The sequence below is a fragment of the Rhodocyclaceae bacterium genome (assembly GCA_020248265.1).
Taxonomy (GTDB): Bacteria; Pseudomonadota; Gammaproteobacteria; order Burkholderiales; family CAIKXV01; genus CAIKXV01.
On record JADCHX010000026.1, the window covers coordinates 1 to 53872 of the forward strand.

The 53872-nt window shown below is 66.4% G+C and carries 65 protein-coding genes (1 of these 65 cut by a window edge); 24 read left to right on the forward strand and 41 right to left on the reverse strand.

The genetic code is table 11. The annotated features are described in order from the left end of the window. The 3 genes from ING98_20020 to glmS all read right to left on the reverse strand — a co-directional run. Nucleotides 1-450: transposase (locus ING98_20020; GenBank protein ID MCA3104163.1), on the reverse strand; the 450-nt coding region annotated here is incomplete at its 3' end. A 482-nt stretch (nt 451-932) separates the two neighbouring features. Then, nucleotides 933-2840, reverse strand: a complete 1908-nt coding sequence (locus tag ING98_20025; protein ID MCA3104164.1) for a DUF2075 domain-containing protein — start codon at nt 2838-2840, stop codon at nt 933-935. A gap of 86 nt (nt 2841-2926) precedes the next feature. Next, the gene (glmS, locus tag ING98_20030; protein ID MCA3104165.1) at nt 2927-4747 is read right to left on the reverse strand and encodes a glutamine--fructose-6-phosphate transaminase (isomerizing); all 1821 of its coding nucleotides are present in this window, start codon (nt 4745-4747) and stop codon (nt 2927-2929) included. Nucleotides 4748-5002: 255 nt separating this feature from the next. Here glmS and ING98_20035 point away from each other — a divergent pair, with 255 nt between their 5' ends. The 7 genes from ING98_20035 (at nt 5003) to ING98_20065 (ending at nt 7384) form a co-directional block, all read left to right on the forward strand. After that, nucleotides 5003-5290: a helix-turn-helix transcriptional regulator gene (locus ING98_20035; GenBank protein MCA3104166.1), complete on the forward strand. Its 288-nt coding sequence runs from the start codon at nt 5003-5005 to the stop codon at nt 5288-5290. 31 nt (nt 5291-5321) lie between these two features. Then, nucleotides 5322-5546, forward strand: coding sequence for an addiction module protein (locus ING98_20040; GenBank protein ID MCA3104167.1), 225 nt, complete (start codon nt 5322-5324; stop codon nt 5544-5546). A gap of 338 nt (nt 5547-5884) precedes the next feature. Further along, nucleotides 5885-6145, forward strand: a complete 261-nt coding sequence (locus ING98_20045; GenBank protein ID MCA3104168.1) for a helix-turn-helix transcriptional regulator — start codon at nt 5885-5887, stop codon at nt 6143-6145. Nucleotides 6146-6156: 11 nt separating this feature from the next. Then, nucleotides 6157-6408 (forward strand): addiction module protein, encoded by a 252-nt coding sequence (locus ING98_20050; GenBank protein MCA3104169.1) that lies wholly within the window; start codon nt 6157-6159, stop codon nt 6406-6408. Nucleotides 6409-6636: 228 nt separating this feature from the next. Further along, entirely contained in the window at nt 6637-6819 is a 183-nt protein-coding gene (locus tag ING98_20055) for a type II toxin-antitoxin system HicB family antitoxin (protein MCA3104170.1), read from the forward strand. Nucleotides 6820-6841: 22 nt separating this feature from the next. Then, nucleotides 6842-7063 (forward strand): DUF433 domain-containing protein, encoded by a 222-nt coding sequence (locus ING98_20060; GenBank protein MCA3104171.1) that lies wholly within the window; start codon nt 6842-6844, stop codon nt 7061-7063. After that, nucleotides 7064-7384: a hypothetical protein gene (locus ING98_20065; GenBank protein ID MCA3104172.1), complete on the forward strand. Its 321-nt coding sequence runs from the start codon at nt 7064-7066 to the stop codon at nt 7382-7384. Here the strand turns inward: ING98_20065 and ING98_20070 are convergent. Together ING98_20070 and ING98_20075 are read right to left on the reverse strand one after the other, a co-directional pair. After that, entirely contained in the window at nt 7371-7697 is a 327-nt protein-coding gene (locus ING98_20070; protein MCA3104173.1) for a nucleotidyltransferase family protein, read from the reverse strand. The two genes, ING98_20065 and ING98_20070, sit on opposite strands and share 14 nt — an antisense overlap. Before the next feature lie 18 nt (nt 7698-7715). After that, complete coding sequence (locus tag ING98_20075) at nt 7716-8768, reverse strand: alpha/beta hydrolase (GenBank protein ID MCA3104174.1); 1053 nt, start codon at nt 8766-8768, stop codon at nt 7716-7718. Between the two features lie 73 nt (nt 8769-8841). On the opposite strand from ING98_20075, the gene ING98_20080 reads away from it, so the two are divergent. Next, complete coding sequence (locus ING98_20080) at nt 8842-9870, forward strand: tripartite tricarboxylate transporter substrate binding protein (GenBank protein ID MCA3104175.1); 1029 nt, start codon at nt 8842-8844, stop codon at nt 9868-9870. A 63-nt stretch (nt 9871-9933) separates the two neighbouring features. Here ING98_20080 and ING98_20085 read toward each other — a convergent pair whose 3' ends face one another. The 11 genes from ING98_20085 to ING98_20135 form a co-directional block, all read right to left on the reverse strand. Beyond that, entirely contained in the window at nt 9934-10182 is a 249-nt protein-coding gene (locus tag ING98_20085; GenBank protein ID MCA3104176.1) for a DUF2442 domain-containing protein, read from the reverse strand. Beyond that, entirely contained in the window at nt 10154-10393 is a 240-nt protein-coding gene (locus tag ING98_20090; GenBank protein MCA3104177.1) for a DUF4160 domain-containing protein, read from the reverse strand. The genes ING98_20085 and ING98_20090 overlap by 29 nt, the downstream gene beginning before the upstream one ends. Before the next feature lie 228 nt (nt 10394-10621). Beyond that, nucleotides 10622-10936: a BrnA antitoxin family protein gene (locus ING98_20095; protein ID MCA3104178.1), complete on the reverse strand. Its 315-nt coding sequence runs from the start codon at nt 10934-10936 to the stop codon at nt 10622-10624. A gap of 22 nt (nt 10937-10958) precedes the next feature. After that, on the reverse strand, nt 10959-11267 hold the full coding sequence (locus tag ING98_20100) for a helix-turn-helix transcriptional regulator (GenBank protein ID MCA3104179.1): 309 nt from the start codon (nt 11265-11267) through the stop codon (nt 10959-10961). Next, nucleotides 11260-11583, reverse strand: a complete 324-nt coding sequence (locus ING98_20105) for a type II toxin-antitoxin system RelE/ParE family toxin (GenBank protein ID MCA3104180.1) — start codon at nt 11581-11583, stop codon at nt 11260-11262. Before ING98_20105 ends, ING98_20100 begins: the two co-directional genes overlap by 8 nt. 217 nt (nt 11584-11800) lie before the next feature. Then, nucleotides 11801-12118, reverse strand: a complete 318-nt coding sequence (locus tag ING98_20110; protein ID MCA3104181.1) for a putative addiction module antidote protein — start codon at nt 12116-12118, stop codon at nt 11801-11803. Nucleotides 12119-12122: 4 nt separating this feature from the next. Continuing rightward, entirely contained in the window at nt 12123-12416 is a 294-nt protein-coding gene (locus ING98_20115) for a type II toxin-antitoxin system RelE/ParE family toxin (protein ID MCA3104182.1), read from the reverse strand. Between the two features lie 141 nt (nt 12417-12557). Continuing rightward, nucleotides 12558-13916, reverse strand: a complete 1359-nt coding sequence (gene glmU, locus ING98_20120; protein MCA3104183.1) for a bifunctional UDP-N-acetylglucosamine diphosphorylase/glucosamine-1-phosphate N-acetyltransferase GlmU — start codon at nt 13914-13916, stop codon at nt 12558-12560. A 55-nt stretch (nt 13917-13971) separates the two neighbouring features. Further along, nucleotides 13972-14304: a type II toxin-antitoxin system HicB family antitoxin gene (locus ING98_20125; GenBank protein ID MCA3104184.1), complete on the reverse strand. Its 333-nt coding sequence runs from the start codon at nt 14302-14304 to the stop codon at nt 13972-13974. After that, nucleotides 14301-14555 carry a type II toxin-antitoxin system HicA family toxin gene (locus ING98_20130; protein ID MCA3104185.1) on the reverse strand — a complete coding sequence of 85 codons (255 nt, stop codon included), beginning with the start codon at nt 14553-14555 and terminating at the stop codon, nt 14301-14303. The genes ING98_20125 and ING98_20130 overlap by 4 nt, the downstream gene beginning before the upstream one ends. 176 nt (nt 14556-14731) lie before the next feature. Further along, nucleotides 14732-15079, reverse strand: a complete 348-nt coding sequence (locus tag ING98_20135; protein ID MCA3104186.1) for a DNA-binding protein — start codon at nt 15077-15079, stop codon at nt 14732-14734. 330 nt (nt 15080-15409) lie between these two features. Between ING98_20135 and phnD the strand changes: the two genes are divergently transcribed. The 6 genes from phnD to ING98_20165 all read left to right on the forward strand — a co-directional run bounded on the left by phnD (nt 15410) and on the right by ING98_20165 (nt 21090). Beyond that, complete coding sequence (gene phnD / locus ING98_20140; GenBank protein MCA3104187.1) at nt 15410-16405, forward strand: phosphate/phosphite/phosphonate ABC transporter substrate-binding protein; 996 nt, start codon at nt 15410-15412, stop codon at nt 16403-16405. Further along, complete coding sequence (gene phnC / locus ING98_20145) at nt 16338-17228, forward strand: phosphonate ABC transporter ATP-binding protein (GenBank protein MCA3104188.1); 891 nt, start codon at nt 16338-16340, stop codon at nt 17226-17228. Before phnD ends, phnC begins: the two co-directional genes overlap by 68 nt. Further along, a complete protein-coding gene (gene phnE, locus ING98_20150; protein MCA3104189.1) occupies nt 17225-18067 on the forward strand; it encodes a phosphonate ABC transporter, permease protein PhnE in 843 nt (280 codons plus the stop codon). The genes phnC and phnE (ING98_20150) overlap by 4 nt, the downstream gene beginning before the upstream one ends. 7 nt (nt 18068-18074) lie before the next feature. Continuing rightward, a complete protein-coding gene (gene phnE, locus ING98_20155) occupies nt 18075-18944 on the forward strand; it encodes a phosphonate ABC transporter, permease protein PhnE (GenBank protein ID MCA3104190.1) in 870 nt (289 codons plus the stop codon). 62 nt (nt 18945-19006) lie between these two features. Further along, the gene (locus ING98_20160; GenBank protein ID MCA3104191.1) at nt 19007-20008 is read left to right on the forward strand and encodes an amidohydrolase; all 1002 of its coding nucleotides are present in this window, start codon (nt 19007-19009) and stop codon (nt 20006-20008) included. Nucleotides 20009-20109: 101 nt separating this feature from the next. Beyond that, nucleotides 20110-21090: a tripartite tricarboxylate transporter substrate binding protein gene (locus ING98_20165; GenBank protein MCA3104192.1), complete on the forward strand. Its 981-nt coding sequence runs from the start codon at nt 20110-20112 to the stop codon at nt 21088-21090. A 76-nt stretch (nt 21091-21166) separates the two neighbouring features. Here the strand turns inward: ING98_20165 and ING98_20170 are convergent, their stop codons facing one another. From ING98_20170 to ING98_20185, 4 genes are read right to left on the reverse strand one after another with little or no spacing between them, the layout of a single operon-like run. After that, on the reverse strand, nt 21167-22321 hold the full coding sequence (locus ING98_20170; GenBank protein MCA3104193.1) for a hypothetical protein: 1155 nt from the start codon (nt 22319-22321) through the stop codon (nt 21167-21169). Nucleotides 22322-22331: 10 nt separating this feature from the next. Then, nucleotides 22332-23363: a tripartite tricarboxylate transporter substrate binding protein gene (locus ING98_20175; GenBank protein ID MCA3104194.1), complete on the reverse strand. Its 1032-nt coding sequence runs from the start codon at nt 23361-23363 to the stop codon at nt 22332-22334. 14 nt (nt 23364-23377) lie between these two features. Beyond that, entirely contained in the window at nt 23378-24289 is a 912-nt protein-coding gene (locus ING98_20180) for an NAD(P)-dependent oxidoreductase (protein MCA3104195.1), read from the reverse strand. A gap of 33 nt (nt 24290-24322) precedes the next feature. Further along, nucleotides 24323-25462 carry a VWA domain-containing protein gene (locus tag ING98_20185; GenBank protein MCA3104196.1) on the reverse strand — a complete coding sequence of 380 codons (1140 nt, stop codon included), beginning with the start codon at nt 25460-25462 and terminating at the stop codon, nt 24323-24325. Between the two features lie 196 nt (nt 25463-25658). On the opposite strand from ING98_20185, the gene ING98_20190 reads away from it, so the two are divergent. The 4 genes from ING98_20190 to ING98_20205 all read left to right on the forward strand — a co-directional run bounded on the left by ING98_20190 (nt 25659) and on the right by ING98_20205 (nt 29890). After that, nucleotides 25659-26705, forward strand: a complete 1047-nt coding sequence (locus ING98_20190) for a trypsin-like peptidase domain-containing protein (GenBank protein MCA3104197.1) — start codon at nt 25659-25661, stop codon at nt 26703-26705. Nucleotides 26706-26804: 99 nt separating this feature from the next. Next, nucleotides 26805-27782: an AAA family ATPase gene (locus ING98_20195; GenBank protein MCA3104198.1), complete on the forward strand. Its 978-nt coding sequence runs from the start codon at nt 26805-26807 to the stop codon at nt 27780-27782. Beyond that, nucleotides 27754-28782 (forward strand): DUF58 domain-containing protein, encoded by a 1029-nt coding sequence (locus ING98_20200; protein MCA3104199.1) that lies wholly within the window; start codon nt 27754-27756, stop codon nt 28780-28782. Before ING98_20195 ends, ING98_20200 begins: the two co-directional genes overlap by 29 nt. After that, nucleotides 28775-29890, forward strand: coding sequence for a VWA domain-containing protein (locus tag ING98_20205; protein MCA3104200.1), 1116 nt, complete (start codon nt 28775-28777; stop codon nt 29888-29890). The genes ING98_20200 and ING98_20205 overlap by 8 nt, the downstream gene beginning before the upstream one ends. 37 nt (nt 29891-29927) lie before the next feature. Here the strand turns inward: ING98_20205 and ING98_20210 are convergent, their stop codons facing one another. Beyond that, the gene (locus ING98_20210) at nt 29928-30977 is read right to left on the reverse strand and encodes a low specificity L-threonine aldolase (GenBank protein MCA3104201.1); all 1050 of its coding nucleotides are present in this window, start codon (nt 30975-30977) and stop codon (nt 29928-29930) included. A 198-nt stretch (nt 30978-31175) separates the two neighbouring features. Between ING98_20210 and ING98_20215 the strand changes: the two genes are divergently transcribed. Beyond that, complete coding sequence (locus ING98_20215; GenBank protein ID MCA3104202.1) at nt 31176-32201, forward strand: tripartite tricarboxylate transporter substrate binding protein; 1026 nt, start codon at nt 31176-31178, stop codon at nt 32199-32201. A gap of 74 nt (nt 32202-32275) precedes the next feature. Further along, nucleotides 32276-32893 (forward strand): hypothetical protein, encoded by a 618-nt coding sequence (locus tag ING98_20220; GenBank protein MCA3104203.1) that lies wholly within the window; start codon nt 32276-32278, stop codon nt 32891-32893. On the opposite strand, the gene ING98_20225 is transcribed toward ING98_20220, so the two are convergent. The 11 genes from ING98_20225 to ING98_20275 all read right to left on the reverse strand — a co-directional run bounded on the left by ING98_20225 (nt 32865) and on the right by ING98_20275 (nt 42130). Further along, nucleotides 32865-33863, reverse strand: coding sequence for a tripartite tricarboxylate transporter substrate binding protein (locus tag ING98_20225; GenBank protein MCA3104204.1), 999 nt, complete (start codon nt 33861-33863; stop codon nt 32865-32867). The two genes, ING98_20220 and ING98_20225, sit on opposite strands and share 29 nt — an antisense overlap. A gap of 120 nt (nt 33864-33983) precedes the next feature. Further along, on the reverse strand, nt 33984-34778 hold the full coding sequence (locus ING98_20230) for an HAD-IIB family hydrolase (protein ID MCA3104205.1): 795 nt from the start codon (nt 34776-34778) through the stop codon (nt 33984-33986). 103 nt (nt 34779-34881) lie between these two features. Then, the gene (locus ING98_20235; protein ID MCA3104206.1) at nt 34882-35304 is read right to left on the reverse strand and encodes a F0F1 ATP synthase subunit epsilon; all 423 of its coding nucleotides are present in this window, start codon (nt 35302-35304) and stop codon (nt 34882-34884) included. Between the two features lie 33 nt (nt 35305-35337). Beyond that, on the reverse strand, nt 35338-36741 hold the full coding sequence (gene atpD, locus ING98_20240) for a F0F1 ATP synthase subunit beta (protein MCA3104207.1): 1404 nt from the start codon (nt 36739-36741) through the stop codon (nt 35338-35340). Between the two features lie 25 nt (nt 36742-36766). Next, nucleotides 36767-37660 (reverse strand): F0F1 ATP synthase subunit gamma, encoded by an 894-nt coding sequence (atpG, locus tag ING98_20245; GenBank protein ID MCA3104208.1) that lies wholly within the window; start codon nt 37658-37660, stop codon nt 36767-36769. 83 nt (nt 37661-37743) lie between these two features. Then, nucleotides 37744-39285 (reverse strand): F0F1 ATP synthase subunit alpha, encoded by a 1542-nt coding sequence (locus ING98_20250; GenBank protein ID MCA3104209.1) that lies wholly within the window; start codon nt 39283-39285, stop codon nt 37744-37746. A 10-nt stretch (nt 39286-39295) separates the two neighbouring features. After that, on the reverse strand, nt 39296-39832 hold the full coding sequence (locus ING98_20255; protein ID MCA3104210.1) for a F0F1 ATP synthase subunit delta: 537 nt from the start codon (nt 39830-39832) through the stop codon (nt 39296-39298). Between the two features lie 8 nt (nt 39833-39840). Continuing rightward, complete coding sequence (locus tag ING98_20260; GenBank protein MCA3104211.1) at nt 39841-40311, reverse strand: F0F1 ATP synthase subunit B; 471 nt, start codon at nt 40309-40311, stop codon at nt 39841-39843. A gap of 173 nt (nt 40312-40484) precedes the next feature. Further along, nucleotides 40485-40727 carry a F0F1 ATP synthase subunit C gene (atpE, locus tag ING98_20265; GenBank protein MCA3104212.1) on the reverse strand — a complete coding sequence of 81 codons (243 nt, stop codon included), beginning with the start codon at nt 40725-40727 and terminating at the stop codon, nt 40485-40487. 74 nt (nt 40728-40801) lie between these two features. Continuing rightward, on the reverse strand, nt 40802-41665 hold the full coding sequence (gene atpB / locus ING98_20270) for a F0F1 ATP synthase subunit A (GenBank protein MCA3104213.1): 864 nt from the start codon (nt 41663-41665) through the stop codon (nt 40802-40804). Nucleotides 41666-41770: 105 nt separating this feature from the next. Then, a complete protein-coding gene (locus ING98_20275; GenBank protein ID MCA3104214.1) occupies nt 41771-42130 on the reverse strand; it encodes an ATP synthase subunit I in 360 nt (119 codons plus the stop codon). Between the two features lie 259 nt (nt 42131-42389). Between ING98_20275 and ING98_20280 the strand changes: the two genes are divergently transcribed. The 3 genes from ING98_20280 to ING98_20290 are packed head-to-tail and all read left to right on the forward strand — an operon-like array spanning nt 42390 to nt 45043. Next, nucleotides 42390-43091 carry a hypothetical protein gene (locus ING98_20280; GenBank protein ID MCA3104215.1) on the forward strand — a complete coding sequence of 234 codons (702 nt, stop codon included), beginning with the start codon at nt 42390-42392 and terminating at the stop codon, nt 43089-43091. Continuing rightward, nucleotides 43078-44145 (forward strand): hypothetical protein, encoded by a 1068-nt coding sequence (locus ING98_20285; protein MCA3104216.1) that lies wholly within the window; start codon nt 43078-43080, stop codon nt 44143-44145. Before ING98_20280 ends, ING98_20285 begins: the two co-directional genes overlap by 14 nt. Before the next feature lie 34 nt (nt 44146-44179). Then, a complete protein-coding gene (locus tag ING98_20290) occupies nt 44180-45043 on the forward strand; it encodes an amidohydrolase family protein (protein ID MCA3104217.1) in 864 nt (287 codons plus the stop codon). Between the two features lie 33 nt (nt 45044-45076). Here the strand turns inward: ING98_20290 and ING98_20295 are convergent, their stop codons facing one another. The 6 genes from ING98_20295 to mnmG form a co-directional block, all read right to left on the reverse strand. Further along, nucleotides 45077-45871 carry an aldolase gene (locus tag ING98_20295; GenBank protein MCA3104218.1) on the reverse strand — a complete coding sequence of 265 codons (795 nt, stop codon included), beginning with the start codon at nt 45869-45871 and terminating at the stop codon, nt 45077-45079. 50 nt (nt 45872-45921) lie between these two features. Beyond that, the gene (locus ING98_20300; GenBank protein ID MCA3104219.1) at nt 45922-46881 is read right to left on the reverse strand and encodes a tripartite tricarboxylate transporter substrate binding protein; all 960 of its coding nucleotides are present in this window, start codon (nt 46879-46881) and stop codon (nt 45922-45924) included. A gap of 155 nt (nt 46882-47036) precedes the next feature. Next, a complete protein-coding gene (locus tag ING98_20305; GenBank protein ID MCA3104220.1) occupies nt 47037-47930 on the reverse strand; it encodes a ParB/RepB/Spo0J family partition protein in 894 nt (297 codons plus the stop codon). Next, complete coding sequence (locus tag ING98_20310; protein MCA3104221.1) at nt 47930-48700, reverse strand: ParA family protein; 771 nt, start codon at nt 48698-48700, stop codon at nt 47930-47932. Before ING98_20310 ends, ING98_20305 begins: the two co-directional genes overlap by 1 nt. Further along, nucleotides 48700-49326 (reverse strand): 16S rRNA (guanine(527)-N(7))-methyltransferase RsmG, encoded by a 627-nt coding sequence (rsmG, locus tag ING98_20315; protein ID MCA3104222.1) that lies wholly within the window; start codon nt 49324-49326, stop codon nt 48700-48702. Before rsmG ends, ING98_20310 begins: the two co-directional genes overlap by 1 nt. 82 nt (nt 49327-49408) lie before the next feature. Continuing rightward, complete coding sequence (gene mnmG / locus ING98_20320) at nt 49409-51325, reverse strand: tRNA uridine-5-carboxymethylaminomethyl(34) synthesis enzyme MnmG (protein ID MCA3104223.1); 1917 nt, start codon at nt 51323-51325, stop codon at nt 49409-49411. A 347-nt stretch (nt 51326-51672) separates the two neighbouring features. On the opposite strand from mnmG, the gene ING98_20325 reads away from it, so the two are divergent. Further along, on the forward strand, nt 51673-52077 hold the full coding sequence (locus ING98_20325; protein MCA3104224.1) for a YjbQ family protein: 405 nt from the start codon (nt 51673-51675) through the stop codon (nt 52075-52077). Nucleotides 52078-52253: 176 nt separating this feature from the next. On the opposite strand, the gene ING98_20330 is transcribed toward ING98_20325, so the two are convergent. From ING98_20330 to ING98_20340, 3 genes are all read right to left on the reverse strand, one after another. Then, entirely contained in the window at nt 52254-52730 is a 477-nt protein-coding gene (locus ING98_20330) for an RES family NAD+ phosphorylase (GenBank protein MCA3104225.1), read from the reverse strand. Beyond that, nucleotides 52727-53128 (reverse strand): DUF2384 domain-containing protein, encoded by a 402-nt coding sequence (locus ING98_20335; protein MCA3104226.1) that lies wholly within the window; start codon nt 53126-53128, stop codon nt 52727-52729. The genes ING98_20330 and ING98_20335 overlap by 4 nt, the downstream gene beginning before the upstream one ends. Nucleotides 53129-53569: 441 nt before the next feature. Beyond that, nucleotides 53570-53872 carry the final stretch of a flotillin family protein gene (locus ING98_20340; protein ID MCA3104227.1) on the reverse strand. The gene runs 1389 nt beyond the window's last position, so the window shows 303 of its 1692 coding nt (coding positions 1390-1692); its start codon lies beyond the right edge, outside the window — the gene reads right to left on this strand; its stop codon occupies nt 53570-53572.

Here is a 53872-nt window from a genome sequence, read left to right on the forward strand (position 1 = left end):
GCCGTCGCGCAGCGCAATCGTCGGCCCGGCGTAGTCGACGAACAGCTTCTCCCCGGCACGGTGCACCTGGCGCATCGAGCGCTTGAGCGACTGGGCATGGGCGCGGTAGTGCTCGAAGAACTGCGTTCGGCCCCAGGTGCGCTGCCCAGCGTGGGCCGCAACATACTCTTGCCACAGCAGCATCAGCGTGACGCCTTTGCGCGAGAGCTCGCGGTGGATGCGGGCGAAGTCCGGCATCACCACGTCCCTGCGCCCCAATGCCGGGCCCAGCAGGCACCGCTGCAGTTCCGCCTCGTCCAGATCGCGTACAGCGTCCCAGTGCGACAGTCCCGCCGCTGCGGCCAGCCCGACGTACTTTGCCACCACCCCCTTGGAGATGCGCAGCGCGCGAGCCGTCTGCTCGTGCGACAGCTCGGCCTCCAGCTTGAGGCGAAGTGCTTCCTTGATCATGCGTAGGTCCATCCTCGTTGCGGGCACCGCTCCTCCGGTCAAAAAGACCGGACGATACGTGCCCTGGGTTGAGATCTACGCAGTGCCAGCCGGCAACGTGACCGGCCCGTCCGGTATCGTGACCGATCGTTCCGGGATCGTGACCGCCGGATCCGGAAATCGCTCCGGATCGGTCACGTTCAGCCGGATTCGCCGGTCACGTTCAACCGGACAGACCGGTCACGTTCGCCGGATTCAGCGGTCACGTTGCGCCGGAATACCCAGGCGGAACATGAATCCCGCCGGCTTCACGAAAGAATCAGGGGCTAGAAGGTCATGGGCTGATGCTGCGCGGATGGGATGCGCGGTCTGCCGGACGACTTCTTCGATCGCTCGGTGCGGCGGTGACGGTCTCTGCGTCGGGGCAGACAACCTGCTCAGGAGCGCTTTAGGTCACCACGCCAAATCGACCCCTGCGGCTGCACCGATGACATGCAACTTGTTTACCCTAGTTCGGAAACACCACAAGCCACCAAGTAGCTCCACGTCTCATCAAGCTGCGAGATCGGCGGCACAAAAATTACTGTGCCGTCTCGACCGCGAGTAAGCAAGACTCGATATGCATTGAGGCGAAGTTGGTAGGGATCACGCACGAGACTACCTTTCTTGTAGCCACGAGCTCGCGCAATCGACCAACCGCTCTGCTCGCGTACGAGATCGCTACCCCAACAAAGAAGCGCTGCATCGAGTTCAAGGCCCTGCGCCGCAAACTCGGTCACCACTTCTTCCAACTGGCGGCAAGATACCGGGCTTCCGTCACCGTCTACGTACCATGGCCCTACCTTCACATTCTTCGTCCAGTTGAAGTCGTTGCGAACGCCGAAGTGGATAAGGTCCTTGTCACGCGAGGAAGCTACTAGCCCGAATCGGGCCAGTTTATGCTCGGCGTACCGTTCTCGAAGGTAGGCTTTTGCAGTATCCAGGTCACGAGTCATCCGAAGGTGAAAGTCGTGGCTGGCGAGGTGAGCGATATGCTGCCGCGCCACGTCGGAGTCACCACGCAGAACTGCATCCACGAACGGATGGACATCTTTCGCAAGATGAAAGCGAATCTCCGTGTCGAGTGTGAGGGCGGGGGAGGCGACGAACGGGACGGTACTTCCTGCGAACAGTGACGCGATCTGCGGGGCTCCATGAACCTCCCAATCGTCAGGCACTCCGCTCTCTTCGACAGCTTTGCGCCAGAGCGAAAGTCCGCCTTCTTCGCCAAGATGGATCTCTTGCCCAGTGCCAATGAGGCCGACGATCGTGCACCATTCCGGAATGCGCTCGGCAAACTGCACGAAATGCTCTGGCTCGGAACGCTTACTATCCGTGTGGCCTTTAGCGGCCACCATGTCCGCATCCCACGCGCGCTGCGCTTCGTCAAAGATCAGCACGTGTTCTGCCGGCACAGGTGCCTTTGGACGGCTGTAGGCTTGGACATAGCCCTTCACGTCACGGACGAAGGTCTTCCCATCACCGCCGGCCTGCTTCATCTGATACTGCAGTACTTGTACAAGCGGGCCATTCCCCGACAAGAAGACTGCAGGGGCAGTGGGTTTATGACCATCCGCACGCGCAACCGCGAGGTCATCGAGATAATGAGCATGCGCTAGCCGCAGCCCTACGAGCGTTTTTCCAGCTCCGGGAACACCCGTAAGCAAGATGAGGCGCCGGCGCTTTGCAGCGGCAGCACCACGAATGATGATCTCGATTTGGTTGACGGCGGGATCCGTGTTGGCACGTGCTCGCCAGATATCCCGCAGCGTACCCGTGGTGAAGAGCTCGCGCGCTGCCTGTACAAGCGTTGGCAAAGGTCGATACGCCGCGGCGTCAAGGAATGCCTCTGCAGAGAGTTGCGGCTGATCACGCACATCCGAGAAGTTCGCGATGAGCGCGTCGATCGCATCGGGTCCCGCGATATGTACGCCGTCTCGCTCGCCTCCATACCCCTTGGCGCGCGTAGGTACGACCACCGCATAGACGGGGCGACCATCACAGTCGCGATGGTATGCGCGAAGATCTCGTGCGTAGGCTGCCGTTTGATCGAGGTCAGCCTGCGACGGAGTCTCTTTGCCCTTGAGTTCCAACACGATTACAGCGCTACCGACCAACAGCAATACGTCGGGCCGCCGAAACTCGAGCGGCAACTGATACTCAAGAATTGCACTGTATTGCGCTGCATGAGCGTACGCGTCAAGTGACTCGCCTACTTCCCGCTGGAGCTTCGGGATGCTGTCGTCCCATGCCCTAACTTGTGAGGCGTCGACATCAGGCAAAAATTCTTGCAATCGCCCGCGTACTAGCCGTGGCTCCGCCGCTCGAAAGGTAGGGAAGTTCGAGCTCCAACCATAACGCGCGTCAGACATTCAGCGTCCTCAAGTGCACTGGCACCAGTATGGAGCTATGCGTGGATCGGTCAAGATCACCGCCCAGCGCGCCTCATTATGGTCTTCTACTCCACCGTCACCGACTTAGCCAAATTCCTGGGCTTATCCACATCCGTCCCCCTGGCAAGGGCCGTGTGATACGCCAACAACTGCAGCGGCACCACATGCAATATCGGTGACAAGTCACCATAGTGCTCCGGCATCCGTATCACCCTCACCCCCTCGCTGTCCGTGATCTGCGTATCCCCATCCGCCACCACGTACAGCTCCCCGCCGCGCGCACGCACCTCCTGCATGTTGCTCTTCAGCTTTTCGAGCAGCGCGTCGTTCGGGGCCACCGTCACCACCGGCATCGCCGAGGTCACCAGCGCCAGCGGGCCGTGCTTGAGCTCCCCGGCCGGATACGCCTCGGCGTGGATGTAGCTGATCTCCTTCAGCTTGAGCGCGCCTTCCAGGGCGATCGGGTAGTGCAGGCCGCGGCCGAGGAACAGGGCGTCTTCCTTGGTGGCGAAGGTCTCGCTCCATTCGACGATCGCCGGCTCCAGGGCCAGCACGGTCTGCACCGCGGCCGGCAGGTGGCGTAGTGCGGTGATGGCGTCGTGCTCGGCGGCATCATCGAGCCGGCCGTGGGCCTTGGCCAGCGTGTTGGCCAGCAGGTACAGCGCGACCAGTTGCGTGGTGAAGGCCTTGGTCGAGGCGACGCCGATCTCCACCCCGGCGCGGGTGAGGAAGCGCATCGTGGTCTCGCGCACCATCGCGCTGGTGGCGACGTTGCACACCGCCAGCGTGTGCGTGTGTCCCAGGTCGCGCGCATGCTTGAGCGCGGCCAGGGTGTCGGCGGTCTCGCCCGACTGCGAGATGGTCACCACCAGTGCGCGCGGGTTGGGCACCGAGTCGCGGTAGCGGTACTCGCTGGCGATCTCCACCTGCACCGGCAGCCGGGCGATCGATTCGATCCACTGCTTCGCGACGCAGCCGGCGTAGTAGCTGGTGCCGCAGGCGAGGATCAGCACGCCCTCCACCGCCGGCAGCACCGACGCCGCGGCTGGGCCGAACAGGCCGGGGTCGATACCGCCGACCGCCTCCAGCGTGTCGGAGATCGCGCGCGGCTGCTCGAAGATCTCCTTCTGCATGTAGTGGCGGTAGGTGCCGAGCTCGGCCTCGGCCGCCTCGGCCGCCACGGTGCGCACTTCGCGCTCGACGGTGCGGCCCTCGCGGTCGACGATGCGGTAGCCCTCGGGACGCAGGTCGGCGAGGTCGCCTTCCTCGAGGTAGACGATGCGGTCGGTGGTGCCCGACAGTGCGAGCGCGTCGCTAGCGAGGAAGTGCTCGCCGCCGGTGCCCACGCCCAGCACCAGCGGTGAGCCGAAGCGGGCGCCGCACAGGCGGTGCGGCTCGGCCTTCGCGAACACGGCGATGGCATACGCACCGCGGAAGCGGGCCACCGCGGCCTGCACGGCTTCGAACAGGTCGCCCTTGTAGAGGTGGCGCACCAGGTGCGCGATCACCTCGGTGTCGGTCTGCGATTCGAACACGTAGCCCAGCGCCTGCAGCTCGCTGCGCAGTTGTTCGTAGTTCTCGATGATGCCGTTGTGCACCACCGCGATCTCGCCGCTGGAGAAGTGCGGGTGGGCGTTGGTGGTGCTCGGCGCGCCATGCGTCGCCCAGCGGGTGTGCGAGATGCCGGTGCTGCCGGCCACGCCCTCGGCCTCGACCTGCGCCTTCAGCTCGGCGACGCGGTGCGTGCTGCGTGTGCGCTGGAGCTGGCCGGCGTGGTGGACGGCCACGCCGCAGGAGTCGTAGCCACGGTACTCGAGGCGACGCAGGCCCTCGACGAGGACGGGGACGATGTCACGGGAGGCTGTGCCGCCGACGATACCGCACATGGGGGGTCAGGCCGACGGGCTGCCGAAGGGGCGGCAGGGGTGGGTGGGCGGGGTGTGGGTGGGGAGTTTTGGGGGGTTTTGCATGGTTATTGATGATAGCGCCTGCGGCGGGGGGCGGGCAGGATCGTCGTCAGCCGTCCGAATGGCACACCTCCTCGTGCCTCTTGTCTTGGAATAACATATTTGTTATTCAGTCTCGGAAGACACCCCTTCGGGAGGTGGAAGTCGCGCGCAAGCGCATGAAGGAGGTCAAGGATGCGAACGCATGAGCAGGTTGTATCGAAGCTGCTTCGCCGCCCGGGCGTAAGGAAGGAAGTCGATCGTATCGAGCGCGAGGAAGGCGAACTCCTTGATCAACTTCTGAAGGCGAGGCACGACGCGGGACTTACGCAGGCACAAGTCGCCGAACGCATGGGTACCCACCCACCGTCTGTTGCTCGCCTGGAGCGGGCACTGTCGACTGGAAAGCACTCCCCTTCGTTAGCTACGCTCAGAAAGTACGCTCAGGCCTGTGGTCGCGAGTTGGTGATTCAGATCGAATAGCCAGCGCGCCAGTCTTGCACTGGAGAGACTGATGTCGATATCAATCGCAGAAGTTGAAGCACAGGCGCTCCTTCTTTCTCCGGAGGATCGTGCACAGTTGGCTGACAAGCTGCTGGCGAGTCTGGCCGCTAATGCGGACGTTGAGGACGCGTGGTCCGTTGAAGCAGAGCGGCGCCTGGCCGAGCTGGAGCGCGGGGCAGTGTCTGGGATTCCCGTACGAGACGCTATCGCCCGTGCCCGCGACGCCGTTCGATGATCGCTTCTACGCATCCGCTTGCCGCAGATGACCTCACCGCCTTTTGCCATGGCGTTTGCAGGTAATCACTCCGCTCGCGCAAAAGGCAAGACTTGACCCCATCGACGGAATGTAGACTGCTCCGGGGGTGTTGTTGGTGGGATGAGACGTCTGTCGAGTTTTCGACTTGCTCGCTGGGGGAACTTTTGGTTCGTATCTCATAGTAATCGACGATAGCGCCTGATGGCAGGGTCTGGGACCATCGTTGCCGGTCGCGACAGTTCGTGGTGGACATACCTAAAAAGCTACAGGATCGAACGTCGTGCGATATTCGGCATACCTCTGATGAAAGTCCTGAAATGAGCGATTTCAGTCCCGCGCGCAGGCGCGTCGAAGTTACGCCGGGCGAGTCGGTCCGGATCCTGCGTGAGATGCAGGAACTCAGCCAGAACCAGCTCTCCGAGCTGACTGGAATTGCCCAGGCCACGCTGTCGGCAATCGAGAACGGCCGTGTGAACCTGGGCGTTGAACGTGCGAAGGTTCTGGCGCGCGCGCTCAAGTGCCACCCGGCGGTGTTGGTGTTTCCCGGTTGGGATCAAGCAGTCGCAGACCAGGCTTGAGGGAGGGCGTCATGACAACAGCAGTCACAGCCATCGAAACGCAGATCCGGGCGCTCAGCCGCGAAGACAAGGCCGACCTGGTCAAGTCGTTGATCGCGGATCTTGACGGGCCAGCGGACGAGAGCGTCCAACGCGCATGGCTTGAAGAAGCGCAACGCCGTCACCTTGAGATTGTCGAAGGCAAGGTAGAAGCGATACCGGCGGAACAGGTATTTGCCAGCCTTCGCGCCGGCCAGAAGATATCCTTTGCGATCAACCGCTGATCGGACGCCCTGCAAACCGGAACCTGCGTCAGTTCGCTCTACGGCGCTTTCCGTTCACGCTCTATTACTCTGCTACAGACGAATGCGTGCGCATCGAGGCTGTTGCGCACCAGCGGCGACGGCCCCGATACTGGGAAAAGCGTTTCGGGCGCTGACACGAGTCGAGTTCGCCGACTTGAGGTCGCAGATTGCGACCTCAAAGACTTTGCGGTTATCCGGAGCCTCGAAATGAAGACTCTCTCGGCAGTAGTTGAACAGGACTCGGTCACGCGGCTCTACGTTGGCTTCGTCCCTGGCTTCCCAGGCGCCCACTCCCAGGGCGGCACGCTGGACGAGCTTCAGCACACCCTGCAGGAGGTCATTGCGATGCTGATGGAGGGGCATCAGTGTCACCGGGACGGCTATTGCTAGCAGGAAGTGCTAGGATTTCGAGATGATTGACTGGTCGACATGCGCTGCCGTCGAATCCCATCCCGGTGTCTACAGTGGCGCCTGGGTGTTTCGTGGCACGCGGGTGCCGGTAGCAGCCTTGTTCGAAAACCTCGAAGGCGGCGCTTCAGTCGCTGAGTTCGTCGAGTGGTTTCCAGGAGTTACCCTCGAACAAGCGAAGGCTGCGTTGGACCACGTCGCTCACGGCTTGCTCGCTCCTGCGTAGATGTACATCCTTTTTGATCAGGGAACCCCGGTGCCGCTTCGCGCCGTGCTTCCTGACCACCGAGTGGTCACTGCGCACGAGTGTGGTTGGGGCCAGCTGGAAAACGGTAATCTGCTTTCAGCTGCCGAGGCCCGAGGGTTTGAAGCGCTGATCACCACTGATCAGAATCTTCGGTATCAGCAGAATCTTTCGGATCGAAAGATCGCGATCGCTGTCTTGAGCACGACCAATTGGCCTCGCATCAGGCCTGCTGTGCCTCTCGTGGTCGCGGCGATCGAGCGCCTCGCACCAGGCGCGTTTGTTGAGATCAGGATTCCGTGACGCCGGCGTACCCGGCGACATACTGCGGCTCTGCGGTGCGGACGACTTCATCCCTGAAGAACCGGCTGAGATCCCCTGCCGTCCGCAGATCGACCTTGCGGCCACCCAGCAGCGTCGAAAGTTCGATCTCTATCTGGGCCATGTCCAGCAAGGTAATCCTCGCACCCGGCTCGAACTCGACCAGCAGATCGATATCGCTGTCCGGGCGGGCGGTACCCTTCAGTGTCGAGCCGAACAACGACAAGCGGCTGATCTTGTGGCGCTGGCATATGGTGACCAGGGCTTTAGTCTCAGGAAAGAGTCGCTTTGCCATCTTGCAGGACCTACCCCGCTACAACCACCTGCACATGAAATCCGCCATCGCCGGCCGCACGATGTGCGAGCGGTCGTGGCAGCAGTGCCCGCTGTCCTCCCAGATCAGCGTCTCCACCGTGCCGCCCGCCTCGGCTGCCATCCGGGTGGCGTTCTCCATCGGGGTGATGGTGTCCAGCCCGCCATGCACGATCAGCAGCGGGCAGCGGATCTTCGCCGCCGCACCCTCGAGGTCGATGCACTCGAAGAACGTGCGCGCCTCTTCCACCGAGCGCGAGCCGCTGACGTAGACGAAGCCGTCGAGCGTCGCGCGCGGGATGCTCGCCAGGTTGCGCAGGTGGTACATCGCGCCCCAGGCCACCGCGGCGCGGATGCGCGTGTCCATCGACGCGGCCTTCGGTGCGTAGTAACCACCGGTGCTGCGGCCGATGATGCCGATGCGTCCGGCGTCGATCTGCGGGCACTGCTCGAGGAAGTCGAGCACGGCGATCACGCACTGCTCGAAGTCGCGGCGCCAGGGCATGCGGAACAGCGTCTCGCCCTGGCCGGGGCCGTCGAAGGCGAGCGTCGCCAGTCTGCGCTCGACGCAGAGGTCGTTGACCACCATGTAGTCTTCCTTGGTGGTGTCGAGGCCACCGAGCAGGATCACGACGGGTGGCTTCGATACTCCGGCGGGCAGCCGCAGGTAGGCCGGCATCTCGATGCCGTCGAACGGGATGCTCACCGGCTGCAGCGGCGGTGACAGCATCGGTGCGGCGCGCGCGAACACCGCGACCTTGCGGTCGTGCACGGTGCGCTTGAGTTGCGGGTCGTCGTAGTAGAGGTTCTGCGCGTAGTGGAAGTAGAGCGCTGCGCGGGCGTACTCGCGTGCGGCGGTGCGTACATGGCCGTGGTCTTCGGCGGTGCGGCCGCGCCGCTCGGCGGCGTCGCCGAACCGCGACCAGGTCGCGCACCACTGCGACCAGTCGTCGATGGCTGCCCGGATGTCGAGCAGGTCACGGTAATGCACGCCGTCGCCCAGGAAGCGATGCATGCCCTGGCCGATCACCTCATCCACTCGCGCCCGTGTCATGGGTCGCTCCTCCGTTGCGCTGTTGTCGTCGTTTATGATGGCGGCACTACAAGAAAAGCAGGAGGAGACACCGATGGAATTGATGTTGCCCCGGACGTTCCTCATGGCGCCTGCCGCGCTGCGCCTCGGCACTGGCCTGGCCGGCATCGCGCTGCTGTTCGCGGGTGTCGCCACACCGACGGCCGCGCAGGTTGCCACGCCCGCCTGGCCGTCGAAGCCCGTGCGCATCATCATCCCGACGCCGGCCGGTGGCAACCCCGACTTCGTCGCGCGGCCGATCATGCAGAAGATGGCCGAGCAGCTGCGCCAGCCGTTCGTGATCGAGAACCGCCCGGGTGCTGCCGGCACCATCGGCGTGGACTTCGTCGTGCGTGCGCCCGCTGATGGCTACACGATGCTGTTCGGCGCGGTCGGCCATGTCGCCACGCCACCGGCGATGTACGCGAAGCTGCCCTACGACGCGATCCGTGACCTGATCCCGGTCACCAACCTCGCCGATGCACCGTTCGCGCTGTTCGTGCATCCGTCGCTGCCGGTGAAGTCGGTGAAGGAGCTGGTCGCGCTGGCGCGCAAGCGCCCGGGCGAGATCACCTATGCGAGCTTCGGCGTTGGCAGCTATCCGCATTTCGCCACCGAGGCCTTGAACGCGCTGGCCGGCATGCGGATGAACCATGTGCCCTACAAGGGCAGTGCACCGGCGGCCACCGCGCTGCTTTCGGGCGAGGTGATGGCCGGGCTGGACGCACCGCAGTCGACCCTGCCCCACCTGCGCAGCGGGCGGCTGCGCGCGCTGGCGATGGGCTCGACGCAGCGGATCGCGATCGCGCCCGAGATCCCCACTTTCGCCGAGGCCGGGCTGCCGGGCTATACCGCGAGCGCGTGGTTCGGGCTGTTCCTGCCGGCGGGCACCTCGAAGGCGATCGTCGATGCGACGCACCGCGAAGGCGTGCGCGCGCTGCAGTTGCCGGAGATCCGCGAGCCGCTGCAGAAAGCGGGCTTCCAGGTGATCGGCAGCACGCCGGAGCAGTTCGCGCAGCAGGTGCGCGAGGACATCGCGCGGTTCACGAAGATCGCGCGGGAGGCGGGGATCAAGGCGGAGTGAGCGTTGTTCTTCGGGCGCATGTGTTGAAGCAGACACGGCGCGCCTGACCGGTGGTGATGGATCCTACCGTGCAACCAGAGGCCATGCCGCCGGGTTGCGGATCGACGGCACCGTGAGGTCGATGTCCAGCAACGGCCAGTGCAGGTGGTCGGGGCTCGGCCGTTCGATCACCGACAGCTGCGCGATGGTGGCGTCGCGAAACCAGGGGAACTGATCGAACGGCAGGGCGAGTTCCTCGTCATCGATCATGAGCCAGAGGCCGTGACCCGAGACGTGGGTGAGTTCAACCTTTGAAGTGCCGCCGCCAGGCATCTTCGATCTCCGCTGCGTGTGCTTCAATGATAGCTCGCACGGTGCGCAGTTGGCGATCATTGAGACTGATCGACGTGGCAAGAGCGATTTCCGGTCGCAACCAGAACTTTGCCTCACCATCCGGGTGCGAGACATGGACGTGCATCCTGGGTTCTTCAAGGGAAAAGAAGAACAGCCTGAAACCACCTTGACGCAGGACCGTGGGAGCCATTGCGTAAAGCTATTGATCCCACCCTTGTCCATCCATCCCGCAAAACATCGTGCCCAGATCGAAACTCGATGTCGACGGCCTTCAGTTGCCGGAGATCCGCGAGCCGTCGCAGAAGGCCGGCTTCCAGCCGATAGGCTGCACGCCCGAGCAGTTCGCGCGGGAGGCGGGGATCAAGGCGGAGTGAGTGTTGTGCGTCTGGTCGGACGTGAGGGTCGCGGGCGGTGAGCTTCAGCTCGATGCGTCGCGGAAGGCCTTGAGCACCGCGTTGATCCGTGTCTGGTAGCCCGGGCCCTGGGCCTTGAACCAGTCGAGCACGTCCTGGTCGACGCGCAGGGACACGAGCGCCTTCGCCGGCAGCGGCTTCAGGCCCTGCCTGACGATGCCGCGAACCACATGGGCGACATCCGCTTCCGGATGGTCGCTCGACGGCACGCCCGGACGGTCGGCGTCGTGCAGACGCGCCCGGTCGGTTCGGGAGCTAGCGGAAGAGGCGCGTTGCTTCACGCTTCGTGGCTTTCCTGAAGGAGATGATGTGGATCGCATCTTCACGCTCGGTATGGACGCATCACCGCTGCACGAGCCTGACCTGCAACTCGCAGCCTACCGCTTCGGCGTATCGCTTCAGCGTTCCCAATGACGGCGCGTGCTTGCCAGCAGATTCCAGCCGCGACACTGCACTCTTGGTCGTGCCCATGCGCATGGCGACCGCTTCCTGCGTGAGCCCCGCCCGGGTGCGCGCCTTGAGCAGCTGGCTGACGATCTGATACTCGAACTCGAGCGAAGCATAGGCTTCATTGAAACCCGTGCGCTTGCTCGCCTTCGCGAGGAAGGCCTGGTGATCGTGTTCGACGGGAACGTGTTTCAGTTCAGCCATTCCGCAACTCCTTGATCCGCCTGCGGGCGATCTTGAGGTCTGAATCCGGCGTCTGCCGCGTCTTCTTGAGGAAGGCATGCACGACGACTATGCGCTTGCCGACCACGAAGCAATACATGGCCCGACCCGCACCGGAGCGACCGTGAGGCCGCAGTTCGAACAGCCCCTGCCCCATGCTTCGTGAATACGGAAGCCTGAGATCAGGACCGTGCTCTACGAGCAACTCGACCAGCCGCGCATAGTCGGCAAGCACGTCAACCGGCCATGACTCGACATCCGCGAGGACGTTCGAGTGGTAGTACTCGACAGAAAACATGCAGACGACATGTTAGCATGTTCGCTAACATGAAGAGGGGTGGAACGACAATGCTGCGCGAACTGCCGCGCTCCTTCGCGCCCAGGTTCAGCCACCACCAGACACTTACTCCCCCTTCTTTGGTCGCTGCCACCAGCTTACGCGCGATGGCGGACCGCTAGGAACTGGCTCAGCGCACACACCATCACCACCGAAGCACTCGCACTGCCTGGCCTTCTCACGCCGCCTGCGCATGCAAGCGCAGGCCCAGCGCACGGGCAACCTTCAGCACGGTTGCAAAGCTCGGGTTCCCGCCTTCGCTCAGCGCGCGATACAGGCTTTCCCGGCTCAGTCCTGTTTCCTTCGCGACCTGGCTCATCCCCTTCGCGCGAGCGATGTCGCCAAGCGCCCTTGCAATGCCGGAGACGTCGTCCGAAGCCTCGACAAGCCACGCATCAAGATAGGCGGCCATTTCCTCCGGCGAGCGAAGATGTTCCGCCACGTCGTAGGGCGAGGAATTCGAGTTCCGGGGCTTCTTGCGGGCAGCGACACGCATTCCGCTACTCTCCATGTTCAAGCGCGAGACGTATCGCGCGGACGATATCCCTCGCTTGCGTGGACTTGTCTCCACCGGCCAGGAGCAGCAGAAGTCGCTCCTCGCGCTTCGCATAGTAGATCCGGTACCCAGGACCGTAGTCCACCTTCAGTTCGGACACGCCGTGCTTCAGGTTGCGATGAGAGCCTGGATTACCGTGGATCAGTCGATCCACCCGCATGAGGATGCGGGCCCTGCCTTTGACATCCTTCAGGCCATCGATCCAGTCACGGTACTCGTCGGTTTTCTCGACGCGCACGGTGCATTGTAGCCTGCGAGCTACAGCACTCGCAAGAGCCGGAGAGTGGGCAGGGTGTGACAGCAGGAGCAGTTCTCATGCGCTCATCGTGCGCCGATGAAGCCATCGGCTACGACGGGAAGAACACTGCCTTGCGCCCCACTACTTCCCCTTCTTCGGCCTCTGCCACCCCGCCCGATGCTCCTGCTGCTTCGGGTTCACCACCAGCCCGCCCGACGGCACGTCCTGCCACACCGTGGTACCGGCGCCGACGGTGCTGCCCTTGCCCACCTTCACCGGCGCGACGAGCTGCACGTCCGACCCGATGTGCACGTCGTCTTCGATCACCGTGCGGTGCTTGTTCGCGCCATCGTAGTTGCAGGTGATGGTGCCGGCGCCGATGTTCACGTCGCGCCCGACCACCGAGTCGCCGACATACGCGAGGTGGTTGGCCTTGCTGCGCGCGCCCAGGGTGCTCGCCTTCACTTCGACGAAGTTGCCGATGTGCACTTCGTCGGCCAGCGCCGCATCCGGACGCAGCCGGGCATACGGGCCGATGCGCGCGCGGGCGCCGACGCTCGCGCCGTCGATATGGCTGAACGCCTCGACGCGGGTACCGGCACCGATGGTCGCGTTGCGGATCACGCAGTGCGGGCCGACGCTCACGCCGTCGGCGAGCTTCACCGTGCCTTCGAACACGCAGCCGACATCGATCGTCACGTCGACGCCGCAGGCGAGCTGGCCGCGCACGTCGAACCGCGACGGGTCGAGCAGGGTGACGCCGGCCTCGAGCAGGCCACGCGCGATCTCGAACTGGTGGATGCGTTCGAGCTGGGCGAGCTGGGCCTTGCTGTTGACGCCGAGCGTCTCCCAGATCTCGTCGGGCTGCTCGGTGATCACCGGCACCTTGTCTGCCACCGCCAGGCGGATCACGTCGGGCAGGTAGTACTCGCCCTGGGCGTTGTCGTTGTCGATGTCGGCCAGCCACTGGCCCAGCTTCTTGCCGGGCACGCACAGGATGCCAGTGTTCACTTCGCGGATCTGGCGCTGCCTGTCGTTCGCGTCTTTTTCTTCGACAACGCCGATCACCGCATCCTTGCTGTTGCGCAGGATGCGTCCATACCCTTTCGGGTCGTCGATCTTCACCGTCAGCAGCTTGACCTGGTTGTCGTCGGCCAGACGCATCCGCTCGAGCGTGGACGCGCGGGTCAGCGGCACGTCGCCGTACAGCACCAGCACCGGGTGGGCGCGGTCGAGGTGCGGCAGCGCCTGCTGCACGGCGTGGCCGGTGCCGAGCTGCTGGGACTGGCGCGCGAACAGGAGATCGGGCTGGTCCTTTAGGGCATCGGGCACCTGCTCGCCGCCGTGGCCGTAGACCACCACGATGCGCACCGGGTCGAGCTGGCGCGCCTGCTCGATCACGTGGGCCAGCAGCGGGATGCCGCCGAGGGGATGCAGCACCTTGGGCAGCGCGGAGCGCATGCGCTTGCCTTGTCCGGCAGCGAGGATGACGACGTTCATGTTGCAGAATCTAGCATGCGGGATTCGGCGACCGTAGGGGATATTGCAGGAGAATTCACCCTTGGGCGGCTTCCTCCAGCACTTCGGATGCCCATTGATTCAGGCTCTTGCCGGCAGCCTGGGCGGCGACCAGGGCGGCGCCGTGCACTTCAGGCGGTACCCTCAACATGAGCTTGCCGGACGCGGGCTTCTCGGGCCGGAGCCCGTTTTCCTTGCAGTCGGCGAGGAACTCGTCCACGGATGCCGCGAACGCGCTGCGCAGTTCCTTCACGGTTTCGCCATGGAAGCTGATGATGGTGCGCAGCCCGAGGACGCGTCCGACGAAGATGCCATCGCGCTCGTCGAACTCGACGCGGGCGGTGTATCCCTTGTAGGTCATGGTGTTCATGGTGCGACTCCTGCGCGTATGAGCAGCTCGCGGGCTTCTTCTACCTGGTAGCGACGCGCCTCCTTGCCGGGGTGAGGACGATGGCAATGCCAATGGCCCTCCTTCAGCACGATCTTCACCCGGGAACCGGCGCGCTCGGTCACCGAGCCGCCCAGCGCAACGATCAACGCTTCGATGTCGGCGAATGGAATCGACGCCGGGGTCGGGCGAGAAAAGATCGACGCGAGCGTCTTGCGATGCCGTGCGTTCATCGAGTAATGCTAGCGTTTCGCGCAAGCAGATGCAATCACAGGACGCTAGCACACCGTTTGCGGCCCGGTTAAGCGGTGCCGCGCGCCGTCCGCAGCGCTACCGGATCCCATTCAGGAGGAATCGCATGACCCCGCCCGCATGCGCTTGCCTTGTCCGGCAGCGAGGATGACGACGTTCATGCTGCCTCGAGAAGGAATTCGACCTTCACCGCCTCGTAGGGGAATTCGATGCCGCCGCCATCAGCCCGGCACAGGATGCCCGCCTCGATCAACGCGGTGACATCCCCGTGCACGGCCTTCACGTCACGATCGACTCGGCGGGCTGCCTCGCGGATGGACATCGGGCCAGCGCCACACATTGCCTTCAGCAGTTCCCAGCGTCTAGCGGTGAGCACCTGCCAGAGCAACTCGGGTGCCGCGAAGCTGATCCGCGCCGCACGCGCGCCCTTGCCGGTCTTCCAGGCCTGGGTGAAGTCGGCCATGGCCACGGCAGGTGATCTGATATCAAGGGTTACCGTTTTCACGATTCCACCTTTCGATGTCGGGGCGGTACTTGAAGCGGTGGGTGCAGCCGGAGAGCGGCACCGGGAGACGCCACAGCACCAGTTCCGCGAAGGGAGTGCCCGACAGGTTAACCCGGGTGCGTACGCGTTCCAGCGCCTTCATATTGGAGACAATGCCAACACCCTCGAGGGAAGTCGAACGTTATAAGCTACGCCGCGCGCCATCTGCAGCGCGACCGGATCCCACTCAGGAGGAATCGCATGACCCCGCCCGCCCGCGCCGGCCTGCTGCGCCGCGCCCTGCTCCGCACCTCGGTCTTCACCGCCCTGCTCGGCGCCCTGCTGTTCCCGATGCTGGCCACCGCCCCGGCCGCCCTCGCCCAGCCCGACTGTCCGTTCCGCGGCGAACTCGACGCGAACTACTGCGATGCGAACAAGGACCTGGTCGCCGACACGCCGACCGACCCGAAGCGGCTGCGCACGCCGAACACCATCGTCTTCACCTATACCCCGGTGGAAGACCCCGCCGTCTACGAGGGTGTGTTCCGTCCGTTCACTGACTACCTGGGCAAGTGCACCGGCAAGCGGGTGGTGTTCTTCCAGGTGCAGAGCAATGCGGCGCAGGTAGAGGCGATGCGCTCGGGCCGGCTGCATGTGGGCGGCTTCTCGACCGGGCCGACCGCGTTCGCGGTGAACCTGGCCGGTGCGGTGCCGTTCGCGGTAAAGGGCGATGCCAAGGGCTTCCAGAACTACCGGCTGTTGCTGCTGGTGCGCGCCGACAGCCCGATCAAGACCATGGCCGACCTGAAGGGCAAGCGCATCGCGCACACCTCGCCGTCGTCCAACTCGGGCAACCTGGCACCGCGCGCGCTGTTCCCGGCGCTGGGCATCACCCCGGACAAGGACTACAAGGTGCAGTTCTCCGGCGGCCATGACCGTTCGGTGCTGGGCGTACGTTCGGGCGACTTCGATGCGGCTCCGGTCGCCTCTGACGTCTACGAGCGAATGGCCGACCGCGGCGTGATCAAGGAGAGCGAGTTCCGGGTGATCTGGCAGAGCAATCCGTTCCCGACCTCGTCGTTCGCCTACGCGCACGACCTGGAGCCGAAGTTCCGCGACCAGATGCTGAAGTGCTTCTACGACTTCCGCTTCCCGGAGCCGATGCAGAAGGCGTTCGACGGCGCCGACCGTTTCGTGCCGGTCACCTATGCGAAGGAATGGGCCGACGTACGCCGGGTAGCCGAAGCCAGCGGCGAGTCGTTCGGCAGCCAGGCCTTCGATGCGCTGGCCAAGCGGGAAGAGGCGGCGCGGCAGAAGGCAGCCGCGGCCAAGGCGGCGCCGAAGTGAGGGGGTGTTGAGCGAGGCTATCGCGGGGGCCGGTGCGGGGGTCGGTGCTGCGGGTGACATTGCGCCCGTCGCAGCCCTCGAGCTGCGCGGGCTGCAGAAGTCGTATGTGCGCGGCAAGCCGGTGCTGCACGCGCTCGACCTGTCGATCGCCGGCACCGGGCTCACCGCGATCATCGGCCCGTCGGGCACCGGCAAGAGCACGCTGATCCGCTGCGTGAACCGGCTGGTCGAGCCGTCGGGCGGGCAGGTGCTGCTCGACGGCGAAGACCTGACCGCGCTGCGCGGCCGGTCGCTGCGGCTGGCGCGCCGGCGTATCGGCATGGTGTTCCAGGAATACAACCTGGTCGAACGCCTGACCGTGATCGAGAACCTGCTGTGCGGGCGCCTCGGCCATGTCGGTGCGCTGCGGGCGTGGCTGCGGCGCTTTCCGCAGGCAGACATCGACCGTGCGTTCGAACTGCTCGAGGCGGTCGGGCTGGCGGACTTCGCGAAGGTACGCGCCGATGCGCTGTCTGGCGGGCAGCGGCAGCGGGTGGGCATCGCGCGCGCGCTGATGCAGCAACCGCGACTGCTGCTGGCCGATGAGCCGACCTCGTCGCTCGACCCGAAGACCTCGGTCGAGGTGATGGAGCTGATGCGCGGGCTGTGCGCGCAGCGCGGCATCCCGGTGATCGTGAACATGCACGATGTCGAGCTCGCGCGCCGCTTCGCGTCCCGCATCATCGGCATGTCGGGCGGACGCGTGGTGTTCGACGGGCCGGCCACGGCACTGACCGACGAACACCTCAAGCAGATCTACGGTGGCGAGGGCTGGCTCGCGTGAGCGAGGCAGTGCGAGGTGGCCCGCGCCGTGCGTTCGAGCCTGACTGGCTCGCGCGCATCGGCTGGCTGGCAGCGCTCCTCTACGTCGTATATGCAGCCTCGCTGCTCGACTTCACCTGGGCGCGCTTCGTCACCGGGCTGGAGCAGGCCGCGCGCTTCTTCGACCGCATGTTCCCGCCCGACTTCTCGCGCTGGGAGGCCGTGCTCAAGGGGCTGAAGGAAAGCCTGGAGATCGCGGTGCTGGCCTCGGTCGGCGGCATCGTGCTGTCGCTGCCGATCGGCTTCCTCGCCGCGCGCAACCTGATGCCGGCCTGGGTGAACTGGCCGGCGCGGGCGGTGATCGCGCTCTGCCGCACCTTCCATCCGGTGATCGTGGCGATCATCTTCGTGAAGGCGGTCGGCTTCGGTGCGCTGGCCGGCATCCTGGCGCTGGTGATCGCCTCGGTCGGCTTCATCGCCAAGCTTTTTGCCGAGGCCATCGAGGAGATCTCGCTCAAGCAGGTCGAGGCGGTACGCGCCACCGGCGCGTCGTTCATGAACGTGATCGTGTTCGGCGTGCTGCCGCAGGTGGCGGCGCGCTTCATCGGCTTCTCGACCTATCAGTTCGATTCGAACGTACGCAACTCGACGATGGTCGGCATCGTCGGCGCGGGCGGTATCGGCGCGCCGCTGTTCGTCGCGTTCCAGCGTTTCGACTACGACGTGGTGTGCGCGATCCTGATCGCGATCGTCGCGGTGGTGTTCCTGTGCGAGATCCTGTCGAACCAGGTGAAGCGGATCTTCGGCGATGGGACGCGTGGCGAAGTGGCCCGGGATGGACGGGAGCCGCGCGGTGGGTGAACCGAAAATGGGGTCTGACCCCGACAACGCAGTGCCGGCAACTGGCGCAAGTTACCAGGCCGACCGCGCAGCACTGCCCGGATCGGGCATCCGCCGCGAGTGGCAGCGCTTCACGCCGGGCGAACGGCTCGCGCGCTTCGCGGTGTATTTCTTCGTGGTCGCGGCCTTCGTGCTCTCGCTCGGCACGGTCGAGGTGATACCGGAGTTCCTGTGGGATGCGCCGGCGCAGGTGCAGGACCTGCTCGTGCGGATGTGGCCGCCGGCCTATGCGCACTACCCGGCATCGGTGCATGCGGCGCTGGTCGAGACGCTGCACATGGCGACGCTCGGCACGGTGATCGCGGTGCTGCTGGCGGTGCCGCTCGGCCTGCTCGCCGCCAACAACGTGATGCCATCGCGCACCGTGAACACCCTGGCCAAGCTGGCGCTGGTGACCAGCCGCTCGGTGAACTCGCTGGTCTGGGCGCTGCTGTTCATCGCGGTGTTCGGCCCCGGCGCGCTGGCCGGTACGCTGGCGATCGCGTTCCGCTCGATCGGCTTCGTCGGCAAGCTGCTCGGCGAGGCGCTCGAAGAAGCGCACCGGGGCCCGGTCGAGGCGCTGAAGGCGAGCGGCGCGCCCTGGCCGAGCCTGCTGGTGTTCGGCTACTGGCCGCAGGTGAAGCCGGCGTTCTGGGCGCTGGTGCTGCTGCGCTGGGATATCAACGTGCGCGAGTCGGCCGTGCTCGGGCTGGTCGGCGCCGGTGGCATCGGCGTGGCCCTCAACACCGCGATGAACCTGTTTCAGTGGGACCGGGTGGCGGTGGTGCTGCTGGCGATCTTCGCGGTGGTGATCGTGGCCGAGGTGGTGGTGACCTGGGTAAGAGGGCGGATCCTGTAGCGAATTGACGACAGCCGCAGCTTGCTGTCTCCTACCGCGACAACCCCCGCAACGGAGATGTAATGGACACCTCTGGCACCGTCGATATCCACGCCCACTACTACCCCGAAGCCTACGTACGGCTGTTCATCGACGACGGCTTGCGCCACGGTGCCCGTTACGAACCTGGTGCCGCCGGCCCGCTCATCCACGTGCCCGGAGACATCCCGTCCGGGCCGATCACGCCGGAATTCACCGACCTCTCGCTGCGGCTGGCAGCGATGGACCGGCAGGGCGTGCAATGGCAGGCGCTGTCGCTCACCCAGCCGATGGCCTACTTCGACGACGCGGACTTTGCGACAGCCCTCGCCCGCGCCTTCAACGACGCTGCGAGCGCCGCACACCTCGCACACCCCGGGCGGCTTGTTGGCCTGGCGACGCTGCCGTTGAACCATCCCGAGCGTGCAATCGAAGAACTGCAACGCGCCGCCGCGCTGCCGGGCATCCGCGGTGTCTACTTCGGCACCAATACCGGTCGGCAGGAGTTGTCGGACCGCAGCCTGTTCCCGGTGTACGAGCGCATCCAGGCGCTCGGATTGCCGCTGTTCCTGCATCCGGTGCGGCAGGTCGGGTTCGATCGCCTCGAGCCCTACTTCTTCCGCAATCTCCTCGGCAATCCCTTCGAGAATGCACTGGCCGCCGGGCACCTGATCTTCGGTGGCGTGCTCGACACCTTTCCGCAACTCGAGGTCTGCCTGCCGCATGCTGGCGGCGCGCTGCCGCTGATCGCACCGCGCATGGACCGTGGACACGGTTACCACGCAGCCTGCCTGCACCTGCCCAACCCGCCAAGCACCTACCTGCGACGGTTCCACTACGACACGATCGGCCACTCGCCCGCGGTGCTGCGATTCCTGTTCGATACAGTAGGACCCGACCGGGTGATGATTGGCAGCGACTACTGCTTCAAGATGGGACTGGCGCAGCCGATCGAATCGCTGATGGAGGTTCCGGGCCTGAGCGACAGTGACCGCACGATGATCCTTCGCGGCACGGCCGGAAGACTGCTCAAGCTCGACGCTTGACCCTGTCCCGGGCCGCGGGCAAGATCATGCGCTGAGAAAGGTCGCGCCCGGCATGCCGGGCAGTGACCTCCCGCAGTGGTGCAGCCGCACAGGAGGAGTCCGTGTTCGAAAGTCCGACGATCCGGCTGGCGGCCGGCTTGCTGCTTTCCAGCAGCGTGGTGGCGGCGACACCCGCAGCGGCCCAGAAGTACCCTGACCGCCCGATCCGACTGATCGTGCCCTTCGCGGTCGGTGGGTCCTACGATCCGGTCGCCCGGGTGGTGTCCCAGTACCTCGGCGAAGACATGGGCCAGCAGCTCGTGATCGACAACCGTGCAGGGGCGAGCGGCATGATCGGGGCAGACATCCTGGCTCGCGCGACGCCCGACGGCTACACGATCGGCATGCTCGGGAACAACCATACGATTTCCACCGCGCTGCGCGACAAGGTGCCGTACGACCTGCTGAAGGATTTCATCCCGATCAGCCGTGTCGGCCTGGTCGACAACGCCGTGGTCGTGCATCCGTCGGTCCCGGTGAAGACGCTGATGGAACTGGTTGCGCTGACGAAGGCGAACCCGGGCAAGTTCAACTTCGGTTCTGGCGGCACTGCAGGTACCACGCATTTCGGCGGCGAGCTGTTCAACTCGCTGGCGGGCACCAAGGTGATCCACGTGCCGTACAAGAGCGGTGGCGGTGCCGTGGCCGCGCTGGTCGCAGGCGAGGTCCACATGATGGTCCTCAACATGATCAACGCCGATCCGCACATGCGCTCGGGCCGGATGCGCGGCCTGGCGATGGCTGCAAAGCAGCGCCACCCGCTCGCACCGAACATGCCGACCACCGCCGAAGCGGGCATGCCCGGGCTCGAGATGACCCAGTGGTACGGTATCCTGACGCCTCAGCGCACGCCGAAGACGGTGCTGGTGGCGCTCGGCAACGCGCTGCAGAAGATGTCCGGCCGCGACGACGTCAAGGCGAAACTCGCAACCCAGGGGATCGCGGTGCATTTCGAGACGCCTGCGGCCTTCGCGACGTTCATGCGCGAAGATATCGAGCTGTATCGCCGCATCGGGCGCGAGGCCAATATCCGGCCTGACTGAAGGCGTTGCAGTCGGTGCTCCACGACCGCACCGTCGGCCGTGGAGTCGCCGCAGCACGGCTCTGGCGGAACGGGGATCAGGCGGCGAAGGCCCGTACCCGTTCCTCGTCCACCTCGACCCCAAGCCCTGGACCCCGAGGCACCTGCACATGCCCGTTCGCATACTGCAGCGGCTGCACGAGGATGTCGTCCCTCAGGTAGGTACTGGTCAGCGCCACCCCCCATTGCAGCGACGGGATCGCCGCGGCAAGGTGCAGCAGGGCCGCAGTGCCCACGCCGGCCTCCGCGATCTTGCACGCGAGGTTTACCTTCATGCCGAGGCTGTCGCACAGCAGCGCCATCCGCCGGGTGGCCAGCAGTCCGCCGAGCTTGCCGAGCTTCAGGCTGGCCCCGGCCGCTGCACCGATCGCCTGGTGGTCGCGCAGGTCGCGCGCACTGCGCAGGCCTTCGTCGCAGCCGATCGCGATCGGGCTGGCCGCAGCGACGCGTGCCATGGCGGCGAGGTCGTCGCCGTGCACCGGCTGCTCGAGGAAGTCGAGCACGCTGGTCGCGCTGATCGCGCGTACGTATTCCACCGCATTCGCCTCGGTCCAGCCCTGGTTTGCGTCCGCGCAGACCAGTAACCCAGACCCTGCACCGCCGGTCCCGGGCCTGGCAGGCTCCGCGTCGGCGAGCGACTTTCCAAGGACGGCGCATACGGCGCGCGTGCGCTCGATATCCTCGTGCAGTTGCCGGGCACCGACCTTCAGCTTGAACGCCACGCAGCCGTCGGCCCGCAGCCTTGCCGCATCGGCGATGTCGGTATCGGTATTGCCGGAAGCGATGTAGCGCAGCACCGGTATGCTGTCCCGGCGACCGCTGCCGAGCAAGGCATGGACGGGCTGGCCCCGCACCTTTCCCAGCGCGTCGTACAACGCCACTTCGATGGCCGCCTTCACGCCGGGATTGCCGTAGAGCGCCTGCGCCATGCAGGCAACGGCGCCCTCGATATCGTCGAGCGATCGGCCCTCGAGCAGCGGCGCCACGAAACGCACGGCGTCGACCATGCCGGGCAGCAGTTCGCCAGTCATCGCCGGCGCGGCTGCGGCCTCCCCCCAGCCGACGACTGCGCCCGCCTCGACGCGCACCAGCAGGTTGTCGGCGGTCGTGGTCGTGCCGGTGGCGCGCTTCAGTGGCTGCGCGAGCGGCAGGTGGACCGCGATCGGTTCGATGCGCCCGATGATCACTGGCATCGCGGCATGCTCACTGCGGCTCGACCTTCGCCGCGCGCAGGATCTCCGCGTATCGCTCGATATCGCGCTCGATGATCTTGCGGAATGCAGCCGGACTCTCGGCACGCGATTCGTAGCCGGCACCCACGAGGTAGTCGCGCAGCTTCGGCGTGGCGACCGCCTTGCGCAGTTCCGTGAACAGACGATCGACGACTGCCTTCGGCGTGCCAGCAGGGGCCAGCCAGCCGTGCCATCCCGCATCGAATTCGAAGCCTGCGAGGCCAGCCTCGGCGATCGTCGGTACATCCGGCAGGGACGTCACCCGTGCAGCGCCGGTGAACCCGAGGGCCCTTATCTTGCCCGCCTGTATGAAAGGTGCGGCGGGCGCGGCGGACGGGAACTGTACGTGCGTTTCCCCACTGACTACTGCGGCGAGCGCCGGGCCACCGCCCTTGTAGGGCACGTGCAGCATGCGGATGCCGGCGCGCAACGCGAACAGCTCGGCCGCGAGGTGCTGGCCATTGCCGACTCCCGCGGAACTGAAGCGCAGCGGGTCTGTGCGGGTCCTGGCGTGGGCAATGAGTTCCTGCACCGACTTCACGGGCAGGGCCGCGTTGATGACCATGACATAGCCTGCACCGACGATATGGTTGGTGATCGGGGAGAAGTCCTTGAGGGTGTCGTAGGGCAGCTTCCGGTACAGACTGTGGTTGACGGCAAAGGTGAACGGCGTGCTCAGGATGGTGTAGCCGTTGGGTTGCGACTTGGCGACGAGGTCGGTCCCGTTGATGCCGTTGGCGCCACCCCGGTTGTCGATCAGGACCGGCACGCCCAGCTGCTCTTCCATCTGGCGTCCGATCACCCGGCCGAGGACGTCGACGTTTCCCCCGGGTGGAAACGGAATCACCAGTCGGATCGGCTTGGCCGGGAACGCATCGACCTGGGCATGGGCAGGCCCGCTCATCGGGGGCATCGCAAAGAGCACCGTGACCGTCCATGCCGCGACCGCGGTACACGCGGCGTTGACTGGAACCATCGCAGTACCCACCAGGTGTGCACGCATCCTGCCCCCCTCAATCAATCGCGGCGCCGGCGCCGTCTCAGCTCACTGATGATGGCCGAATTGTCGAGATCGCCCTCGCCCTGTGCGAGGCAGTTCTCGATCAGTTCGAGATAGACGCTCGCCAATGGCAACTCCTGGCCGCAGCGCCGCGCCGCTTCGTGCATCAGCGCGAAGTCCTTGCGTGACTGGGCGACCTTGGCGTGCGGCGTGAAGTCGCTGTTCGCCATCTTGATGCCACGGTTGTCCATCGTGCGCGAGTAGGCTGCAGATGCCTTCAGCACCTCGAGCAGCGGAACCAGCTCGAGGCCCATCGATTCGGCGAAGGCCAGGCCCTCGGCAAGCACCGCACGGTTCAGCCCGCCGATGAGGTTCACCGCCAGCTTGGCCCGACCACCGGCGCCGACAGCGCCGAGGTGGAAGTAACGCGCACACAGCGCGGCGATGACGTCGCTGGCCGCTGCGACATCCGCAGCCGCACCGCCGATCAGCCCGACGCCGTTGCCGAGTGCGATCTGGTCGCTGTTGCCCGACAGCGGCATCTCGACGAAGCGGATGCCGTCGGGCGCAAGGCGGCTCGCCAGTGCTTCGATGCGGTCGGGGTCGCAGGTGCTGGTGCAGATCACGAGGCTGCCAGGCCGCAGGTGCACCGTGTCGATGACTGCTTCGACCTGATCGGTACTCAGCACGGCGATCACGAGCGTGCCGCAGCGCTCGCCCAGGGCTGCGGCCGCATCGACCGGCTGCCCGCCGAGTTCTGCCAGAAGGGCGCGGCGCTCGGCCTGAATGTCGTAGCCGCAGACAGTGAAGCCTGCGGCGAGCAGCCGCCTTGCCAGCGAAGTGCCGATCAGGCCGAGGCCGGCGATGCCAACCTGCCGCGATTGGCCGTGGCTGTGCGCCGCTGTACCGGGGTGAGACTGCTTGTCCAATGGATGCGCCTGGAATCGTCGCTGGATAGCGTCTCAAGATGCGCGCGCGTTCATCGACTTGTCAACATTCGCGCGCCGTGCAGGTGACCCCGCCGGGCGCGGCCGGTGGAACCACAGCACCGACAGCGCACCCGACAGCACCAGCAGCAGCAGCGAAACCACAGCAAACAGCGCGCCGACTTCGGTGTCGCGCCGCTCGAGCGCGAACTCGGTACCGAGGTTCTCGTAGATCTTCTTCAGCTCGTCGCCGCTCGAGGCCGTGAAGAACTGGCCGCCGGTGATCTTCGCGACCTGCTTCAGCGTCTCTTCGTCGACCATCGCATAGAACGACCAGGTGCCGAGCGAGATCGGCGCGCCGTCCTTGCTGCCGAAGGCGACGGTATGCACCTTCACGCCGCGCTCGGCGGCGAGCTTCGCAGCCTCGATCGGGTCGGGGCCAGTGGTGCGGCGCCCGTCGGACATCAGGATGATCGCGCCGCGCTTGTACGAGCCGACCGGCATCGGCCGCTTCGGGGCCTTCGGCGGCGGGGCCGCCTTGCGGTCGAGCGAGGCGCCGCCGCTGGCGCTGGTGCCACCCTGCGGGTTGTTGCGCGAAAAGCCGGCGCCGAACACCGCGGATTCGACGTCGATGCCGTCGTCCGGGAACAGGATCGACAGCGCGACCAGCAGGCCGCTGCCGGTAGCGGTGCCGCGCTGCAGTTCGAAGCGGTCGATCGCAGCGATCATGTCTTCGCGGTTCTCGGTCGGCGCCTGCACCACCGCGGCGGTACCGGCGAAGGTCGCGATGCCCAGGCGCACGTTGCGCGGCAGGCTCTCGATGAAGGCCTTCGCCGCGTCCTGTGCGGCGGTGATGCGGTCGGGTGCCACATCGGCGGCGCGCATGCTGCGCGAGACATCGATCGCCAGCACCAGGGTGGTGAAGTCCGAGGGCAGCGTCACGGTCGCCATCGGGCGCGCCATCGCGATCAGCGCGAGGGCGAAGCCGGCAAGCAGCAGCGCGGGCGGCAGGTGGCGGCGCCACTGCTGGCCCGGCCCGAGTGCGCCGCGCACCAGCGACAGGCTGGCATAGCGCACCGCGCCGCGCCGACGCCGGCGCAGTGCATACATATATGCACCGACCAGTGCTGGCACCAGGAGGGTGAACCACAGCAGGTCAGGCCAGAGAAAACGCATCGGATCTCCGCGAACGGCAGCGCAGGGGCGACGGAACGGGGACAGACTTTTGCCAGACTGCGCGCGGGGCTGGTACGCCCCTCGCTTATAGCACTGCAGGCCGCCACGCCGGAAGTTGGTGGATGCCCGGGCGGGATGGTCCGGCGGCCGGGCGACGTGATACCGTCTTTTCTCGCAAGACTCACTGGACGCGCCGATGCGACGTACCGGCCTCTACAGCAGCGCTGACCGCTCCCGTGGGATCGCCGGGAAGGCGGATGCGCAGGCGGCGGGTAGCAAACAGGCGTCTGCAGGCGCGCCGGCGCCGACACTGGCATCCGCACCGGCGGGCCGGCCCGGCGGGGCAGGCAGGATGGGCGGCCTGCGCGGGCGGGTCGCGCGCGGGTTTGCCCGATACGAGCGTACCGGTCTGGTGCTGGCCGGGGTGCTGATCGCGCTGGCCGTGATGATCGCCCGCGATGCGCTGCAGGCGCCAGCGCGGGTACTGACCCAGGACGATATCGATCGGGCGGTGCTGCACACGCTCGACACGAAGCCGATTCCGTCGCGCGCGGCGAAGGCGGCCGAGACAGTGCGGCAGTCGATCGTGCGGGTGACCGGCTACCCGGACGAGGCCGCGCCGGCAGCGAGCGGGCCGGGCGATGAATCGAAGAGCGGCGCCGCCCGGTCCGAGCGCGGGCCGGGCGGTGGGGCGCCGTCGAGCGAGGGACGCAGCACCGGGTCCGGCGTGGTTGTCGTCGACGACGGGGTGATCCTGACCAACCTGCATGTGGTCGCCGGGTCGAAGCGGATCACGGTGATGTTCCACGACGGGTCGGAGTCCGAGGCGGCGCTGGTCAGGGCCTGGCCGGAGAACGATCTCGCGGTACTGAAGGCGAAGAAGATCCCGGACGACCTGCCGGCGGCGACGCTCGGTTCGAGCGCGAACCTGCGCCCGGGCGACGAGGTGGTGGCGGTCGGCTTTCCGTTCGGCATCGGCCCGTCGGTCTCGGCCGGCGTGGTGTCCGGCCTGAACCGACAGTTCCTGTCGCCCAAAGGTAAGCGCGTACTTACGCGGCTGATCCAGTTCGACGCGGCGGCCAACCCGGGCAACTCGGGCGGGCCGCTGGTCACGATGGAGGGCGAAGTCGTCGGCATCGTGACCGCGATCCTGAGCCCGAACGGCGCCGGGACCTTCATCGGCATCGGCTTTGCGACGACGATCGAGGCAGCAGGCGGGGCGGTCGGTATCCCGCCATTCTGAGGATGCACCAGCCAGACGGGGAAGGTGGACGGCATGGATGACGTGGCGACGGAAGGCTCGGGCAGCGATTTCGGGCGCGGGGAGGACACCGCAGCGCTGATGGAGCGCGTGCTGTTCGAGGTGAAGCGGGTGGTCGTCGGGCAGGACCACTTCCTCGAGCGGGTGCTGGTGGCGATCCTCGCGCAGGGCCATCTGCTGGTCGAGGGCGTGCCGGGGCTGGCCAAGACGCTGACCGTGAACACGCTGGCGAAGACGGTGCGCGGGTCGTTCAAGCGCATCCAGTTCACGCCCGACCTGCTGCCGGCCGACCTGATCGGCACCCGCATGTACAACCAGAAGTCTGGCGAGTTCAGCACCGTGCTCGGGCCGGTGTTCTGCAACCTGCTGCTGGCCGACGAGATCAACCGCGCGCCGGCCAAGGTGCAGAGTGCGCTGCTCGAAGTGATGCAGGAACGGCAGGTGACGATCGCCGGCGAGTCGCACCCGGTGCCGCAGCCGTTCCTGGTGATGGCCACCCAGAACCCGATCGAGACGGAGGGCACCTATCCGCTGCCGGAGGCGCAGGTCGACCGCTTCATGATGAAGGTTCTGGTCGACTACCCCTCCGAGGAAGAGGAGTTCGTGATCGCCGAGCGGGTGACCGGGCCGGCGGTCGCGGTCGCAGCGGTCGCCTCGACCGGGCAGCTGCGGGCGTTGCAGGCCCGCTGCCGCACGGGGTATGTCGACCCCGGCATCCTCTCGTACGCGGTGAAGCTGGTGGCAGCCACGCGCCGGCCGGACAAGTACGGCCTGCCGGACCTCGGCCGCTACATCACCTTCGGCGCCAGCCCGCGCGCGACGATCGGCCTGATCGAGGGCGGGCGAGCACTTGCTTTCATGCGCGGCCGCGACTACGTGTTGCCCGAGGACGTGATCGACCTCGTGCCGGACGTGCTCCGGCACCGCCTGACGCTGTCCTACGAAGCCCTGGCCGACGGCGTCAGTGCCGACGAACTGGTGATGACGATCCTCAAGGCGATCCCGGCGCCCGACCGGCCGCTGGCCACCCATGTTCAGCTGGCTCCGACGCAACCCTGATCCGCCCGAGGCCGCCGCCGGGCCTGTTTCGGCAGACGGCTCGCCGGAGGCCCTGATGCGGCGGCTCGAGTGGACGGTGCTGCGGCGGCTGGACGGGCTGCTGCAGGGTGACTACCGGACGCTGTTCCGCGGCTTCGGGCTGGACCTCGCCGACCTGCGCGAATACCACCCGCAGGACGATGTGCGGCATATCGACTGGAACGTGACGGCGCGGATGCAGGTGCCGCATGTGCGCGAGTTCCAGGAGGACCGGCAGGTCGACGCCTGGTTCCTGCTCGACCTGAGCGGGTCGGTCGACTTCGGATCGACCGGTGTACGTAAGCGCCTGCTCTCTGCCGAATTCACTGGTGCCATGGCCCGGCTGCTGGCTCGTTACGGCAACCGGGTCGGCGCGATGATCCATGCCGGAGCTGGCGCCGACGATGGATCGATATCCGTCCTGCCGGCGCGCAGCGGCCGGCGGCATGTCCTGCACCTGATCGACCGGCTGATGTCGGCCACGCCGCCGCTGCCCGCAGCCGGGGTGCGTACCGACCTGGCGCAGCTGATCCGGCATGCGCAGCAGGGCATCCGGCGCCGCTCGGTGGTGTTCCTGGTGTCGGATTTCATCAGCGAGGACGCGTGGCCGAACGCGCTCGACCTGCTCTTGCGGCGCCACGAAGTGGTGGCGGTGCGGCTGTTCGATCCGCTCGAGCGGGCGCTGCCCGACCTCGGGCTGATCGTGATGCAGGATGCCGAAACCGGCGAACAGCTGTACGTGGACACCCACGACAAGGCCTTCCGCCGCCGCTTCGCGCAGGTGGCGGCGGCGCGCGAGACGGCACTGCGCGACACCCTGTCGCAGCTCGGGATCGACTGCCTGGAGCTGGCCACCGGCGAGGCGATCGACGAGGCCCTGCTGCGCTTCGTCGACGCGCGCAAGCGGCGCAGCCAGCTCGCCGCCGGCAGCGTGGCGAACCGGACGGCGCGGCGTACACGACCGGCGCAGTCGCATGCCTGATCTTTCGGCCTGGCTGCCCGCCTGGCTGTCCGGCGCTGGCGCCGGTGGCTGGCTGACCTTCCAGTGGCCGCGGATGCTGTGGCTGCTGCTGCTCGTGCCGCTGCTGGCGGCGGCGTACAACCGGCTCGACCGGCGCCGGCGCGCGGCAGCCTCGGCCTGGTCGATGCTGGAGCCGGTCGATGCGGACGGCGCAAGCCTCACGGCCGGGCGCTGGCGCGCGCGCGTGCCGCGGCTGTTCTGGATCGCGGCGATGACCGCACTGGTGCTGGCCATCGCGCGTCCGCAGGCGATCGTGCCGCTGCCGACGCGGATGGAAACGGTGATCCTGGCGATGGACGTCTCCGGCAGCATGCGCGCGACCGATCTGAAGCCGAACCGGATTGCTGCAGCACAGGACGCAGCAAAGGCATTCATCGCCGACCAGCCAGCGCACGTGAAGATCGGCATCGTGGCGGTCGCCGGCACGGCCGCCCTGGCCCAGGCCCCGACCCGCAACCGCGAAGAACTGGGGCAGGCGCTCGAGCGGATCCAGCTGCAGCGCGGCACCGCGATCGGCAGCGGGCTGCTGATTTCGCTGGTGACGCTGCTGCCGCATTCGGGCATCAACACCGACGAGATCATCAACGGGCCTCGGCCCGGCGACCCGCCACCGGGCAAGGCGCTCGGCGGGCAGAAGAATGCGGACGCCTTCGAGCCGGTCGAGCCGGGGTCGAACAGGCAGGCGGCGATCGTGCTGCTGTCCGACGGACAGAGCAACACCGGCCCGGAGGTGATGAAGGTGGTGCAGCTGGCCGCCGAACGCGGGGTGCGCATCTTCACTGTCGGGATGGGTACGCCGGAGGGAATCACGCTGTCGGCCGAGGGCTGGTCGATGCGGGTGCGGCTGGACGAGCCGGCGCTGAAGAAGATCGCCGAGGCGACCGAAGGCGAGTACTTCCGCGCAGCCGATGCGAAGGCTCTGAGCGAGATCTACCGTGGCCTGTCGCGGTCGCTGACCTTCGACCGGGCGACCCTGACCGAGGTCACCGCGCTGTTCGTCGCCATCGGCGCGCTGTCGATGGCGATCGCAGCCGGGCTGTCGATGCTGTGGTTCGGGCGGATCCTGTAGCGTACGCAGGCGTCGGATCGGGATCGATTGCTGCGGGTCAGCGCTGCAGCATTTTTCGAACTGCGTCCAGCACGCGGTCGATGGCTGCAGCATCGACATGCCGGTGGGTGACCAGCCGCAGCTGCTTTTGCGCACCATAGGCGCCGACCCGGATACCGACCGCACCCAGCTCCCGCTCCCAGGTTTCGGCGTCCAGCGGGCTCTTCGAGACATCGATCCGCACGATGTTGGTCTCGATGGCTGCAGGGTCGACGAGGCTCGGGTCGAGCGCGGCGAGGCCGGTGGCTAGCTGCCTTGCCGTGGCGTGATCCTCGCCGAGGCGATCGGACATCTTCTCGATCGCGAGGATGCCGGCGGCGGCGAGCGGGCCGGCCTGGCGCATCGCGCCGCCGACCATCCGCCGGTAACCCCTTGCCTGCTCGATGAATTCTGCCGTCCCGCAGAGCAGCGAGCCGATCGGGGCCGACAGCCCTTTCGAGATGCAGAAGTTCACCGAGTCGGCATGCTGCGCGATCACGTCGACACCCACGCCCAGCGCAGTTGCAGCATTGAACAGCCGGGCGCCGTCGACATGGACCGGCACGTTGTGCTGCAGCGACAGGCTGCGTACGGCGGCCATCAACGACAGCGGCAGCACCGCCCCGCCTGCGTGATTGTGCGAGGTCTCGAGCTGGATCAGTGCGGTGCCGACATTGCTGCGGCCGATGCCCGGCCGCCGCACGGCCGCACGCAGCGCATCGAAATCGGGTGCGCCGCGATGGCCGGGCAGCGGCCGGGTGAACAGACCGGCGAGCGCGCCGATGCCACCCAGTTCGGAGGTGAGCGTGTGCGAGTTCGCTTCCATCAGCACTTCGCCGGCGCGGCCGGTGTGGGCGAGGATCGCCACCAGATTGGCCATCGTGCCCGATGGCAGGAACAGGCCAGCCTCCTTGCCGCAGCGCAGGGCGGCGAGATCCTCGAGCCGCTCGACGGTCGGATCGCCATCGCGTGAATCGTCGCCCAGGCTGGCGTGGGCCATCGCCGCCAGCATCTCGGGCGTCGGACGCGTGACGGTGTCGCTGCGCAGGTCGATGTCGGACGGGGTCATCGTAAAGCTCCATCGGCTCGGGTCAGCCCGGATTCTGCCCGGTCGCGGCGCGCGCAGCATCGGCGGGCGTCCACGAGAGCGATCCGTGACTGCGGTCATCGGTCACTACGGCGGTGTCTGACTCGATCCTCGTCGACTATCGGATGCGCCGGCCAGACTCGACTCGACTTACCATCGGGCTCCCGAGGAGGAGCTTCGATGAGCGCAGGAATGACGACAACCGCTACAACCTTCGCCGGCAGCCGGCGCCTGGCCGCTGCTGCTGCCGCCACCGCCGGACTGTCAGTGCTGTTCGCCAGCGGGCTGGCTGCGGCCCAACCAGCCGCGCCCTACCCGACGCGCGCGCTGCGCATGATTGCGCCGTTCCCGCCCGGTGGCGGCACCGACCAGCTCGCCCGTACCTTCGCGATGCAGATCGCCGAGGGACTCGGACAGCCGGTGACGGTCGAGAATCGTGCGGGCGCTGGCGGCAACCTGGGCGCGGAGGCCACGGCAAAGGCAGCACCGGACGGCTACACGATCATGCTCACCTCGAATTCACTGGTGATCAACGCGGCGCTGTACCAGAAGCTCACCTACAACGTACGCACCGACATCGCCCCGGTGGCGCTGGTGGCGAGCGCGCCGCTGGTGGTCATCGTGCACCCGTCGCTGCCGATGAAGAACATGAAGGACCTGGTCGCCTGGGCGAAGCGTTCGAAGGGCGGGCTCAACTTCGGTACCAACGGCGCCGGTACCAGCGGGCACCTGTCGGGTGAACTGTTGCGGCTTTCGGCCGGCATCGAGATGACGCATATCCCGTACAAGGGCGCGGTACCGATGATGACCGCGCTGATGGGCGGCGACCTCGACATGGGCATCACCACCGCACCGAGCGCACTGCCGCTGATCCGGGCTGGCCGGCTGCGCGCGCTCGCGGTGACCACGCCCAATGCCGCGAAGACGCTGCCCGGCGTCGACCCGATCGCGGCGACCTTCCCCGGCTATTCGATGGACATCTGGTACGGCGTCTTCGCGCCCGGTGGCACGCCTGCCCCGATCCAGGAACGGCTGGTGGGTGAAGTACGCAAGGCGCACGGTTCGGCCGGCGTGCGCGCGGCGCTCGAACGCGACGGTGCCGACCCAGTGTTCCTGGGCGGCAGTGAGTTCGTGCAGTTCTTCATCCGCGATCTCGACAAGTACATCAAGCTGGTGAAGCAGGCCGGCGTGCGCGCGGAGCAATGACGGCGGCAGTCGCCGATCGGCCTCGATATCGCTTCACGCAGTTCGTTCGTCCCCCGCGTTTCCGGAGCACGCCCTTGAACCGCTGCTTTCCGTTGCCTGCCGCGCCGTACCCGTTCGCCGTGGCGGTTTCCTTGTCGGTGCTGTCGATGGCGGCAGGTGTGGAGCCCGCGACGGCGCAGCCCGCACCGTTTCCCGCGAAGCCGGTGCGCATCGTGGTGCCGTTCGCGCCCGGCGGACCGAACGACCTGATCGTGCGGCTGGTCGGGCCGCGGCTGGGCGAGCTGTGGGCACAACCGGTGATCGTCGAGAACCGGCCCGGTGCCGGCGCCACCACCGGCATGGAGGTCGTCGCGAAGTCGGCGCCGGATGGCTACACGCTGGGCGTGGGCAACAACTCGAGCCTGGTGATCGGCCCGCTGATGCAACCGAAGGTCGGCTATGACCCGGTGAAGGACCTGGTCCCGATGGGCAGCATGGCGCTGACCGCCTACGTGCTGGCGGTGAATCCGCGCGTGCCGGCGAAGCGCGTGTCGGAGCTGATCGCGATCGCGAAGGCGAAGCCGGGGTTCCTGGCCTATGCGTCATCGGGCGCGGCAACCATCGGCCGGGATCAAGGTCGACGGCTGAACCCGGCGGTCAGGTGCGGCACGCCGCGTCGGCGTGCTACTCCGGCTGGATGCCCGACGTCTTGATGATCTTCGCGTAGAGCGCGGTCTCGCGCGCCATCAGGTCGGCAAGGTCCTGCGGCGTGCCGCCGACCGGCTCGGCTCCCTGCCCGAGCATCCGCGCGCGCACGTCGGGCAGCTGCACGATGCGCGCGACCTCGCCGCTCATCTTCGTGACGATGTCCTTGGGCGTGTTCGCCGCGCCGAACAGGCCCATCCAGGCAGTCATGTCGAAACCCTTGATGGTCTCGCCGACGCTCGGTATGTCGGGCAGTGCCGTGGATCGCTTCGCCGACGAGACGGCGATCGCGCGCAGCTTGCCGGCCTTGATGTGCGGCAGGGCACCGACGACATTGGCGAACATCAGTTCTATGCGGCCGCCGAAGATGTCGATGAAGGCCGGCGCCGCGCCCTTGTATGGCACATGGTTCATCCGGATGCCGGCGCTCGCCTGCACCGACTCCATGCCGAGATGCTGCAGGTTGCCGACGCCTGCCGAGGCGTAGTTCAGTTCGTTCGGCCGCGCGCGCGCGAGCTTCACCAGCCCGGCGACGTCCTTCACCGGCAGCGTCGGGCTCACCACCATCACCATCGGTGAGTTCAGGATGAGTGAGATCGGCGTGAAGTCCTTCACTGCATCGTACGGGATCTTCTTCATCAGGTTCGGGTTGATCGTCATCGGGCCCGAATTGCCGAGGAGGATCGTGTAGCCGTCGGGCGCGGAGCGCGCGACCAGGTCGGCGCCGAGGCTGCCGCCCGCACCGCCGCGGTTGTCGACGACCACCGTCTGGCCCCAGGTCTCGGACATGCGCGCGCCCAGCGTACGCGCCACGTCATCGAGCGGCCCGCCGGCAGCGTATGGCACGACGATGCGGATCGGTTTGGTCGGCCACGCCTGCGCGAACGCGCTGCCGGCAAGGGCGCAGAGCGCCACGACCGCGGCACCACGGTAGCCGGTGCCGAACCGCGCCGCGGCAAGTGTGCTTGCAGACTTCATGTGTTGCGCCTCCGAAGACGCCGGCATGTGCCGGGTCGTGCAGGGGCTGCATGCCCCCGCTGTTGGTTTGCCGCAAGATAGCACGGCGCACGCGGGCGCCACGCCGCAACGCGCGGTGGTTCAGCGCGCCTCGAACAGCGCGCCCACGGCCTCGCAGAAACCGTCACCGCTGCGGCGCGCAGTGATGTAGGCCGGCGGGAACTCGAGCCGATCCCTGACTTCCATCACGTTGGCAACGCCGATCGAATGCGGGAAATACTGGAACATCGGGCTGTCGTTCGGAGAATCGCCGAGATAGGCGAACAGCGCACGCTGCGCATCGAGGTCGATGTCGAGTACCTCGCTGAAGAAGCGACGCGTCATGCCCAGCTTGTCGTAGTTGCCGAACCAGCCATTGACATGCCCGGCACTGGCCATCGCGGTGAGCCCGCCTTCGCGCATGATCTCGATGATGCGGTCGACCTTCTGCATCGGCAGGCGCACGACATCCTCGGCCCAGTCGATCGCGAGGTCGCATTCACGGTAGGGCTGGTCAGTCGAGAGCGCGCAGCCGGGCACCTCGGCAAGGATGCGGGTGGCGATCGCAGCCAGCGCGTCGCGGTTCCGGCGACGTACATCGGGCGGATCGACGTACATCTGGCGCAGACGATTGGCGTGCGGATCACGCCAGAAGCACAGGCTGCCGCCCTCTCCGACCACCGCATGCACCGGCCACATGCGGGCGATATGGTCGCACCATCCGGCCGGGCGTCCGGTGACCAGCACCGTGATGAAGTCGGCGTGGTACAGACGCTCGAGGGCGAAGTAGGCGTCGCTGGTCAGCCGCCCACCGGTCGTGAGCGTATCGTCGAGGTCGAGCAGAACGCCGCGCATGCGCGCTCGGACGGAAGCTGGCAGGTCGGACAACGGGCGCATGGTCGACTCACGGCTTGGCGAGGAGAGCAGCGCGTCCACGCGAACCGGGGTTTACCGCAGGCATCCCTGCCCGCACCCAGCCCGGACGGCGGCCGGCGGATAATCAGCGCTTCTGGCGGAACTTTCGGATCGACGCGATCTGCGCAGCGAGGGTTGCCAGTTCGGCCTGGGCGGTTGCGACTTCGAGCTGACCCTTCGCGTTGCGCAGCGTTTCTTCAGCCTGCTTGCGCGCTTCCTCGGCCTTGGCCTCGTCGAGGTCATGGCCGCGGATGGCGGTGTCGGCGAGCACGGTCACCGTCTTCGGCTGCACTTCGAGGATGCCACCAGCGACGAACACGAACTCTTCGTCGTCCTTGCCCGCGACCTTGATGCGTACGGCACCGGGCTTGATGCGGGTGATCAGCGGCGTGTGCTGCGGATAGATGCCCAGCTCGCCGGCTTCGCCCGGCAGGACGACGAACTCGGCCTCGCCGGAGAAGATGCTCTCTTCGGCGCTGACGACGTCTACGTGGATGGTGTTGGCCATGGCGGTCCGGGCTCTTCCGTGTCGTTGCTGCGGTTACTGCAGGGTCTTGGCTTTTTCGAAGGCTTCTTCGATCGTGCCGACCATGTAGAACGCCTGCTCCGGCAGCGCGTCGCACTCGCCGTCGACGATCATCTTGAAGCCCTTGATTGTGTCCTTCAACGCGACGATCTTGCCCGGCGAGCCGGTGAACACTTCGGCGACGTTGAACGGCTGCGACAGGAAGCGCTGGATCTTCCGCGCACGGGACACGGCCAGCTTGTCTTCCGGCGAAAGCTCGTCCATGCCCAGGATCGCGATGATGTCGCGCAGTTCCTTGTAGCGCTGCAGGGTCTGCTGCACCGCGCGCGTCACGTTGTAGTGCTCTTCGCCGATCACGTTCGGGTCCAGCTGGCGCGAGGTCGAGTCGAGCGGGTCGACCGCCGGGTAGATGCCCAGCGAGGCGATGTCGCGCGACAGCACGACGGTAGCGTCGAGGTGGGCGAAGGTGGTCGCCGGCGACGGATCGGTCAGGTCGTCTGCGGGAACGTACACGGCCTGGATCGAGGTGATCGAGCCGACCTTGGTGGAGACGATACGCTCCTGCAGGCGGCCCATCTCTTCGGCCAGCGTCGGCTGGTAACCCACCGCCGACGGCATCCGGCCCAGCAGTGCCGATACTTCGGTACCGGCCAGGGTGTAGCGGTAGATGTTGTCGACGAAGAACAGGATGTCACGGCCTTCGTCGCGGAACTTCTCGGCCATCGTCAGGCCGGTCAGCGCCACGCGCAGGCGGTTGCCCGGCGGCTCGTTCATCTGGCCGAACACCATCGCGACCTTGTCGAGCACCTTCGACTCTTCCATCTCGTGGTAGAAGTCGTTGCCCTCGCGGGTGCGCTCGCCGACGCCGGCAAACACCGAGTAGCCGCCGTAGCTCTTCGCGATGTTGTTGATCAGTTCCATCATGTTCACGGTCTTGCCGACGCCGGCGCCGCCGAACAGGCCGATCTTGCCGCCCTTGGCGAACGGGCAGATCAGGTCGATCACCTTGATGCCGGTGGGCAGCAGTTCGACCGACGGCGACAGCTCGTCGAACTTCGGCGCCGGCTGGTGGATGGCACGGCGCTCTTCGGTGGCGATGTCGCCGGCCTGGTCGATCGGACGGCCGAGCACGTCCATGATGCGGCCGAGGGTGGCGGTACCGACCGGCACCGAGATGCCCTTGCCGGTGCCGCGCACCTGCATGCCGCGGCGCAGGCCGTCGGAGGAGCCCATCGCGATGGCGCGCACGATGCCGTCGCCGAGCTGCTGCTGCACTTCGAAGGTGAGCCCCTTCTCGGCGAAGCTGGCGTTGTCGCTGTCCTCGAGGATCAGCGCGTCATAGATGGCGGGCATCGAGTCGCGCGGGAATTGAATGTCGACCACGGGTCCGATGCACTGAACGACGGTTCCGTTGCTCATGGCTGCTTCCTTGACTTGAAATGGTTCAGACGGCGGCGGCGCCGGAGACGATCTCCGACAGCTCTTTGGTGATCGCCGCCTGGCGGGCCTTGTTGTAGACGAGCTTCAGCTCGTCGATCACTTTCTTCGCGTTGTCGCTGGCGGACTTCATCGCGACCATGCGCGCACTCTGCTCCGACGCCATGTTCTCGGCGATCGCCTGGAACACGAGCGCCTCGACGTAGCGCGTGAGCAGTTCGTCGAGGACGGCCTGCGCATCGGGCTCGTAGAGGTAATCCCACGACAGCGACGTGCTGCCGGCGGCTGCATCGACGGCGGGGTCGGCAGACATCTGCTCGGCCGACAGCGGCAGCAGCTGCTCGATCTTCGGCTCCTGCTTCATCGTGTTGATGAAGTCGTTGTAGCAGAGGTAGACCGCGTCGATCTCGCCCGCTGCGAACTTGTCGAGCATGATCTTGACCGGGCCGATCAGCTTGTCCATGCGCGGCGTATCGCCCAGGCCGGTCACGTGCGACACGATGCGCGCACCCAGCCGCTGCAGGAAGCCAAAGCCCTTGTTGCCGATGGCGGTGGCTTCGATACCGACCTTGCGCGATTCGTTGTCGCGCATCCGTCCCAGCACCTGGCGCAGCAGGTTGGTGTTCAGGCCGCCGCACAGGCCCTTGTCGGAAGTGACCACGATGAAGCCGACGTTCTTCAGCTCACCGTGCGCCACCAGGAACGGGTGCTTGTACTCGGAGTTTGCCGAAGCGAGGTGGGCGGCGATGTTGCGGATCTTCTCGGCGTACGGGCGCGCGGCCCGCATGCGGTCCTGCGCCTTGCGCATCTTGCTCGCAGCGACCATCTCCATCGCCTTGGTGATCTTGCGCGTGTTCTCGACGCTCTTGATCTTGCTGCGGATTTCCTTGGAGCCTGCCATCTCGATCTGCTCTCGAACTCGTCGGGTTCAGCGGCCCGGGCGAACGACCTGCCCGGGCCGGTGCTGCAATGAACGCTGCCGGATCAGTAGCTGCCGGTCTTCTTGAAGTCCTGGATGGCCGCGGTCAGCTTGGCCTCGTCGTCCTTCGACAGGTCCTTGCTCGACTCGATCGACTCGGCCAGGGCCGCGTACTTGGTCTTGACGAAGTCGCGCAGCGCACGCTCGAACGACAGCGCCTTCTTCACGTCGACGTCGTCGTAGAAGTTGTTGTTGACCGCGAACAGCGTCAGCGCCATCTCCCAGACCTGCAGCGGCTGGTACTGGGCCTGCTTCATCAGTTCGGTGACCAGGCGGCCACGCTCGAGTTGGCGGCGCGTCGCGTCGTCGAGGTCGGAGGCGAACTGCGCGAACGCCGCCAGCTCGCGGTACTGCGCGAGCGACAGGCGAACACCGCCGCCGAGCTTCTTGATGACCTTGGTCTGTGCCGCGCCACCGACGCGCGACACCGACACGCCGGCATTGATCGCGGGACGGATACCGGCGTTGAACAGGTCGGTCTCGAGGAAGATCTGGCCGTCGGTGATCGAGATCACGTTGGTCGGCACGAATGCCGACACGTCGCCGGCCTGGGTCTCGATGATCGGCAGGGCGGTCAGCGAACCGGTCTTGCCTTTCACTTCGCCCTTGGTGAACGCCTCGACATAGTCTTCGTTCACGCGCGCCGCACGCTCGAGCAGGCGGCTGTGCAGATAGAACACGTCGCCGGGGTACGCTTCGCGGCCCGGCGGGCGGCGCAGCAGCAGCGAGATCTGGCGATAGGCGACGGCCTGTTTGGTCAGGTCGTCGTAGACGATCAGCGCGTCCTGGCCGCGGTCACGGAAGTACTCGCCCATCGTGCAACCGGAGTACGCCGAGATGTACTGCATCGCCGGCGACTCGGAGGCCGAGGCGGCGACGACGATCGTGTAGGCCATCGCGCCGTACTCTTCGAGCTTGCGCACGACGTTGGCGACGGTCGAGGCCTTCTGGCCGATCGCGACATACACGCAGAAGAGATCCTTGCCCTTCTGGTTGATGATCGTGTCGACGGCCACCGCAGTCTTGCCGGTCTGGCGGTCGCCGATGATCAGCTCACGCTGGCCGCGTCCGACCGGCACCATCGCGTCGATCGACTTCAGGCCGGTCTGCACCGGCTGCGACACCGAGCGGCGGTCGATCACGCCCGGAGCGACCTTCTCGATGACGTCGGTCATCTTCGCGTTGATCGGGCCCTTGCCGTCGATCGGATTGCCCAGCGCGTCGACCACGCGGCCGATGAGCTCAGGGCCGACCGGCACTTCCAGGATGCGGCCGGTGGTCTTGACGGTGTCGCCTTCGGACAGGTGCTGGTACTCGCCCAGAATCACCGCGCCGACGGAATCACGCTCGAGGTTGAGCGCGAGGCCGAACGTGTTGTTCGGGAACTCGAGCATCTCGCCCTGCATCACGTTGGACAGGCCGTGCACGCGGCAGATGCCGTCGGCGACCGACACGATGGTGCCCTGGTTGCGCACCTCCGAGTCGACGCCCAGATTCTGGATTCGGCTCTTGATCAGCTCGCTGATCTCGGACGGGTTCAATTGCATCACAGTGCTCCTAGGATTGAAGGGCGGTGGCCATCTGCGCGAGACGGCCGCGCACCGAAGCGTCCAGCACTTCGTCGCCGACGGTGACACGGACCCCGCCGATGAGCTCGGGGACGATCACCACGCGATAGTTGAGTTGGCGCGCGAATTTCTTCTCGAGGCTGGCGACCAGATCCGCGAGCGCGGCGCCTTCCAGCGGGAAGGCCGATTCGATCACCAGGTCGGCGCGGCCTTCGGCCGCGTTGCGCAGCGCATGGAACTGAGCCGCGATCTCCGGCAGCAGTTCGACGCGGCCGTTCTCGGCCAGCATCAGCACGAAGTTCTTCGCCTCGGCGGGCAGGCCACCCGGTACGAGGCTGGCGAAGAAATCGGCGAGCCGGGCCGGCTGCAGACCCGGGTCGCTCAGCCGGCTCGACACCTGCGGATCGGCGGTGATCGAACCGAGGCTGCCGACCAGGTCGGCCCATGCCGGGACGGAACCGGACTCCTGGGCCAGCTTGAACGCAGCTTCGGCGTAGGGACGGGCGACGGTGGAGATCTCGGCCATCGTTACGCTCAGAGTGCCTGCTTGAGGTCGTTCAGCATCGCCGCATGGGCGCTGGCGTCGACTTCACGCTTGAGGATGCGCTCGGCACCAGCCACCGCGAGGGCAGCAACCTGCTCGCGCAGGGCCTGGCGGGCACGCTGGACTTCCTGTTCGACTTCGGCCTTGGCGGCGGCCGAGATGCGGTCGGCTTCGGCCTTCGCCGCAACCTTCGCTTCCTCGATCACGGCAGCGGCGCGCTTCTCGCTCTGCGCCAGGATTTCCTGGGCGCGGTCGCGAGCGGCACGATCGGCTTCCTGGGCGCGCTTTTCGGCGGCGAGCAGGTCCTGCTTGCCGCGCTCGCCGGCGGCGAGGCCGTCGGCAATCTTCTTCTGGCGCTCTTCCAGCGCACCGATCAGCGGCGGCCAGATGAACTTCATGGTGATCATCGCACCGATGAAGAAGACGATCAGCTGTATGAACAGCGTAGCGTTGATACTCATGTCAAACCTCGATCGATCCGTGCAGCCCCGGTCCGGGGGGCCGGTCGGGTGGCTGCGCGCGAACGCTGGTGGATGCTGCCTGCTGCGAAACCCGCTGCCCGACCTTCGGGCGCCGCCGCCTCACGCACGGGCGTGGACGGGCGACGGGCACAGCAGGTGCCGGCGGGGGTGGATCAGCCGGCGAACGGGTTGGCGAACGCGAACATCATCGCGATACCGACACCGATCAGGAACGCCGCGTCGATCAGGCCAGCCAGCAGGAACATCTTGGTCTGCAGCGTGTTCATCAGTTCGGGCTGGCGCGCTGCGGCTTCGATGTACTTGCCGCCCATGACGCCGATGCCGATACAGGCACCGATGGCACCGAGGCCGATGATCAAACCGCAGGCGAGGGCTACGAAGGCTACGTCAGTCATCACAACTACTCCTGTGGAAAAAACTCGATTGAAACAGGTGAGGGGAAAGGAACGGAAACCGAAAAAACCGACACTCAGTGGCCTTCGTGCGCCTGCCCGATGTAGACGAGGGTCAGCATCATGAAGATGAAGGCCTGCAGCAGCACGATCAGGATGTGGAACAGCAGCCAGCCCGTGCCGGCGATGACGTGGACCAGCGCCAGCGCGAGGCCGGTGGCGTGCATCGCCGCGTAGCCACCCATCAGCGCGATCAGGAAGAACAGCAGTTCGCCGGCGTACATGTTGCCGAACAACCGCATGCCGAGCGACACCATCTTGGCCAGGTACTCGATCAGGTTCAGCAGGAAGTTGGCTGGCCAGAGCAGGGGGTGCGCGCCGAACGGGGCGCAGAACAGTTCGTGGATGAAGCCGCCGAGGCCCTTGATCTTGACCCCGTAGTAGAGCATCAGGATCAGCACGCCGAGCGACATGCCGAGCGTGCCGTTCAGATCGGCGGTCGGCAGCGGCCGCAGGTAGACATCGTGTGCATTGAGGCCGGCGCCGTAGTAACCGAACAGTGCGGCGATCTTCGGCAGCAGGTCGACCGGGAGCAGGTCGATCGCGTTCATCATCACGATCCAGACGAACACGGTCAGCGCGAGCGGCGCGATGAAGGCGCGGTTGCCATGCACGATCGACTTGCTCTGGTCTTCGACCATCTCGACGAGGATCTCGATCGCCGCCTGGAACTTGGTGGGGACGCCGCTGGTCGCGCGCTTCGCGGCCGAGCGCAGCATCCACAGCGTCAGAGCCAGGCAAAGCAGCGAGAACAGCAGGGTGTCGATGTTGATGATCGAGAAGTCGACGATCGACTTCTGCTTTTCCGTCTGCCAGTGCGCCAGATGGTGGACGATGTATTCGGTCGCGTTGGGCGCGTAGTGGTGATCGGCGGCGGACATGGATCGAGTCGGTCTTGAGGGATCGGGGACTGCGCGGTGTATCTGGCAGGGTGCGGGGCAGGTGTCGCGGGGGTTTCGCGCGGGCTAGGTCGGCGTAGGCGTTGATCAGCGGCGCAGCAGCAGCGCCAGCCAGTTCGCTTTCACCGCGACGATCACGCCGAGCACTGCGCCCGGCCAGAATATCGTGTCGACCACCCGTGCCATCGCAAACAGGATCAGCACGGTGAACAGCATCTTTGCAAACTCGCCGATGAAGAACACGGCAGCAACCTGGTCGGGTCGGTAGCGCAACGCCAGCGAAAGCCGCCACGCGAACAGCGCGCTCGGCAGCCAGCATGCTGCACCGCCCGCCAGCGTCGACCAGCCCGCAGGGGCGTCGATGAAGACACCCATGGAGATGGCGGCAACGAGCACCAGCGCTGCCTGCAGACCGACGATCGCGACGAAACCGGATGGCACAGACATCATTCCTGGTACATCAGGTTGCCGACTCGCCCTGGTTCCGACGGTGCCCGCTTACGCCGCGCCTACAAAGCCCTTGATTCTTGCCTGCCACCGCCCCTGTTGTCAACGGGGGCGTGCGGCGGCGCACAACGTCGGCGCGGCGACGCTCCGAAACAACGTTCGCACTGTGCCATACTCGTTTGACAGAAAATCGTGCGTCCAACGCCGAACGTCGAACGTCGAACGTCGAACGTCGATTGCACCCCCAGGAGGTCTGCCCATGCACCCGTCGCCCGTGCGCATCGGTCTGCTGGTGCCGGAAAACAACACCACCATGCATCTCGAGCTTCCGGCCTGGCTGCCCGGAGGGTCGACCTGTCGGCGTACGGGCATCTCCCGGTCGCCAGGCCTGCTGACCTTGCCCGACCTCGACCCGTACGTCGACCAGGCGATGCACCTCGCGCAGGCTTTCCATGGCGAGGTCGATGTCACGGCCTACGGTTGTACGGCCGCGGGAATCCTGGCAGGCCCGGCACGCGATGCTGCGATCGGCAAGCGGCTCTCGGAAGTCACGGCCGTGCCGGCCGTCACGACCGCCGGTTCGATGATCGCGTGGCTGCGTGCGCAGGGTGCACGCCGCATCGCCCTGGTGACGCCTTACAGTGACAGCGTCAACGCCGACCTGACGCGCTTCCTCGGCGATGCCTCGATCGACGTGCATGCCCTGTCGAGCTTCAAGGCCGCCGGTGTCGCCGAGCTCGGCCTGATCACTGCCGCGCAGGTCGAGGCGCGCGCCGTCGACCTGATGCAAGGTCAGGGCGATGGCTGCGACGCGCTGTTCATCGGTTGCTCGCAGCTGCCCACGCAGTCGATCCTCGACCGCCTGCGCGCCCGGTTCGGTTGCCCGGTGTCGTCATCGATCCATGCCACCGCGTGGCAGATCGGGCAGCAGCTGCAGGTCGCGGCCGATGTCGCTGCCTGAGCCCGCTGCAGTCGAAGGCGGGGGCGTGCAGGTCTATGCCGGTACAGCCGGACACTCGGCCTGGTTTTCCGACGATCTCGGCGACTCCTGGGTGCATCCGAACAGCCATTCCGGGATGTACCTCGAGGCACGGGTATGGAGTTTCGCGTCCCACCCCGACGCGCCGCGATTCCTCTACGCCGGCACCGATCACGGCCTGTTCCGCTTCGACGAGACCACGCGGCGCTGGTCGCCGCTCGCCTCTCCGATGCTGGACATCTGGTCGGTCGCGATCGACCCGCGCGACCCGGCACGGATGATCTGCGGCACCCGACCCGCAGGCTTCTGGCTGTCGGAAGACGCTGGCGGCCACTGGCGCGCGCTGCCCGCGCCCGGCATGCGGCCGTTCTCCGAGATCGTGATGGGTCCGACACGGGTCACGCAGATCCTGTTCGACCCGATCGACATCGACACGGTCTGGGCCGGCGTCGAGATCGGCGGCATCTTCCGCAGTACCGACCGAGGCGAAACCTGGATGCAGCTCAAGCAGGGCCTCGTGTCTTCCGACGTGCACGGGATCGCGGTATCCCGGGATGTTCGCGGCGACAAGCTGCTGCTCGCCACCACCAACTACGGCCTGCACCTGAGCCGCGACAACGGCATGACCTGGCAGCTGCGCCCGCTCGATTCGCCCTGGCAATACACGCGCGCGATCAGCACCGACCCGGGCGACCTGCAAACCGTATGGCTCACCAACGGCAACGGACCGCCCGGCAGCACCGGCCGCCTGTGGCGCAGCCGCAACGGTGGTGTCGACTGGCAGATGGTCGCGCTGCCCGGCGTGCTCAACAGCACGCCATGGTGCATCGCCGCCGACCCCTCCCGGCCGCGGCTGAGATTCCTGTGTACCAACCTGGGCCAGCTGTTCCGCAGCACCGACGGCGGCGAACAGTGGCAGCGGCTGCCACACGAGTTCGGAGAGGTGCGCGCGCTGGCCTGGCGCCCGGTGCCACCGGAACTGCGGCGCGGCGCCGAGCATTCCATCACGCGCAGGCCGGCGCCGCCGGGTAGCTGATCGCGCAATCCCATCATCGTAGATCGAGGAAGTCATGACCCTTTACCAAGACGAGCCGGCCAAGTTCCGCGCGCCCGCCGGCGCCTGCGACGCCCATTTCCATGTGTTCGGTCCGGCGAACCAGTATCCGTACGGCGACGATCTTCGCTATGCGCCGCCACTCGCCCCGCTCGAGGACTTCCTCGCGCACGCGACGGCCAACGGCTTCGAGCGCTTCGTGTTCGTGCAGCCCAGCGCCTACGGCCGGGACAACACCTGCATGCTCGATGCGATGGCACGCATGTCCCTGCCCTGCCGCGGCATCGTCGATGTCGACGAGTCGATCTCCGAGGCCGAGCTCGACCGGCTGCATGCGCTGGGCGTGCGCGGGGTGCGCCTCAACGTACGCCCGATCAAGCCGTTCGAGGCCGGGTTCACGCAGACGCTGCTGCCGCGCATCGAGCAGCTCGATGCGAAGCTCGCCGACCGGGGCTGGCAGATCGACTTTCTCACGCCGGGCTGGTGCACCTACGAGCTGCTGCCCACGCTGCGCCAGCTGCGCTGCCAGCACACGGTCGCGCACATGGGGCTGTTCCTCGGCAAGGACGGCCCGCAGCAGGAAGGCTTCAAGGCCTTCCTCGACCTGTTGCGCAATGGGCCCGGCCGCTGCTGGGTCAAGCTCACCGGGGTCTACCGGATGTCGGAAGTGCCAGGCTTCACCGATGCCGATCCGATCGCCCAGGCACTGATTGCCGCCGCTCCCGACCGGATCATCTGGGGTAGCGACTATCCACACCTGTCGTTCGCGGACAAGGTCGGCAGCAACCAGCTGTTCAACCTGTTGCTGCGCTGGGCGCCGGATGAAGCAACCCGGCACCGGATCCTCGTCGATAACCCGAAGGCGCTGTTCGGGTTCTGAACCACATGCCGGGCAGGGTTTTGCCTGCCCGGGTCAGCCCAGCGCCTTGCGCAGTTCGGTGGTGACGCGCGTGCCTTCGGCAAGCATGAACGCGATCTCGCTGTTGGTGGTCACGAAGCGCATGCCCTTCTTGATGAACTCGACCTGGCGCGCGAGGTTGCGGTCGCCGCCGACCCCGGCGATCTTGCCGTTGGCCTTGGCGGCCGCGATCACCCGATCGAGTGCCGCGAGGTGCTGCGGGCAGCCGAACTGGCCAGGCAGGCCGATGGCCGCGAGCAGGTCGTTCGAGCCCACGTGCAGCACGTCGAAGCCATCGACCGCGGCGATTTCCTCGACATTCTCGAGCCCCTCGCGCGTCTCGATCATGCACACGGTGAGCACCGCCCGGTCGAGCACCGGCACCGCATCGGCGGTGGAGGTGGGGCGGTAGTCGAACATGGGATAACCACCGCCGACCGAACGCCGTCCGACGGGCGGGAAGCGGCAGCGGGCGACCGCACGCCGGGCTTCGTCGGCGTTGCTGACGTCCGGAAAGACGATACCGGTCACGCCGTTGTCTAGCAGCACCGAGGTATCCGGGTCATCGACGCTGCGCACGCGCACCATCGGCGTGACGCCGATCGCGAGCGCGACCTGCGCGATGTGGCCGATGGTCTCGACCGAATACAGCGAATGCTGCATGTCGATGAAGATGAAGTCGTGGCCGGTGGTCTTCGCGATGCGGGCAATGTCGCCCGAGCGCACGATGCGCACGTTCATGCCGAGCACGACCTCGCCTGCGAGCAGGCGATCTTTCGCGGGGTTGGGGATCGACGGGCCTGGTTGCATGTTCGGTGTTGCGGTCATTACAGAGTCTCCTTCGGATGTGCCGGGGCCGATCAGGGCTTGATGTTGCGATCCTGGGCGATCCTGCGCCACTTGGCGATCTCGGCGCGCACGTACTCGGTGAACGCTTCTGGCGTCATCAGCACCGGCTCGGCACCCTGGTCGGCCAACCGTGGACGCATGTCTTCCGAGGCGAGGATGCGGTTGAGTTCGCCGTTGAGCTTGCGCACCACGTCCGGCGGCGTCTTGCCCGGGGCCAGCATGCCCCACCACTGGCCCGCCTCGTAGCCCGGCACGGTTTCGGCGATGATCGGCATCTCGGGTGCGAACGACGACCGCTTTGCCGTACTCAGCGCGAGCGCGCGCAGCCGGCCAGCCTTCACCTGCGGCCAGACCGAGGGCAGGCTCACGATCATCATCTGGACATGACCACCGACCAGGTCGGTCACCGCCGGCGTCGCGCTCTTGTACGGTACATGGGTGATGTCGATGCCGGCCGCGACAGCCAGCGCCTCGGCGGCGAAATGGATGATGCTGCCCGTGCCAGCAGTGGCGTAATTGAGATCACCCGGGCGGGCCTTCGCCAGGGCGATGAGTTCCTTCATGCTGCGCGCCGGCAGCGAAGGATGAACCACCAGCATCAGCGGCCCCTGCCCGACCATCGCGACGCCGGTCAGGTCACGCGCCGGATCGAACGGCAGCGCGGTGCGGATCGCGACACTCGTGGTGTAGGTGCCGGTAGGCAACAGCAGCGTGTATCCATCGGCTGGCGCCTTGGCGACGATCTCTGCGCCGATGATCTGGCCTGCGCCGGCGCGGTTCTCGATGATGACTGGCTGGCCCCAACGCTCACGCAGGCGCTCGGCGAGCAGGCGGGCCAGCACGTCGGGCGAGCCCGCCGCTGCAGTAGGCACCACGATGCGGATCGGCCTTGTGGGGTAGTCCTGGGCCAGCACCGACGTCGTCGCCAGCCCCAGGAAGGTCAGCAGGCATCCTTTCGTTGTCACGCGCATCGCGCCTCCTTCTTGATACCGGTCGGCCTGCGGGCCGATCTCGTTGTCTGGTTCATGGTGCCCGCGACTATCGTGCATTCGCGCACAGGCGGCAACCGGTCGCCTTCGCGCGGGTACCGCCCGGCCGGTGCCGCCGGGTCAACCAACCCTTTGGATCATTCGGGCGGCAGGCCGAGCCGCCGGGTCAGTTCGTCCAGGTGTTCCAGCGAGTGCCAGGCGATCTCCATCCGACCCGTATGCTTCGGCCCCACCTTCAGGCGGACGCCGGTGCCGAGCGACTGGGCGAGCCGTTCCTGCAGGCGCGCGACATCCGGATCCTGGGCGGCACGCCGCCCCCCGCCCCCCGGCACCCCTGGCGGTGCGTTCAGGCGCGCGACTTCCCGTTCGGTCTCGCGAACTGAAAGTTTCTGCGCGGCGACCCGATTGGCGAGCGCGATCTGCTGCGCGGGATCCAGCCCCAGCAGGGCGCGTGCATGGCCCATCTCGATCGCGCCGGCATAGAGGAGTTCTTGCACCGCAGCACCGAGCGCGCGCAGCCGCAGCAGGTTCGACACCGCGGTGCGCGAGCGGCCGAGGGCCTTGGCAGCCAGTTCGTGCGTCATGCCGAACTCGTCGATCAGGCGCTGGATGCCGTGCGCTTCCTCGAGCGCGTTCAGGTCTTCGCGCTGGATGTTCTCGATCAGCGCCATGGCCAGCGCCGATTCGTCCGGGATCGTCCGGACCAGCACCGGTACCTGGGTCAGCCCGGCCAGGCGCGACGCGCGCCAGCGGCGTTCACCGGCGATGATCTCGTAGCGGCCCTCGCCCACCGGTCGTACAAGGATCGGCTGCAGGATACCCTGCTCGCGGATCGACTCGGCGAGCTCCGCCAGCGCAGCCTCGTCCATGCGGGTGCGCGGCTGGTACTTGCCCGGCAGCAGCGCGTCGATCGGCAGCTCGCGCGTGCCCTCGACCTCGCTGCCCGGTTTCGGCGGCGCGTCGAATGCGTCCATCGCGCCACCGCCGAGCAGCACGTCGAGGCCGCGTCCGAGTCCTTTGGGTTTTGCCATCATGTCATTGCCGCCCGATTGAGCATTTCACCGGCGAGCGCCAGGTAGGCGAGCGCGCCCTTGGATTGCCGGTCGAATTCCAGGACCGGCCGGCCGTAGCTCGGCGCTTCGGCCAGCCGGACGTTGCGCGGGATCACCGTGCGGTACACCTTGCTGCCGAAATGCTGGATGAGCTGCTGCGAGACCTGCAGCGCCAGCGTGTTGCGCGGGTCGTACATCGTGCGCAGCAGGCCTTCGAGCTCGAGTTTCGGATTGAGGTTCGCGCGCACCCGCTTGATCGTCTCGACCAGGTCGGACAAGCCCTCCAGGGCGTAGTACTCGCACTGCATCGGAATCATCACGGCGTCGGCCGCGACGAAGGCATTGACCGTGAGCAGGCTAAGCGCGGGCGGACAGTCGATCAGGATGTAGTCGTAGCCATCGGCGATCGCGGCAAGGGCCTGCTTCAGCCGGGCCTCGCGCTCGGGCATGGTCACCAGTTCGATCTCGGCACCGGCGAGGTGGCGGTTGCTCGGCAGTACATCGTAGTCGCAGCTCTCCGAGCGCACCCGGGCGGCGGCGGCCGGCACGGCTCCGAGCAGCACGTCATAGAGTGAATGGGTGAGCGACGACTTGTCGATGCCGCAGCCCATCGTCGCATTGCCCTGCGGATCGAGGTCGACCAGCAGCACGCGCCGCTTCGCGGCCGCGAGGCTCGCGCCCAGATTCACGCTGGTGGTGGTCTTGCCGACGCCGCCCTTCTGGTTGGCGATCGCGAGGATGCGCGGCATCAGGCGGCACCGATCGACACGAGGTGGCGCTCGGCATCGACTCCGGGCACGTCGAGTCGGATCACCTCGACCGTGCCGATCTCCGGCGACAGTTGCAGCACTTCTTCGTAGGGGTACACGCCCTTCATCGCCAGCAGTGCACCACCGGGCGCGCGCAGGTGGCGCGACAGTTCGGCGAACTCGGGCAGGTCGGAGAAGGCGCGCGACACCACGTAGTCGAAGCCGCCCTCGGGCCGGAACGCTTCGACACGGTCCACGACGACGGTGGCGTTCGACAGGCCCAGCTCGCTCACGGCCTGCTGCAGGAACACACCCTTCTTGTGGTTGCTGTCGAGCAGCGTGACCGACCAGTCGGGGCGCGCGATCGCCAGCGGGATGCCCGGGAGCCCTGCCCCGGTGCCGATATCGACCACCCGCCTGGCCGGGCCGTCGATCACCTTCAGGAGCGCGAGGCTGTCGAGCAGATGGTGGGTCACCATCTTCACCGGCTCGCGGATCGCGGTCAGGTTGTGCACCTGGTTCCATTTCGCGATCAGCGCGACATAGTCGAGCAGCTTCTGGCGCGCGGCGGCGGGAAGGTCGAGACCGAGTCGTTCAAGGCCGGTATCGAGGGTGGTCATTGGCATCGGATCTACCTCGGAGAATCGGGGCGCTGGAGGGGACGACTGGGAGAGCGCGGGGCGCCGGGCACGGCGCGCTGGGTGCGGCTCATGCCGAGCGCGCTGCCGGACGGCGGCTGGTGGCGGCATCGGCGCGATTGCGGCGCTTGAGATGAACCCAGAGCAGCGAGATCGCTGCCGGCGTGATGCCTGGCATGCGGGAGGCCTGGGCCAGCGTCTCCGGGCGTTGCGCGCTCAACTTCTGGCGCGCTTCGATGGATAGCCCGCTGAGGGCAAGATAGTCGAAATCCGCCGGCAGGTGCGTGGTCTCGAGCTGATCCTGCCGGGCGATTTCATCGGCCTGACGCCCGATGTAGCCGGCGTACTTCGCCGCGATCTCGATCTGCTCCGCCACCGCCTCGTCGCGTACGCCCGGACCGACACCTGGCAGCGTCATCAGTGACCGATAGGTGACTTCCGGACGGCTCAGGAGTTGTGTCAGCGAATACTCACGCTCGACGGACTGCCCGAGAATACGTTGCGCGTCGGCGTCGCTGATGATTTTCGGGTTGATCCAGGTCGCCTTCAGGCGCTCGGATTCACGCGCGATCGCCTCCCGTTTCTGCTCGAAATGCTGCCAGCGATGATCGTCGACCAGCCCGAGTTCACGGCCGATCGTGGTCAATCGCATGTCTGCGTTATCTTCCCGCAGCGACAGCCGGTATTCGGCACGGCTGGTGAACATCCGGTATGGCTCGGTGACGCCACGGGTGATCAGGTCGTCGACCAGTACGCCCATGTAGGCCTCGTCCCGCCGCGGATGCCATGCCGCTTCACCGATCGCGGAGCGCGCCGCGTTGATGCCGGCCACCAACCCCTGCGCCGCCGCCTCTTCATAGCCGGTCGTGCCGTTGATCTGGCCGGCCAGGAACAACCCGGGGATCGCCTTCAGCTCCAGCGCGGCGCCCAACGCGCGCGGATCGACATAGTCGTATTCGATCGCATAGCCGGGACGTACGATGTGCACGTTCTCCAAGCCCTTGATCGAACGCATGAAATCGATCTGCACATCGAACGGCAGGCTGGTCGACATACCCTGCGGATAGATCTCGTTGACCGTCAGCCCCTCCGGCTCGAGAAAGATCTGATGGCTGTCGCGATCGGCGAACCGGGTGATCTTGTCCTCGATCGACGGACAGTAGCGCGGGCCGACACCCTCGATCACCCCCGCGAACATCGGCGAGCGGTCGAGGTTTTCGCGGATCACGTCATGCGTATGGCTGTTGGTATGCGTGATCCAGCAGGGAATCTGGCGCGGATGCTGGTCGCGGCTGCCGAGGAATGAAAAGACCGGGACTGGATCGTCTCCCGGTTGCCGTTCCAGCACCGAAAAATCGATCGTACGGGCGTCCAGGCGCGGCGGTGTACCGGTCTTCAGGCGACCCAGCGGCAGTTTCAGCTCGCGCAGGTGCTCGGCCAGCCGGATCGACGGCGGGTCCCCTGCCCGGCCCGCCGCATGATTCGTCATCCCGATGTGGATCAGGCCGGACAGAAAGGTGCCGGTGGTCAGGACGACCGCGCGCGCCCGGAAACGGATCCCCGATTGGGTGATGGCGCCCGCGATCCGCCCGTTCTCGATGATCAGATCATCGACCGCCTGCTGGAACACGGCCAGGTTCGGCTGATTCTCGATCCGGCGCCGGATGGCGGCCTTGTAGAGCACCCGATCCGCCTGCGCGCGAGTCGCGCGGACAGCCGGCCCCTTCCGCGAGTTCAGTATGCGGAACTGAATGCCCGCCTCATCGGCCGCCTGCGCCATCACACCGCCCAGCGCGTCGATTTCCTTGACCAAGTGCCCCTTGCCGATACCCCCGATGGACGGATTGCACGACATCTGGCCCAGCGTTTCGACGTTATGGGTCAGCAGCAGGGTCGCACGCCCGCTCCGCGCAGCCGCGAGCGCAGCCTCGGTGCCGGCATGGCCGCCGCCGACGACGATCACGTCATATTGAGTTGGGTACCACATGGAGGTTTCCGGACGGGAACGGCTCAGGGAGCGCTGCGTGGTAGCGCCGCACTGGAGAAGGGTCGCCGATTGTAGGGGAGCCCCTTCGCATGGGCAATTTGAATCGTGGTTGAATCTCGCTCGAATTGCGGAATGTTTCACGTGAAACGGGCGGCTGGCTGTTTCACGTGAAACATTCAGGCTCGGCTTGCCTGGACGCGGGCCCCTGCCCGCCCAAGCCACCGACACCAGCGACCTGCTGCGCCCGCCTGCTCCGCGTCGCCTGGCAGGCACCCGGGAAAGGCTGCCCCTCCATCACTGTGCACGCCATCGTACTGCTAGACAATCACCAGATGTAAAGACAAGTCATCCAGACGCTCCTGTTCGACACGGACAGCCGCGGACTTCACGACATCACGGCACGTGTCGCCAAAGCCGCTGCGGACACGAACATCACCGACGGACTGGTCACCCTCTTCCTGCGTCACACTTCCGCCAGCCTGCTGATCCAGGAAAATGCCGATCCGGAGGTACTCGGCGACCTCGAGCGCTTCATGGCCCGGCTCGTCCCCGATGGTGACCCGCTGTACCGGCATCGCGACGAAGGTCCGGACGACATGCCTGCCCATGTACGCGCCGCCCTGACCGCGGTGCAGCTTTCGATCCCGATGAGCGGCGGCAAGCTGACGCTCGGCGTCTGGCAGGCGGTCTGCCCGTGCAAGCAGCCCTTACACCGTTGCTGGCGCCACCCGAGGAGCCACTCGACGCTGTAGCCTGACTCGCCCGCGGCGCGGCCTGGATCGGCGTCTTGCCTAAGCCGGCGCTCCGCGAAGGCGCAGACAATCATGAAATCAACGACTTGCCACAGCAATCGGACTGGAAGACGCGTCGTTAAGGGGGGTTCAGCGTAGGGGGGTCATGTGTACGCGGGCATATACATGCCCCGCGCCTAGGGTCGTTGCAGACGCGAGTCGTAAGTCCACTTGCGAACCTTCCGGACACGGATCGCACGCACGTCGCCGTGCTTCGGATTGATCAGGATGTTCATCTCCTCCGGCACGATCACCGATGGCACGAACATCACCGCCGATGCACCTTCTCGCAGCCAGGCCTCCCCGGCTTCAAGGCTCACCCTGCCCTCAGGGATTGCATCCCAACCAATGTGCTCGAGGGGCACGAACCGGAGGGCGGTCTTCACCAGGCGATCGGGGATCTCCAGTTCGACGAGATACCGGTCAAGGGGCAAGCCGCCTGCGTTCAGGTGAACGATCGTCTCCAGGCAGGCAAGCGCACGGCTCGATGCCGCATACAACATCGGTGTGCCCTTGCGGTTCCAGCGACCACCTGTGGCCTCAGCACCGGCGCCGGTCAGATCGTCGGCGGTATAGCCAGGCGCATCAGTACCGATCCGCCACACCAGTGTCATGCATACGCCCCGCCGCGTGCCCTCTCCAGCAGGCCGGACACGATCTGCTGACCCTCAGCCGTGTCCATGTACTCGCCTGGCGATAGACCTCCCAGCGCCGGCATGGGCTGCTCGAGCCACCCGGCCACCCAGCGGGCGGAATCGAAGCCGGCGGAACCGCCGGACTCGTCCACCATAGCCTGCGCCTGCCCCACGAGCCTGGCAAAGCCGATCACGCGCTCGCTCTCGACCACCGACAAGGCCTGACTGGCTCGGGCCTTGCGGTCCACCGTAGCCCGCGACAGCCCGAGCAAAGCAATGACACGCTCCTTGGATTCACCGGTTGCCCGGGCAAGCCCCGCGATGGAAGCCGCTGGCACGCCGCGCTTGGCGACAGCCACGCGCTCGATGGCAGGCATGGCAAAGACGCGGACAAACCATGCCGAGGACGCGTCGGCGGGCCAGTCCGACGTCACGACAGGCTTGGCGATGGCGGCGCTGGGCACCGGCTTGCGCTTTGTACCTGCGGCGGTGGCGTGTGCGGTCATGATCTGCTCCTTTGATCAAACATAGTAGATCATTTGATCAGAACTCGCCACGATCCTGCGATAGCTTTCCTGCAAGGGCGACCTTGCCGGGCTCGTGGATGACGCCCCCCGAAGCAACCCTGCCTCGGAACCCCACCTACTTCGTGATGCTGAACCCTCATCACGGACTGGAAGCCGTAGAGAGCGACAATCATCCTGAGGGCCACGTCCGGGTACTCCCGGAGACGGGTACACGTTGCCGCGATGATCCCGCCTAGCATCCACAATCAGGAACCGCACACCCACGATCCGGGGCGGCGGCGTCCGGCACAATCAGGGCTGCGCCTCGGGCTTCTTCAACATTCCTGAAAGTGCATCAGCCATTCCAGTGATCCCTTCGTTCGACAACCCGGCATCCTTCATGACGGCATCAACGATCGGCTTGGCGAGTTGATACTGCAGCGCCGAGTTCATCACCTGCTCAGGAAAAGTCGCCCCGGCGCCGCTGGCGCGGTTCGCAGCCCCCTCCGTGCCGGCGTTCGCCGCGCCCGGCATACCACCCACCTGGAAGATGCGGATCGACTCGATCTTCTCCATGGGCCGGACAGCCTGTTCGAGGATCTGCGGCAACTGCTG

Bases quoted from the DNA above. Each gene is read 5' to 3' on its own strand.
- ING98_20095 (MCA3104178.1), bottom strand. From the start codon at position 10,936: ATGCGATCCACATCATCTCCTTCAGGAAAGCCACGAAGCGTGAAGCAA.
- glmU (MCA3104183.1), bottom strand. From the start codon at position 13,916: ATGAACGTCGTCATCCTCGCTGCCGGACAAGGCAAGCGCATGCGCTCC.
- ING98_20285 (MCA3104216.1), top strand. From the start codon at position 43,078: ATGTCGCTGCCTGAGCCCGCTGCAGTCGAAGGCGGGGGCGTGCAGGTC.
- glmS (MCA3104165.1), bottom strand. From the start codon at position 4,747: ATGTGCGGTATCGTCGGCGGCACAGCCTCCCGTGACATCGTCCCCGTC.
- ING98_20035 (MCA3104166.1), top strand. From the start codon at position 5,003: ATGCGAACGCATGAGCAGGTTGTATCGAAGCTGCTTCGCCGCCCGGGC.
- ING98_20170 (MCA3104193.1), bottom strand. From the start codon at position 22,321: ATGCCAGTGATCATCGGGCGCATCGAACCGATCGCGGTCCACCTGCCG.
- ING98_20335 (MCA3104226.1), bottom strand. From the start codon at position 53,128: ATGCCTGCCATCGAGCGCGTGGCTGTCGCCAAGCGCGGCGTGCCAGCG.
- ING98_20160 (MCA3104191.1), top strand. From the start codon at position 19,007: ATGGACACCTCTGGCACCGTCGATATCCACGCCCACTACTACCCCGAA.
- ING98_20290 (MCA3104217.1), top strand. From the start codon at position 44,180: ATGACCCTTTACCAAGACGAGCCGGCCAAGTTCCGCGCGCCCGCCGGC.
- ING98_20215 (MCA3104202.1), top strand. From the start codon at position 31,176: ATGAGCGCAGGAATGACGACAACCGCTACAACCTTCGCCGGCAGCCGG.
- ING98_20060 (MCA3104171.1), top strand. From the start codon at position 6,842: ATGATTGACTGGTCGACATGCGCTGCCGTCGAATCCCATCCCGGTGTC.
- ING98_20125 (MCA3104184.1), bottom strand. From the start codon at position 14,304: ATGAACACCATGACCTACAAGGGATACACCGCCCGCGTCGAGTTCGAC.
- mnmG (MCA3104223.1), bottom strand. From the start codon at position 51,325: ATGTGGTACCCAACTCAATATGACGTGATCGTCGTCGGCGGCGGCCAT.
- ING98_20205 (MCA3104200.1), top strand. From the start codon at position 28,775: ATGCCTGATCTTTCGGCCTGGCTGCCCGCCTGGCTGTCCGGCGCTGGC.
- ING98_20305 (MCA3104220.1), bottom strand. From the start codon at position 47,930: ATGGCAAAACCCAAAGGACTCGGACGCGGCCTCGACGTGCTGCTCGGC.
- ING98_20070 (MCA3104173.1), bottom strand. From the start codon at position 7,697: ATGGCAAAGCGACTCTTTCCTGAGACTAAAGCCCTGGTCACCATATGC.
- ING98_20250 (MCA3104209.1), bottom strand. From the start codon at position 39,285: ATGCAATTGAACCCGTCCGAGATCAGCGAGCTGATCAAGAGCCGAATC.
- ING98_20105 (MCA3104180.1), bottom strand. From the start codon at position 11,583: ATGTTTTCTGTCGAGTACTACCACTCGAACGTCCTCGCGGATGTCGAG.
- ING98_20055 (MCA3104170.1), top strand. From the start codon at position 6,637: ATGAAGACTCTCTCGGCAGTAGTTGAACAGGACTCGGTCACGCGGCTC.
- ING98_20130 (MCA3104185.1), bottom strand. From the start codon at position 14,555: ATGAACGCACGGCATCGCAAGACGCTCGCGTCGATCTTTTCTCGCCCG.
- phnE (MCA3104190.1), top strand. From the start codon at position 18,075: ATGGGGTCTGACCCCGACAACGCAGTGCCGGCAACTGGCGCAAGTTAC.
- ING98_20045 (MCA3104168.1), top strand. From the start codon at position 5,885: ATGAGCGATTTCAGTCCCGCGCGCAGGCGCGTCGAAGTTACGCCGGGC.
- ING98_20185 (MCA3104196.1), bottom strand. From the start codon at position 25,462: ATGCGTTTTCTCTGGCCTGACCTGCTGTGGTTCACCCTCCTGGTGCCA.
- atpE (MCA3104212.1), bottom strand. From the start codon at position 40,727: ATGACTGACGTAGCCTTCGTAGCCCTCGCCTGCGGTTTGATCATCGGC.
- ING98_20090 (MCA3104177.1), bottom strand. From the start codon at position 10,393: ATGGCTCCCACGGTCCTGCGTCAAGGTGGTTTCAGGCTGTTCTTCTTT.
- ING98_20230 (MCA3104205.1), bottom strand. From the start codon at position 34,778: ATGCGCCCGTTGTCCGACCTGCCAGCTTCCGTCCGAGCGCGCATGCGC.
- phnD (MCA3104187.1), top strand. From the start codon at position 15,410: ATGCTGGCCACCGCCCCGGCCGCCCTCGCCCAGCCCGACTGTCCGTTC.
- atpB (MCA3104213.1), bottom strand. From the start codon at position 41,665: ATGTCCGCCGCCGATCACCACTACGCGCCCAACGCGACCGAATACATC.
- ING98_20260 (MCA3104211.1), bottom strand. From the start codon at position 40,311: ATGAGTATCAACGCTACGCTGTTCATACAGCTGATCGTCTTCTTCATC.
- rsmG (MCA3104222.1), bottom strand. From the start codon at position 49,326: ATGCCAATGACCACCCTCGATACCGGCCTTGAACGACTCGGTCTCGAC.
- atpG (MCA3104208.1), bottom strand. From the start codon at position 37,660: ATGGCAGGCTCCAAGGAAATCCGCAGCAAGATCAAGAGCGTCGAGAAC.
- ING98_20040 (MCA3104167.1), top strand. From the start codon at position 5,322: ATGTCGATATCAATCGCAGAAGTTGAAGCACAGGCGCTCCTTCTTTCT.
- ING98_20280 (MCA3104215.1), top strand. From the start codon at position 42,390: ATGCACCCGTCGCCCGTGCGCATCGGTCTGCTGGTGCCGGAAAACAAC.
- ING98_20225 (MCA3104204.1), bottom strand. From the start codon at position 33,863: ATGAAGTCTGCAAGCACACTTGCCGCGGCGCGGTTCGGCACCGGCTAC.
- ING98_20065 (MCA3104172.1), top strand. From the start codon at position 7,064: ATGTACATCCTTTTTGATCAGGGAACCCCGGTGCCGCTTCGCGCCGTG.
- ING98_20025 (MCA3104164.1), bottom strand. From the start codon at position 2,840: ATGTCTGACGCGCGTTATGGTTGGAGCTCGAACTTCCCTACCTTTCGA.
- ING98_20175 (MCA3104194.1), bottom strand. From the start codon at position 23,363: ATGCGTGCACACCTGGTGGGTACTGCGATGGTTCCAGTCAACGCCGCG.
- ING98_20255 (MCA3104210.1), bottom strand. From the start codon at position 39,832: ATGGCCGAGATCTCCACCGTCGCCCGTCCCTACGCCGAAGCTGCGTTC.
- ING98_20110 (MCA3104181.1), bottom strand. From the start codon at position 12,118: ATGCGTGTCGCTGCCCGCAAGAAGCCCCGGAACTCGAATTCCTCGCCC.
- ING98_20310 (MCA3104221.1), bottom strand. From the start codon at position 48,700: ATGCCGCGCATCCTCGCGATCGCCAACCAGAAGGGCGGCGTCGGCAAG.
- atpD (MCA3104207.1), bottom strand. From the start codon at position 36,741: ATGAGCAACGGAACCGTCGTTCAGTGCATCGGACCCGTGGTCGACATT.
- ING98_20080 (MCA3104175.1), top strand. From the start codon at position 8,842: ATGGAATTGATGTTGCCCCGGACGTTCCTCATGGCGCCTGCCGCGCTG.
- ING98_20075 (MCA3104174.1), bottom strand. From the start codon at position 8,768: ATGACACGGGCGCGAGTGGATGAGGTGATCGGCCAGGGCATGCATCGC.
- ING98_20210 (MCA3104201.1), bottom strand. From the start codon at position 30,977: ATGACCCCGTCCGACATCGACCTGCGCAGCGACACCGTCACGCGTCCG.
- ING98_20050 (MCA3104169.1), top strand. From the start codon at position 6,157: ATGACAACAGCAGTCACAGCCATCGAAACGCAGATCCGGGCGCTCAGC.
- ING98_20235 (MCA3104206.1), bottom strand. From the start codon at position 35,304: ATGGCCAACACCATCCACGTAGACGTCGTCAGCGCCGAAGAGAGCATC.
- ING98_20295 (MCA3104218.1), bottom strand. From the start codon at position 45,871: ATGCAACCAGGCCCGTCGATCCCCAACCCCGCGAAAGATCGCCTGCTC.
- ING98_20190 (MCA3104197.1), top strand. From the start codon at position 25,659: ATGCGACGTACCGGCCTCTACAGCAGCGCTGACCGCTCCCGTGGGATC.
- ING98_20195 (MCA3104198.1), top strand. From the start codon at position 26,805: ATGGAGCGCGTGCTGTTCGAGGTGAAGCGGGTGGTCGTCGGGCAGGAC.
- ING98_20200 (MCA3104199.1), top strand. From the start codon at position 27,754: ATGTTCAGCTGGCTCCGACGCAACCCTGATCCGCCCGAGGCCGCCGCC.
- ING98_20085 (MCA3104176.1), bottom strand. From the start codon at position 10,182: ATGCCTGGCGGCGGCACTTCAAAGGTTGAACTCACCCACGTCTCGGGT.
- ING98_20275 (MCA3104214.1), bottom strand. From the start codon at position 42,130: ATGTCTGTGCCATCCGGTTTCGTCGCGATCGTCGGTCTGCAGGCAGCG.
- ING98_20330 (MCA3104225.1), bottom strand. From the start codon at position 52,730: ATGACACTGGTGTGGCGGATCGGTACTGATGCGCCTGGCTATACCGCC.
- ING98_20300 (MCA3104219.1), bottom strand. From the start codon at position 46,881: ATGCGCGTGACAACGAAAGGATGCCTGCTGACCTTCCTGGGGCTGGCG.
- ING98_20100 (MCA3104179.1), bottom strand. From the start codon at position 11,267: ATGGCTGAACTGAAACACGTTCCCGTCGAACACGATCACCAGGCCTTC.
- phnC (MCA3104188.1), top strand. From the start codon at position 16,338: ATGCGCTGGCCAAGCGGGAAGAGGCGGCGCGGCAGAAGGCAGCCGCGG.